Annotated in this window: 52 protein-coding genes and 1 other annotated feature (1 of these 53 only partly in view); of the genes, 16 read left to right on the forward strand and 36 right to left on the reverse strand. The window is 40.4% G+C overall.

The features are described from left to right. Together HNQ84_RS09170 and HNQ84_RS09175 are read right to left on the reverse strand one after the other, a co-directional pair. Positions 1-154, reverse strand: partial view of an SDR family oxidoreductase gene (locus tag HNQ84_RS09170; RefSeq protein WP_435621922.1) — the 5' end (the start) only. Its footprint begins 626 nt before the window's first position; only the first 154 of its 780 coding nucleotides appear in the window; its start codon is at positions 152-154; the stop codon falls past the left edge of the window. A 74-nt stretch (positions 155-228) separates the two neighbouring features. Next, entirely contained in the window at positions 229-357 is a 129-nt protein-coding gene (locus HNQ84_RS09175) for a hypothetical protein (RefSeq protein ID WP_255350591.1), read from the reverse strand. A 105-nt stretch (positions 358-462) separates the two neighbouring features. Between HNQ84_RS09175 and HNQ84_RS09180 the strand changes: the two genes are divergently transcribed. Next, a complete protein-coding gene (locus HNQ84_RS09180; protein ID WP_009361531.1) occupies positions 463-915 on the forward strand; it encodes a universal stress protein in 453 nt (150 codons plus the stop codon). Positions 916-927: 12 nt separating this feature from the next. Here the strand turns inward: HNQ84_RS09180 and argH are convergent, their stop codons facing one another. Beyond that, positions 928-2,304, reverse strand: a complete 1,377-nt coding sequence (gene argH, locus HNQ84_RS09185) for an argininosuccinate lyase (RefSeq protein WP_435621923.1) — start codon at positions 2,302-2,304, stop codon at positions 928-930. Next, positions 2,301-3,509: an argininosuccinate synthase gene (locus tag HNQ84_RS09190; RefSeq protein ID WP_055440094.1), complete on the reverse strand. Its 1,209-nt coding sequence runs from the start codon at positions 3,507-3,509 to the stop codon at positions 2,301-2,303. The genes argH and HNQ84_RS09190 overlap by 4 nt, the downstream gene beginning before the upstream one ends. A gap of 146 nt (positions 3,510-3,655) precedes the next feature. Between HNQ84_RS09190 and HNQ84_RS09195 the strand changes: the two genes are divergently transcribed. Next, a complete protein-coding gene (locus HNQ84_RS09195) occupies positions 3,656-3,970 on the forward strand; it encodes a hypothetical protein (protein WP_055440095.1) in 315 nt (104 codons plus the stop codon). A gap of 181 nt (positions 3,971-4,151) precedes the next feature. Here the strand turns inward: HNQ84_RS09195 and HNQ84_RS09200 are convergent, their stop codons facing one another. The 5 genes from HNQ84_RS09200 to HNQ84_RS09220 all read right to left on the reverse strand — a co-directional run bounded on the left by HNQ84_RS09200 (position 4,152) and on the right by HNQ84_RS09220 (position 8,226). After that, complete coding sequence (locus HNQ84_RS09200) at positions 4,152-5,345, reverse strand: acetate kinase (protein WP_183242024.1); 1,194 nt, start codon at positions 5,343-5,345, stop codon at positions 4,152-4,154. A gap of 157 nt (positions 5,346-5,502) precedes the next feature. Continuing rightward, entirely contained in the window at positions 5,503-6,477 is a 975-nt protein-coding gene (locus HNQ84_RS09205; protein ID WP_435621924.1) for a class I SAM-dependent methyltransferase, read from the reverse strand. Between the two features lie 86 nt (positions 6,478-6,563). Further along, positions 6,564-7,070 (reverse strand): thiol peroxidase, encoded by a 507-nt coding sequence (tpx, locus tag HNQ84_RS09210; protein WP_055440098.1) that lies wholly within the window; start codon positions 7,068-7,070, stop codon positions 6,564-6,566. Positions 7,071-7,147: 77 nt separating this feature from the next. Beyond that, complete coding sequence (gene ytfJ / locus HNQ84_RS09215) at positions 7,148-7,576, reverse strand: GerW family sporulation protein (protein WP_183242020.1); 429 nt, start codon at positions 7,574-7,576, stop codon at positions 7,148-7,150. Between the two features lie 11 nt (positions 7,577-7,587). Beyond that, positions 7,588-8,226 carry a DUF2953 domain-containing protein gene (locus HNQ84_RS09220; RefSeq protein ID WP_435621925.1) on the reverse strand — a complete coding sequence of 213 codons (639 nt, stop codon included), beginning with the start codon at positions 8,224-8,226 and terminating at the stop codon, positions 7,588-7,590. A 126-nt stretch (positions 8,227-8,352) separates the two neighbouring features. Here HNQ84_RS09220 and HNQ84_RS09225 point away from each other — a divergent pair, with 126 nt between their 5' ends. Then, entirely contained in the window at positions 8,353-9,156 is an 804-nt protein-coding gene (locus HNQ84_RS09225) for an NAD kinase (protein WP_435621926.1), read from the forward strand. 21 nt (positions 9,157-9,177) lie between these two features. On the opposite strand, the gene HNQ84_RS09230 is transcribed toward HNQ84_RS09225, so the two are convergent. From HNQ84_RS09230 to HNQ84_RS09280, 11 genes are all read right to left on the reverse strand, one after another. After that, positions 9,178-10,308 carry a phenylacetate--CoA ligase family protein gene (locus HNQ84_RS09230; protein ID WP_435621950.1) on the reverse strand — a complete coding sequence of 377 codons (1,131 nt, stop codon included), beginning with the start codon at positions 10,306-10,308 and terminating at the stop codon, positions 9,178-9,180. Further along, entirely contained in the window at positions 10,308-11,096 is a 789-nt protein-coding gene (locus HNQ84_RS09235; protein WP_183242014.1) for an ABC transporter ATP-binding protein, read from the reverse strand. The genes HNQ84_RS09230 and HNQ84_RS09235 overlap by 1 nt, the downstream gene beginning before the upstream one ends. Positions 11,097-11,157: 61 nt before the next feature. After that, positions 11,158-12,357, reverse strand: coding sequence for an ABC transporter substrate-binding protein (locus HNQ84_RS09240; protein ID WP_435621927.1), 1,200 nt, complete (start codon positions 12,355-12,357; stop codon positions 11,158-11,160). A 56-nt stretch (positions 12,358-12,413) separates the two neighbouring features. Further along, complete coding sequence (locus HNQ84_RS09245; RefSeq protein WP_183242010.1) at positions 12,414-13,484, reverse strand: branched-chain amino acid ABC transporter permease; 1,071 nt, start codon at positions 13,482-13,484, stop codon at positions 12,414-12,416. A 3-nt stretch (positions 13,485-13,487) separates the two neighbouring features. Next, complete coding sequence (locus tag HNQ84_RS09250) at positions 13,488-14,372, reverse strand: branched-chain amino acid ABC transporter permease (protein WP_183242008.1); 885 nt, start codon at positions 14,370-14,372, stop codon at positions 13,488-13,490. Further along, on the reverse strand, positions 14,373-16,283 hold the full coding sequence (locus HNQ84_RS09255) for an AMP-binding protein (protein ID WP_435621928.1): 1,911 nt from the start codon (positions 16,281-16,283) through the stop codon (positions 14,373-14,375). Positions 16,284-16,295: 12 nt separating this feature from the next. Continuing rightward, positions 16,296-17,066: an ATP-binding cassette domain-containing protein gene (locus tag HNQ84_RS09260; protein WP_183249216.1), complete on the reverse strand. Its 771-nt coding sequence runs from the start codon at positions 17,064-17,066 to the stop codon at positions 16,296-16,298. A 225-nt stretch (positions 17,067-17,291) separates the two neighbouring features. Further along, positions 17,292-18,866, reverse strand: coding sequence for an acyl-CoA synthetase MbcS (gene mbcS, locus HNQ84_RS09265; RefSeq protein ID WP_435621929.1), 1,575 nt, complete (start codon positions 18,864-18,866; stop codon positions 17,292-17,294). A 133-nt stretch (positions 18,867-18,999) separates the two neighbouring features. Further along, positions 19,000-19,191 (reverse strand): alpha/beta-type small acid-soluble spore protein, encoded by a 192-nt coding sequence (locus tag HNQ84_RS09270; RefSeq protein WP_183242000.1) that lies wholly within the window; start codon positions 19,189-19,191, stop codon positions 19,000-19,002. A gap of 59 nt (positions 19,192-19,250) precedes the next feature. Further along, positions 19,251-20,444, reverse strand: a complete 1,194-nt coding sequence (gene thiI, locus HNQ84_RS09275; RefSeq protein ID WP_183241998.1) for a tRNA uracil 4-sulfurtransferase ThiI — start codon at positions 20,442-20,444, stop codon at positions 19,251-19,253. Then, positions 20,441-21,592 (reverse strand): cysteine desulfurase family protein, encoded by a 1,152-nt coding sequence (locus HNQ84_RS09280; protein ID WP_435621930.1) that lies wholly within the window; start codon positions 21,590-21,592, stop codon positions 20,441-20,443. The genes thiI and HNQ84_RS09280 overlap by 4 nt, the downstream gene beginning before the upstream one ends. A 177-nt stretch (positions 21,593-21,769) precedes the next feature. Between HNQ84_RS09280 and brnQ the strand changes: the two genes are divergently transcribed. Continuing rightward, a complete protein-coding gene (gene brnQ, locus HNQ84_RS09285) occupies positions 21,770-23,098 on the forward strand; it encodes a branched-chain amino acid transport system II carrier protein (RefSeq protein WP_435621931.1) in 1,329 nt (442 codons plus the stop codon). Positions 23,099-23,119: 21 nt separating this feature from the next. On the opposite strand, the gene ezrA is transcribed toward brnQ, so the two are convergent. Then, positions 23,120-24,811, reverse strand: a complete 1,692-nt coding sequence (gene ezrA / locus HNQ84_RS09290) for a septation ring formation regulator EzrA (RefSeq protein ID WP_183241992.1) — start codon at positions 24,809-24,811, stop codon at positions 23,120-23,122. 163 nt (positions 24,812-24,974) lie between these two features. Here ezrA and hisJ point away from each other — a divergent pair, with 163 nt between their 5' ends. Together hisJ and HNQ84_RS09300 are read left to right on the forward strand one after the other, a co-directional pair. Continuing rightward, positions 24,975-25,763, forward strand: a complete 789-nt coding sequence (hisJ, locus tag HNQ84_RS09295) for a histidinol-phosphatase HisJ (protein WP_435621932.1) — start codon at positions 24,975-24,977, stop codon at positions 25,761-25,763. Between the two features lie 13 nt (positions 25,764-25,776). Further along, positions 25,777-26,262 (forward strand): GAF domain-containing protein, encoded by a 486-nt coding sequence (locus HNQ84_RS09300; RefSeq protein WP_435621933.1) that lies wholly within the window; start codon positions 25,777-25,779, stop codon positions 26,260-26,262. Between the two features lie 27 nt (positions 26,263-26,289). On the opposite strand, the gene HNQ84_RS09305 is transcribed toward HNQ84_RS09300, so the two are convergent. Then, the gene (locus HNQ84_RS09305; RefSeq protein WP_435621934.1) at positions 26,290-28,146 is read right to left on the reverse strand and encodes a sensor domain-containing diguanylate cyclase; all 1,857 of its coding nucleotides are present in this window, start codon (positions 28,144-28,146) and stop codon (positions 26,290-26,292) included. A gap of 372 nt (positions 28,147-28,518) precedes the next feature. Between HNQ84_RS09305 and rpsD the strand changes: the two genes are divergently transcribed. Continuing rightward, the gene (rpsD, locus tag HNQ84_RS09310; protein WP_055440111.1) at positions 28,519-29,121 is read left to right on the forward strand and encodes a 30S ribosomal protein S4; all 603 of its coding nucleotides are present in this window, start codon (positions 28,519-28,521) and stop codon (positions 29,119-29,121) included. A 37-nt stretch (positions 29,122-29,158) separates the two neighbouring features. On the opposite strand, the gene tyrS is transcribed toward rpsD, so the two are convergent. Continuing rightward, positions 29,159-30,418 (reverse strand): tyrosine--tRNA ligase, encoded by a 1,260-nt coding sequence (gene tyrS / locus HNQ84_RS09315; RefSeq protein ID WP_183249200.1) that lies wholly within the window; start codon positions 30,416-30,418, stop codon positions 29,159-29,161. Between the two features lie 51 nt (positions 30,419-30,469). Then, positions 30,470-30,694, reverse strand: a binding site (T-box leader). 139 nt (positions 30,695-30,833) lie between these two features. Here tyrS and HNQ84_RS09320 point away from each other — a divergent pair. Then, complete coding sequence (locus tag HNQ84_RS09320) at positions 30,834-33,620, forward strand: transglycosylase domain-containing protein (RefSeq protein WP_435621935.1); 2,787 nt, start codon at positions 30,834-30,836, stop codon at positions 33,618-33,620. Between the two features lie 25 nt (positions 33,621-33,645). Here the strand turns inward: HNQ84_RS09320 and acsA are convergent, their stop codons facing one another. Next, a complete protein-coding gene (gene acsA / locus HNQ84_RS09325; RefSeq protein ID WP_435621951.1) occupies positions 33,646-35,364 on the reverse strand; it encodes an acetate--CoA ligase in 1,719 nt (572 codons plus the stop codon). A gap of 167 nt (positions 35,365-35,531) precedes the next feature. Here acsA and HNQ84_RS09330 point away from each other — a divergent pair, with 167 nt between their 5' ends. Genes HNQ84_RS09330 through HNQ84_RS09340 form a run of 3 tightly spaced genes read left to right on the forward strand, consistent with a single transcriptional unit; the run spans position 35,532 to position 37,997 of the window. Continuing rightward, positions 35,532-36,164, forward strand: coding sequence for a GNAT family N-acetyltransferase (locus tag HNQ84_RS09330; protein WP_435621936.1), 633 nt, complete (start codon positions 35,532-35,534; stop codon positions 36,162-36,164). A gap of 19 nt (positions 36,165-36,183) precedes the next feature. After that, complete coding sequence (locus HNQ84_RS09335; RefSeq protein ID WP_183241977.1) at positions 36,184-36,828, forward strand: acetoin utilization AcuB family protein; 645 nt, start codon at positions 36,184-36,186, stop codon at positions 36,826-36,828. Further along, positions 36,825-37,997 carry an acetoin utilization protein AcuC gene (locus HNQ84_RS09340; RefSeq protein ID WP_435621937.1) on the forward strand — a complete coding sequence of 391 codons (1,173 nt, stop codon included), beginning with the start codon at positions 36,825-36,827 and terminating at the stop codon, positions 37,995-37,997. Before HNQ84_RS09335 ends, HNQ84_RS09340 begins: the two co-directional genes overlap by 4 nt. Positions 37,998-38,086: 89 nt before the next feature. On the opposite strand, the gene ccpA is transcribed toward HNQ84_RS09340, so the two are convergent. Together ccpA and HNQ84_RS09350 are read right to left on the reverse strand one after the other, a co-directional pair. Further along, positions 38,087-39,088, reverse strand: a complete 1,002-nt coding sequence (gene ccpA, locus HNQ84_RS09345; RefSeq protein ID WP_183241973.1) for a catabolite control protein A — start codon at positions 39,086-39,088, stop codon at positions 38,087-38,089. Positions 39,089-39,243: 155 nt separating this feature from the next. Next, complete coding sequence (locus HNQ84_RS09350; RefSeq protein ID WP_435621938.1) at positions 39,244-40,326, reverse strand: bifunctional 3-deoxy-7-phosphoheptulonate synthase/chorismate mutase; 1,083 nt, start codon at positions 40,324-40,326, stop codon at positions 39,244-39,246. 150 nt (positions 40,327-40,476) lie between these two features. Here HNQ84_RS09350 and HNQ84_RS09355 point away from each other — a divergent pair, with 150 nt between their 5' ends. Next, positions 40,477-42,633, forward strand: a complete 2,157-nt coding sequence (locus tag HNQ84_RS09355) for a cell division protein FtsA (RefSeq protein WP_435621939.1) — start codon at positions 40,477-40,479, stop codon at positions 42,631-42,633. 23 nt (positions 42,634-42,656) lie between these two features. On the opposite strand, the gene HNQ84_RS09360 is transcribed toward HNQ84_RS09355, so the two are convergent. Further along, the gene (locus tag HNQ84_RS09360) at positions 42,657-43,772 is read right to left on the reverse strand and encodes an aminopeptidase (RefSeq protein WP_435621940.1); all 1,116 of its coding nucleotides are present in this window, start codon (positions 43,770-43,772) and stop codon (positions 42,657-42,659) included. A 130-nt stretch (positions 43,773-43,902) separates the two neighbouring features. On the opposite strand from HNQ84_RS09360, the gene HNQ84_RS09365 reads away from it, so the two are divergent. From HNQ84_RS09365 to ytxJ, 3 genes are read left to right on the forward strand one after another with little or no spacing between them, the layout of a single operon-like run. Beyond that, positions 43,903-44,295, forward strand: coding sequence for a DUF948 domain-containing protein (locus HNQ84_RS09365; protein WP_183241967.1), 393 nt, complete (start codon positions 43,903-43,905; stop codon positions 44,293-44,295). A gap of 12 nt (positions 44,296-44,307) precedes the next feature. Next, positions 44,308-44,637, forward strand: coding sequence for a YtxH domain-containing protein (locus HNQ84_RS09370; RefSeq protein WP_435621941.1), 330 nt, complete (start codon positions 44,308-44,310; stop codon positions 44,635-44,637). Next, positions 44,624-44,953, forward strand: a complete 330-nt coding sequence (ytxJ, locus tag HNQ84_RS09375; protein ID WP_183241963.1) for a bacillithiol system redox-active protein YtxJ — start codon at positions 44,624-44,626, stop codon at positions 44,951-44,953. The genes HNQ84_RS09370 and ytxJ overlap by 14 nt, the downstream gene beginning before the upstream one ends. Before the next feature lie 9 nt (positions 44,954-44,962). Here the strand turns inward: ytxJ and murC are convergent, their stop codons facing one another. The 8 genes from murC to HNQ84_RS09415 form a co-directional block, all read right to left on the reverse strand. Further along, entirely contained in the window at positions 44,963-46,264 is a 1,302-nt protein-coding gene (gene murC / locus HNQ84_RS09380) for a UDP-N-acetylmuramate--L-alanine ligase (RefSeq protein ID WP_435621942.1), read from the reverse strand. 160 nt (positions 46,265-46,424) lie between these two features. After that, positions 46,425-47,534, reverse strand: a complete 1,110-nt coding sequence (locus tag HNQ84_RS09385) for a nicotinate phosphoribosyltransferase (RefSeq protein WP_004888994.1) — start codon at positions 47,532-47,534, stop codon at positions 46,425-46,427. A 71-nt stretch (positions 47,535-47,605) separates the two neighbouring features. Then, positions 47,606-49,738, reverse strand: coding sequence for a DNA translocase FtsK (locus tag HNQ84_RS09390; RefSeq protein WP_435621943.1), 2,133 nt, complete (start codon positions 49,736-49,738; stop codon positions 47,606-47,608). A gap of 72 nt (positions 49,739-49,810) precedes the next feature. Continuing rightward, positions 49,811-50,416: a YtpR family tRNA-binding protein gene (gene ytpR, locus HNQ84_RS09395; protein ID WP_032100412.1), complete on the reverse strand. Its 606-nt coding sequence runs from the start codon at positions 50,414-50,416 to the stop codon at positions 49,811-49,813. Next, a complete protein-coding gene (locus HNQ84_RS09400) occupies positions 50,416-51,219 on the reverse strand; it encodes a DUF1444 domain-containing protein (protein WP_435621944.1) in 804 nt (267 codons plus the stop codon). The genes ytpR and HNQ84_RS09400 overlap by 1 nt, the downstream gene beginning before the upstream one ends. Next, a complete protein-coding gene (locus HNQ84_RS09405; RefSeq protein WP_435621945.1) occupies positions 51,212-51,538 on the reverse strand; it encodes a thioredoxin family protein in 327 nt (108 codons plus the stop codon). Before HNQ84_RS09405 ends, HNQ84_RS09400 begins: the two co-directional genes overlap by 8 nt. Positions 51,539-51,546: 8 nt before the next feature. After that, positions 51,547-52,062 carry a DUF84 family protein gene (locus HNQ84_RS09410; RefSeq protein WP_435621946.1) on the reverse strand — a complete coding sequence of 172 codons (516 nt, stop codon included), beginning with the start codon at positions 52,060-52,062 and terminating at the stop codon, positions 51,547-51,549. A gap of 12 nt (positions 52,063-52,074) precedes the next feature. Further along, positions 52,075-53,142 carry a M42 family metallopeptidase gene (locus HNQ84_RS09415; RefSeq protein ID WP_435621947.1) on the reverse strand — a complete coding sequence of 356 codons (1,068 nt, stop codon included), beginning with the start codon at positions 53,140-53,142 and terminating at the stop codon, positions 52,075-52,077. A gap of 106 nt (positions 53,143-53,248) precedes the next feature. Here HNQ84_RS09415 and HNQ84_RS09420 point away from each other — a divergent pair, with 106 nt between their 5' ends. Next, positions 53,249-53,545 (forward strand): PepSY domain-containing protein, encoded by a 297-nt coding sequence (locus HNQ84_RS09420; protein ID WP_435621948.1) that lies wholly within the window; start codon positions 53,249-53,251, stop codon positions 53,543-53,545. A 25-nt stretch (positions 53,546-53,570) separates the two neighbouring features. Here HNQ84_RS09420 and HNQ84_RS09425 read toward each other — a convergent pair whose 3' ends face one another. After that, a complete protein-coding gene (locus HNQ84_RS09425; protein WP_435621949.1) occupies positions 53,571-54,410 on the reverse strand; it encodes a YtnP family quorum-quenching lactonase in 840 nt (279 codons plus the stop codon). Positions 54,411-54,506 lie beyond the last annotated feature (96 nt).

A 54,506-nucleotide genomic window follows, 5' to 3' on the forward strand; every position in this document is an offset into this window, starting at 1 on the left:
ACATTTCTTTCAACGCTTCAACAGCTTGTATGTCACTTCGATAATGGACAGTAACGGCATATCCTTTGTTTAAAAATCGTTCCGTCACTTTTTTTCCTAGTCCTTTCGATCCTGCAGTTATAATGGCATGTCTCACACTCATCCCTCCATCCATGCTTTGCTATGTTTATCGTACTACAAATAGGCGGAGGAAAACACTTGTTATGCTCGCTAGAAACAAAAGAGGCGTTATCGCCTCTTTTGCTCATCTTCCTGTTCAATGACCCCGCTAATGTATGCGTCTGTAATTTGTTCGGTCACTTCTGAAACGCCGTTTTCATCATAATACAGTTGTTCTTTTTGTTCCTTCTCACGCATTGTTTTACCCCTTTCGTCATAAATTTTTCGACAATACGTAGTGTTTGTTTTACAAAAAATGATATACTTGAGTTGGAAGGAAAATTTTTTATTGGGGGAATGTTTATGTACAAGTATAAAAAAATTTTAGTGGCAGTTGACGGCTCAAAGGAAGCAGAATGGGCGTTTAAAAAAGCAATTGAAATTGCTAAACGAAACGATGCTTCACTCGTTCTTTCGCACATTATTGACGTTCGTTCATTCGCGACCATTGAAGCATACGATCGAACGGTGGCAGAGCGAGCAGAAAAATTTGCTAAAGAATTGTTGCAATCGTATGAAAAACAAGCAGTCGATGCAGGCGTCAAAGAGGTTGTCACAGATATCGAGTACGGTTCCCCAAAAGTGAAAATTTCAAAAGAAGTCGCTCCAAAATATGAGGTCGATCTAATCGTTTGTGGCGCAACAGGAATGAGCGCAGTGGAACGTTTTTTCATTGGAAGCGTTTCTGAACATATTACGCGATATGCAAAATGCGATGTACTTGTCGTACGTACACCAGAACAAACAGAGGCATAAAAGCGTTCGCTTTTATGCCTCTATTATTTGTTTCGCTTTTTCGATTGCTTGCTTCACTTCTTTAAATCCCGTTCCACCTGCACTCATGCGACGGTTGACAGCTGTATACGGATCAAGTGCTTCATAAATATCTTCCTCAAATAATGGCGAAGCTTGTTGATATATATCAAGTGGTAAATCTGCTAAAAAAATACCTCGTTCAATGCATGTAAGCACGAGTTTCCCGACGATTTCATGCGCCTCACGAAACGGCACACCTTTTTTCGCTAAATAATCCGCCAGTTCTGTTGCATTTGAAAAATCTTGTCTCGTTGCTTTTTCCATTACATCAGTACGAACTGTCATCGTTTCAATCATGCCGATGAAAATTTTTAAGCTACCAATGACCGTTTGAACCGTGTCGAACATGCCTTCTTTATCTTCTTGCATATCTTTGTTGTAAGCGAGCGGCAACCCTTTCATAACGGTCAGTAGGGCCATTAAATGCCCATACACTCGTCCTGTTTTTCCACGAATGAGCTCCGCCATATCCGGATTTTTCTTTTGCGGCATAATGCTACTTCCTGTCGCAAACGTATCATCTATTTCAATAAACTGAAACTCTTGGCTCGACCAAAGAATAAGCTCTTCACAAAAGCGAGATAAATGCATCATCAAAAGGGAACTGTGGCTTAAAAATTCGATAATAAAATCACGATCGCTCACCGCATCTAAGCTGTTTTCATATATGCTATCAAAACCGAGAAGTTTGGCTGTCAAATGACGATCGATCGGAAACGTCGTCCCTGCAAGCGCTCCCGCACCAAGCGGCGATTTGTTAATCCGCTTTAACGATTCTTTAAATCGCTCTCGATCACGTTCAAACATCCATACATACGCCATCAAATGATGAGCAAATGAAATCGGTTGTGCTCGTTGCAAGTGCGTATAACCAGGAATAAGCGTTTCAATATGCTGTTCTGCTTTTTCCACAAGCACATGTTGCAATTGACGAATTAGCTCGATGATCTCGATGACCCGTTTTCGCAAATATAAATGCATATCCGTCGCAACTTGATCGTTTCGACTTCTTCCTGTATGAAGTTTCCCTCCAACAGAACCAATTTCATCAATCAACATTTTTTCAATGTTTAAATGAATATCTTCATAGGCAACAGAAAAGGAAAGTTCGCCATTTCTCGCTTTTTCTAATAACTCCATTAACCCTTTTTTAATCGTTTCGACATCTTCTTTTGGTAAAATGCCACATTCACCGAGCATCGTCACATGCGCGATACTTCCTTCAATGTCTTCTTCGACGAGTTGTTGGTCAAAATGGATCGATGCGCCAAAATCATCGACCCATTGTGCTGCTGTTTTTGTAAACCGTCCTCCCCATAACTTTTTCACACGTTCACCTTCTTTTGGCTGTTGACGATACTGTACACTTTTGTCGGCAAGCCAAATAGAGAAATAAACCCAACAGCTGCTTGATGATCGAATTCATCTTCTGATGTATACGTCGCTAATTTTTCATCGTATAGCGAAAACGGTGATTTCCGACCTTCTACAATGGCATGACCTTTAAATAATTTCACTCGAACAACACCGGTGACATTTTTTTGTGTTTCTTTCAAAAATGCGACAAGCGCATCTTTTAATGGGGAAAACCAAAGACCGTTATAAATGACTTCCGCAATTTTTTGCTCAATGATCGGCTTGAAATGAGCGACTTCTTTGACAAGTGTTAAGTCCTCTAATTCTTTATGCGCTTTAATAAGTGTCATCGCTCCTGGGCATTCGTATACTTCACGTGATTTAATCCCAACGAGTCGGTTTTCAACATGATCGATGCGACCAACACCGTGTTTGCCAGCTAGTGCATTCAGTTCAAGAATAAGCTCTGCGAGCGAATACGCTTTTCCATTAATTGTTTTCGGTACCCCTTGCTCAAAGCCGATTTCAATGATATCTGGCTCATTTGGTGTATGTTCAAGTGCAACTGTTAACTCGTATGCTTCTTCTGGCGGTGCTGCCCATGGATCTTCTAAAATGCCGCACTCGTTACTTCTTCCCCATAAGTTTTGATCAATGGAAAATGGGCTATCTAAATCGATTGGAATCGGAATGTTATGTTGTTTCGCATATTCAATTTCTTCTTCACGCGACCATTTCCATTCACGAACAGGTGCAATCACTTTTAAATTTGGATTTAATGCTTGAATGGACACTTCAAAGCGCACTTGGTCATTCCCTTTTCCTGTGCAACCGTGCGCCACAGCAACTGCTCCTTCTAATTCAGCAATTTCAACGAGTTTTTTTGAAATTAACGGACGGGACAACGCAGAGATGAGCGGATATTTTCCTTCATACAGCGCATGTGCTTGCAGAGCAACAAGCGCATATTCATTCGCAAACTCTTCTTTCGCATCAATCATATATGATTGTACAGCGCCTACTTTTAACGCTTTTTCTTTCACAAACTCTAAATCTTTCCCTTCACCGACGTCTAAACAACAAGCAACAACATCATATCCTTGTTCCTGCAGCCATTTAATAGCTACCGATGTATCTAAACCTCCTGAATAAGCGAGCACTACTTTTGGATTTGCCATGATCGTTCCTCCTTAAAGAATAAAAATACTCGTTTTTTAATATTTATTCATTTTACATATTAATAATGTAACAACTATTTTTCTTTTTTTCAATAACTATTTTGATTAAAATAAAAATTAATAAATGAAAAGGATGGGAGAATAAAATGAGTACACATTTTATATATGATGAACGGCTAGGCATTCGACTGCCACATTTACAGAAGGCGTGGGAGATGTATACAAAAGAAGAACAAGCGGCGATTTTATTAGAGTGGGAGACGATTCGTGGAAAAATCCCTGATCGAATTATCGAGCTAGAACAGCAAATTAATGAAAAACAAAGGCAGCTTGGGGAAGAAAATGATTTTGCTCGTTCATGCACGCTCAACTTTGAAATCGCGGCCCTCGCTTCAATCATTAACGATTTATGGATTTGGTATCGGATGAACCAAACGGTTACAAATCGCATACATCAATAGGAAAAACGCAAAGCGCCCGCCTATCGGCGAAGAGCGCACAAGCCCCACCGGGGAGGCTGTCGCCGCCACAGTGTGAGGCGGAGCGACTCGAGCAGATGGCGCTTGGAGCTAGACAGCTCCCCAAATCTGAAATTTTATACTTTCTTATCTTTTAAAAAAGGTGCCCATAAGGACACCTTTTTTACACCAAGTTTGCTAATCGCATGACGTCGCGAGCGATCATCACTTCTTCATTCGTCGGAATGACTAATACTTTTACCGGAGAGTGTGGATAGCTAATGAACGCTTCTTTGCCGCGCACTTTATTTAATGCTGGATCCCAGTAAACACCCATGAATTCAAGACCACGTAATACTTTTGCGCGCACAACATCGCTGTTTTCTCCAATGCCCGCTGTGAAAATAATCGCATCTACACCACACATGCGCGCTGCGTATGAACCGATATATTTATGAATGCGCCCTGCAAACACTTCAAGCGCTAATTCCGCACGTTGATCGCCCTTAGCCGCCGCTTCTTCAATATCGCGTAAATCGCTTGAAAAACCAGTTAAGCCGAGCATACCACTTTTCTTATTTAAAATATCAATGACTTCCTCGGCTGTTTTTCCTGTTTTTTGCATAATGTATGGGATTAACGCTGGGTCAATGTTTCCAGAACGCGTTCCCATCGCTACACCAGCAAGCGGCGTAAAGCCCATCGACGTATCGATCGATTTTCCACCTTCTACTGCTGCAATGCTCGCTCCATTTCCTAAGTGACAAGAAATTAAACGAAGTTGCTCAATCGGGCGACCTAACAGTTCAGCTGCTCGTTGTGTCACATATTTATGCGATGTGCCGTGGAATCCGTATTTACGAATGCCAAACTTTTCATAATACTCATACGGCAAGCTATACAAAAACGACTGCTCTGGCATCGTCTGATGGAATGCTGTATCAAACACCGCAACAGCTGGTACGTTCGGCAACACTTCACGGAACGCTTTAATGCCAACAACGTTCGCTGGGTTGTGTAATGGCGCTAAATCAGATAAATCTTCAATTTCTTTTAACGTTTCATCTGTAATTAAAACCGAGTCGCTAAATTTCTCGCCACCATGCACAACGCGATGACCGATTCCTTCGATTTCATCAAACGATTGAATAATACCAAGCTCAATTAATTTATCAAGTAACATTTTTACAGCAACCGCATGATCTGGAATCGGTGTTACTTCTTTTATTTTTTCACCATTTACTGTAATATTAAAAATCGCATCTTCAAAACCAATTCGCTCAACAACACCTTTTGTTAATACTTCTTCACTCGGCATGTTAAATAATTGAAACTTTAACGAAGAACTTCCCGCATTAATCGCTATGACTTTTGGCATTTGACTAAACAGCTCCTTTAACATCGTTCACAATTATTGTATGCAAATATGCGAATTTCATCGGTACGTCTCTCATTTTACGGGTCGTTCGTCGCTCTTTTCAAGTACACAAACTTGACGAAAACGTTTTCTTCACATATTTGTTATATTCAGAAGGTTATGAACGATTTTCTTTTAGCCATTGTTCGAGCTTCAACACCATTGTTTGCATCGCCTGCTTATTTGAAAAGCTAGGAAGTTGAGCAAGCAACGCTTGTTTTGGAGCTTTTGCATATGTACCTTTCTTTTGCAAGATAAAAATACTTTTCGCTGCTGCTTCATTTTTAAACATCGAAAGCGGAAGCTGCAACAAGCCTTGAATAAACGTCTCTTCTTTGATGAGCGCGTGCAGATCTTTTGATTCATCTGATGTAAACAGCGTATTTGGAATTAAGAAAAATAAATACCCGCCTTCTTTCGTATAACGAATGCTTTGCTCAATAAACAAATAATGAGTATATGAATGACCGCTTTTTGCATGTAAGCGAAATGACTTGGCATTTTCGTCATCTGGATAATATCCGATCGGCAAATCGCACACGACTACGTCAACTGGCTCAATAAACAATGGCTTTAAACTATCTTGATGAAATAGTTGCATTTCATGTTGTTGTAAATTTGCATTCACATAAGCGATCTTCAATAATAAATCGTCTACATCCGCTCCGTAACTTTTTACTTTTTTATTCGTCAGTTGATTTAATACAGCTGTCATTAAATTTCCTGTTCCAATGGCTGGATCGAGAAGCGATAGCGAAAAATACGTTTTTGTAAATTCATCAACTAAATAACCGATAAATACTGATACCGCATCTGGTGTCATTTGATGGTGAGGCTGTACATATTCCTTCATTCCTTTTAACACCGCTAATTGCAACGCTTTACGAATATGTTCATTTTTCCAATCGTGCAAACTGATAGATTCATACGCTTTTTTCAGCCGTTTTTTTAACAACTCACTTACTTCTTCTTGAAGAATTTCTTCATGAAATATGTTTTCACCCGTTTCAGCGACAGCTTCTAAATAAGAGCATTTTAATTCTTCTTGCAACCACGTTGCTGTTTCATCAATGACTGTAAATAGCTTTTCCAATATCATTCACTCCTTTCTGTCCGACATTTTATTTTAGAGAATGTAAACGAAAAAGGCTATCCCTTTTTTGAGATAGCCTCTCACAATTATTGTTGAGCCGCTTGTTTCGCAGCTTCAATCGCTGCTTCATAGTTTGGATGGTTTGTCGCTTCCGATACATACTCGACATATGTCACACGATCATTGCGATCTACGACAAATACAGCGCGAGCAAGTAAACGTAACTCTTGAATAAGCACACCGTAGGCTTGACCAAACGATACGTCGCGATGATCAGATAATGTGACAACGTTTTCCAATCCGTTCGCTGCGCACCAGCGTTTTTGAGCAAATGGCAAATCAACGCTAATCGTTAATACCTTTACTCCTTCAATGCTTCCTGCTTCTTCATTAAAGCGACGTGTTTGGGCATCACAAACCCCTGTGTCGATCGATGGGACAACGCTAATTAAACGAACGAATCCTTTTGTATCATCTAATGTCACTGGCGATAAATCGTTTGCAAGTACGGTGAAATTCGGAGCGACATCACCGACTTTCACTTCTTGACCGATTAATGTGACAGGATTTCCTTTAAATGTAACACTCGCCATAGTAAGCCTCCTCTTTATATAAGATACAGGCTCATCATAACGTAATTAGATAAAAAATTCAATTATTTCGATTGAGACTAAATATCAAAATCAGATGCTGCATCATGTTGTTGCTTCGGTTTTTCTTTTTTCTCAAACATTTGCTGAATTTTTTCAATCGCTTGCGGGGCTAAGTCTAAAATTTTCTCATACAAATGCGTACTTTCATCAACATGCAACAGTTTCACACCCGAACTGTTTACAATTAAAAAAGCAATCGGGGTAATCGATACACCACCACCGCTTCCGCCACCAAACGGATGAGCCTCTTTTTGTTGTTCATTTCCGTTGTTTAACATAAACTCACTACCGCCTGCTGCAAAACCGAAACCGACTTTTGATACAGTTAAAATGACACTTCCATCTGGTGTCTCCACAGGATCACCAATAATCGTATTGACATCGATCATTTGCTTTAAGTTTTCCATCGCTGTCGTCATTAATCCTTCAATTGGATGTCCACTCATTTTCATTCCTCCTAACAACTTTCCACGTCGTTCGTGATCCGTGTTCCTTTTTTCCAATGTTTGACGACCTTCAGTCCTGCTAATATAGCATAACCGATTCGAAATCGGATCATACATGTAAACGACGTACGCGATACCGCTCCTTGAAAAAAAGGAATAACTGAAATAGAAGGAGCGATACAAACATTCATATACTTACTGACCATGGCTACGATATAATATTTAATCGACCAACCAATTCCTACAATCATCCCTGTTTTCGCGGCGTCACCCACCCCAATTTGAGTATGCCATTGAAGCTGTAAAACAGAAACTTTTTGTAAAAACTTTTTTATGATTGTATGTAAATGAACGATTCGATTTAGCCACTGCCTCACTTGGACTAGACGCTCACGAGCATCCGTAATAGTAAACGTCGTTTTTTCATCTTTCCCGGTATTCGTTTTTTGTTCTGTCACAATACCTGCTTCTCTCTTCGATATTTCAATAAGCGGAACAGTAAAACGATAACGAAGAAACCGAAGAAGGCGAATGTCTATCGTTAATTGATCATTATCTTGTGCATGTTGAAATTGAATCGTAATGTGCACATATAAAAAAGGAATAAGCGCTAAGAAGGCTATAAGGATGATGACAATAACGAAAATCATCGGTTGTTCACTTCCCTCCCGATGACATTTTCGACAAAAATGAGGAAAATTAAACGAATAAATTCGCTATGAATGGAAAATAAATGATAAAATAAGCATGAGGACATTTTAACGGAGGGAAAGTCGATGACTGAACGACGCAATCGTATGTACTTCTTTCATAAACATGATGACGAAACGAAAAAACAAGTACAACCACTTATTGAACTGGCTAAACAGTACGAATTTGAAGTTGTGGACGATGCTAAACATGCAAACATTATTGTAAGCGTTGGTGGAGACGGAACCTTTTTACAAGCCGTCAGAAAAACAGGTTTTCGTGACGACTGCTTATACGCTGGTATTTCAACCTTAGGTTCATTAAGTATGTATTGTGATTTTCATATTCACGATACAGAAAAAATGATTGAAGCGATGACAACGGAACAAATTGAAGTGCGTAAATATCCAACGATTTATGTTACAGTCAATGACTCGACATCGTTTTATTGTTTAAATGAGTGCTCAATTCGTTCAAGTGTTATTAAAACGTTTGTCATGGACGTGTTTATTGATAACTTGCATTTTGAAACATTCCGTGGTGATGGAATGATCATTGCTACACCTACAGGAAGTACCGCTTACAATAAATCAGTCAATGGCGCAGTCGTTGATCCCATGCTCCCTTGCTTTCAAGTAAGCGAATTAGCATCATTGAACAATAATCGTTATCGTACCCTCGGCTCATCATTTATTTTAAGCGGAAATCGCAAACTTACATTGAAAGTAGTACAAGACGGAAATGATTATCCGATTATCGGTATGGATAATGAAGCATTAAGCATTCAACATGTCGAAAAAATTGATATTGCATTAAGTGGAAAAGTTATTAAAACCGTCAAACTAAAAGATAACTCATTTTGGGAAAAAGTAAAACGAACATTTTTGTAAAAAGAGGCATAACGCCTCTTTTTACCATTTTCTTCGATCAACAAGACACCGTTCCTCTTCGTTTACACGATGTACGCAAACGAATGTTGGCGTTACACGAATCACGTTGTTAATTTTTTGTTTCGCTTCTTCATCAAGTTCTTTTTCGATGTAAATCGTTAATTGATCACGATCATTTTCCTTCGTCACAACCGCTTGAAATATTAGGCATCCTACTTCAGTCATCACTTGCTTTAACTGTTGTTCATGAACAAACATCCCTTTCACTTTTACACTCGTACCGACACGTCCAAGCACACCGACGATACGCTCACCTTTATAACCTTCTACCCAACGCGAAACATCCCCTGTGCCAAACCGAACAAGCGGATACGTACGATCAAATATTGTAACAACGATTTCACCTTCTTCATCAAGCGGCACTCCTGTAATTGGGTCGCACAGTTGAACGATCGCACGTGAACTAATTTTTAAGCCCGGGCCTTTCCGATCCTCAAATGCGATACAACCACAATCAGCCGTTCCATATCCTTCAAAAACACGAATACCTCTTTGTTCAAACTGTTCACGCATACTTTCTGTTAGTTTTTCTGCGGTAAAAAACGCCTTCTTCACCGCTACATGTAACCTTTTTTCGTCGGCATACTGCAACAATAAGTGTAGAAAACTTGGCGTACCAACATACCCTGTCACTTGCAAATCATTCATAAGTTGCACTTGCAATTCACGATTGCCCGGACCGGCTGGAATGACAGTTGCTCCGATCTGACGGAGGGCACTATCAAACATAAAACCTGCCGGAGATAAATGATAAGAAAATGTATTTTGAACGATGTCATCTTTCGTAAACCCTGCTGCTTGAAGCGCCTCTGAAAATCCCCATTCATCTTGCTCATCTCCTTGTGGATCATAAATCGGACCAGGGGACATAAATATGCGCGCAAGTTCATTTGTTTTTTTTGTGATCATCTTTCCAAATGGCAACTCATGTTTTTGTAGAAGAGGTAATTGTTCTTTTTTCAATACAGGGATACGGCTAAGCTGTTCAATCGTTTTCAGTTCATGCGGATTGATGTTTTCAGCGTCTAACCGCTCACGTAATGCTGGCGACAGTTTGTATGCGTCTATCAAGAACGATTTCCATCCTTCCATTACAACCACCGCTTTCTCCGTTTATACGACTTTACTTCGCGATAATTTTTACGCCCCTTTTCGCTCATACCAAGGTAAAATTCTTTTACATCTTCATTTTCAAGTAGTCTCTCAATCGGACCGTCCATCACAATGCGACCATTTTCCATAATGTATCCATAATGGGCAATCGATAAGGCGATATTCGCATTTTGTTCAACGACGAGAATGGTCGTTCCTTCCTCTTCGTTAATCTTTTTAATGATTGAAAAAATTTCTTTTACAAGTAGCGGGGCAATCCCTAGCGATGGTTCATCAAGCAATAAAATTTTCGGCTTTGCCATCATCCCGCGACCGATCGCTAACATTTGTTGTTCTCCGCCCGATAAGTACCCCGCTTGCCGATGACGCAACATATGAAGTTTCGGAAAGTAATGATACACTTTTTGTAAATCTGCTTTTATGTTGTGACGATCTTTTCGTGTATGGGCACCGACGATTAAATTTTCTTCTACCGTCAAATGCTCGAATACTCGTCTCCCTTCCATACATTGAAAAATACCTTTCTTCACAATTTCCTCTGCATCTTTTCCTTCAATTCGTTCTCCATATAGCTCAATATATCCGTCCGTCACTTCCCCATCTTCACTTCTTAACAATCCTGAAATCGCCTTTAATGTTGTCGTTTTTCCTGCCCCATTGCTGCCAAGCAAAGCGACAATTTTTCCTTCCGGAATGACCATCGACATCCCTTTAAGCACGAGAATGACGCGATTATACATAACTTCCACATTATTTAAAGTAAGCATCGTTTTCCCCCTTTCTGAAAGCGAAAGGGTGCTTCCTGTTGAAAACACCCTTTCATTCACTTTAATATCCGAAGTAGTCTGTAAACACTTTAAACTGTCCGTTTTCTACTTTTGCTAAACGAATTTGATTTGTTCCAGCATGGTTGTCAGCTGTAAACGTAACAGGCGCAGCTAATCCGCCTAAATCAAGATCTTTTAATTTTTCTAATCCTTGACGAATGCCTTCTCCCGTCGTTGGATCGTCTGCTTGCTTAATTCCTTCTACTAGAATTTTCGCTGTCACCCATCCTTGAATAAACTTTTGGTTTTTATCCTCTAATTTCTCACCTTTGCTTGTTAAATACTCTTTTACTTCAGCCATGCCTGGTAAATCTTCATATGGAAATGCATGCGTGACAACACCAATAAACCCTTCTGCCGCATCTCCAGCAATCGGAAGTAATCCTTCACCCGTTGTCCAGTTTAAACCAATAAATTGCGTTTCAATGCCTAGTTTTTTTGCATCTTTTAAAATGGTTGCTGTCGCGCCCCAAGTTTGTTGAATAATTGCATAATCAGGTGCTTTTTTCTTCATATTTAGAAGCTGTGACGTCGCGTCAAGCGCTTTTAAATCAACAATTTGTTCGTCTACAATCTCCACCCCAATTTCTTTCGCAAAATCTTTTGCATCTTGAATTGGCGATTTTCCAAATGCTGTGTCATTGTAAATAAGAGCGACTTTCGGCGTGCCCCCTGTATGATTTTCTTTAATCCAACGAAGCACCGACCGAGCTTGATCAGAATACGATGCAGCTGTTAAAAAGTTATATGGACTTTCTTTTATATTTTTTAAATTTTCTGAATAAGAAGCTGAGAAAAATGGTATTTTATCTGTTGCAACTTGTTGACGCAACGCTTCCGTATCCGCTGTTCCCCATCCTAAAATAGCGGATACTTTATCACTCGATTTGTACTTTTGATACAACTTTTGCGCTTCTGGAATTTTGTATGCGTAATCTTGACCAACAAGCTCAATTTTATAACCGTTTACACCACCTTTTGAGTTGATGTATTCAATATACGCTTTTTCCCCTTCTGCATACGGCGTACCCACATCCCCGGTTGCCCCAGTAATATCAAACAATGCACCAATTTTAATTGTTCCTTGCTCTTTTCCTGTCTCTTTTGCTGGTTCTGTTGCTGTTTTGTCACCTCCTGAACACCCGAACAACATGCTTGCTCCAAGAAGCAACGTAGCAAGTAGCACTCCTTTTTTCTTCATTCTTTCATCCCCCTTATGTTTTTTTATTGTATATAAAGCGGATATTCCGCTTCATATTACTTCGTATAAGAAAATGGCCAGAGACGGAAATAATTTTTTATATTTAACCAAATTTTATTTAATCCATCTGGCTCATACACGAGAAATAAAATGATCACAACTCCGAAGACAACCTCTTTCATACCGACAAGTACGCCTTCTAATCCAGGAAACGTACCGCTTAATAAATCAACAACACTTCGTAAAACAACGGGCATAAGCGTAATAAACACAGCTCCATACAACGATCCAAACACACTTCCTAAACCACCGACTAAAATCATCGCCAAATATTCAATTGAAACGGAGATACTGTACAATTCGGGACTTACAATCATCGTGTAATGTCCAAGAAGCGCTCCAGCAATGCCAACAAAAAACGAGCTAACGAAAAAGGCGAGCACTTTATATTTAAACAAATCGATGCCCATCACTTCCGCTGCAATATCGCGGTCTCGTACTGCAATGAATGCGCGTCCGACACGGGTACGAAATAAATTAAGTGAAAAAACAATAGTGATGAGTAAAACAACAAACATTAAGTAGTAATAGCTCGTTTCACTCATAAACGTAAACGAACCGATTTGCGGACGGCTTAATACGAGCCCTGCTGTACCACCTGTTAACGAATCCCAACGTGAAATGACAAACAAAATAATCACTTGCGCTGCTAACGTAGCAATAGCTAAATATAACCCTTTTAAGCGCAATGATGGGATCCCAAACAAAGCACCGACAAGCGCTGTGATGAGTCCAGCAAGCGGGAAGGCAATCCAAAAGCTAAAACCTAACTTTGTCGTCAAAATGGCTGACGTATATCCGCCCACTCCTAAAAATGCGCCAACCCCTATTGAAATTTGACCAGTAAATCCTGTCAAAATATTCAGTCCAATTGCTCCAATAGCAGCAATACCACATAATGTAGCCAAACCGACTACATAGTCTGTCGCAACCATAGGAAAAAGCGCAAATAATGCTACAACAGCAAAAATACGCCAACGCACGCGAGCAATTTTCCAAATCGCCATATCTTGCTTATAATCAACATGAAATTCTCCACATTGCATTACAAACGGATTTCGCACCATTTCTCACACCCTTTCAATTTCTTTCTTTCCAAAGAGTCCATAAGGTTTAACCATTAAAATAATAACGAGGATGACAAACGGGATCACTTCTTTCAAACCACCGCCGACAAGCGGGTCTAAATATCCTCCTGTCATACTTTCGATGATACCGATTAAAATGCCGCCAATAATCGCTCCAGGGATGCTGTCAAGCCCACCTAAAATGGCAACTGGCAACACTTTCAATCCGATGAGCGAAAGGGAGGAGTTGACTCCGTTAATATTTCCTAATAGCACCCCACCAACCGCTGATACGATCGCTGCAATCGCCCATGCAATCGCAAAAATCGTTTTGACGCTAATCCCCATAGATAAAGCGGCTTGTTGATCGTCTGCCGTCGCCCGCATCGCAATACCGAAACGTGAATATTTGAAAAATAATGTGAAAATGACGAGCCAAATTATCACAATCACAAACGACCATGCGTATACAGGAGCGATGATCACCTCTCCAAACTGCAGTGGTTTCTCTGAAAAGACCGGTGGATATACGCGCGTTTCATGTCCCCAAATGATATGAACAATCCCTGCAAGTACACTCGATAATCCGATCGTTGCCATAATCATAGAAATGACCGGTTTTCCAATGAAAGGACGCAACACGACTTTCTCTACGCTCCAACCAAGCAACGCACTAAACGCTAAAGCAAGCAATAGTGCAGCAATAAACGGAACATTATAGCTAGCAACAAGCGTTAAACAAACGTAAGTCCCGATAAGCAAAAATTCACCCTGGGCAAAATTAATGGCATCACTCGATTTGTAAATGAGCACAAAACCGAGCGCAACGAGCGCATATACGCTCCCAACGACGATACCCGTCACAAGCATTTGTAAGAAAAAAGCCATTTATGCTGCTCCCTCCCCTTCATCAATCGAGACAATTTTTAACGTCGTTTTAATGACTTGCTCTTTGCCATCACGATATTTAATTGTTCCTTCCACGGCAATATGATCCGTTTCTGAATACATGCCTTCAATGAGCGATGCATATTTTTTGGCAATAAATTGACGACGTACCTTTTTCGTTCTTGTTAATTCTTCATCGTCTGCGTCAAGCTCTTTATAGAGCAATACGAACTTTTTCACACGCGCTTTTTCCGGCAACGTTTGATTGATTTCATTCACTTGCTCTTGAATGAGTTGAATGACCTCTTGCTTCGCAGACAAGTCGGAATATGTCGTGTAAACGAGTTGATTTTTTTCCGCCCAACGCCCAACGTTTGCCATATCAATATTAATAATCGCAACAACGTAAGGACGATCGCGCCCAATGGCAACAGCTTCTTGAATATATGGGCTAAATTTCAGTTTATTTTCAATAAATTGCGGTGAAAACATCTCGCCTGTTTGCAAACGAATGACATCTTTTAAACGATCAATAACATACAAATGACCTGATTCATCTAAATAACCAGCATCGCCCGTATGCAACCATCCATCCTCAATCGTTTCTTTTGTTGCTTTTTCATTTTTATAATATCCACAACATACACTTGGGCTTTTTAGCAAGATTTCACCTTGTTCGGAAATTTTCACCTCTGTTTCTGGGATTGGCATGCCAACACTATCCACCTTAATGTCTCCATCGCGATGAACAATCGCAATGCCTGATACCTCTGTTTGACCATAAATGCTTTTCACATTCACACCAATGCTATGGAAAAAGCGAAATACATCTGGACCTAACGGGGCACCTCCTGTATATGCGCGCTTTAAACGCAACAAACCAAAATGGTCTCGAATGGCACTAAACACGAAATAATCAGCGACTTTATACAAACACTTCGTCCAAAATGAAACATCGCTTTTCGTAAAATGAGCTTCTGCTACTTTTTCGCCAATCGGCTTACACCATTCATACATTTTTCGTTTGAACCAACTTGCATCTTGAATGCGCACTTGAAACTTTGAGACAATGTCTTCATAAATGCGCGGTGGCGAAAACATGACGTGTGGTCCAATCTCTCGTAAATTTTCAAATACTGTTGAAGGTTCTTCTGGGAAGTTTACAACCATGTTGCAGTGGAATGCCATTGAAATGGTCATCATTTGTTCGCCTATCCAAGCGAGTGGCAAAAATGAAAGGTATTCGTCTTGTTCGTCAAGTGGATCGATTTTTGCGAGGTTCTTTGCCATTTCAAATAAATTGCGATAAGAAAGTTCTGTTCCTTTTGGATTGCCTGTCGTTCCGGATGTATATGATAAAATGGCAATATCATCATAACATCCTTTTTGTACTTCATCATCAAAATATGTCGGATGCATTTTTTCAAATTGCCGACCGAGCGTTTGCACATCTCGGAAGTATAACAGTTTATCATTCTTGTAGTTCCGCATACCACGTGAATCGTAGTAAATGATATGTTGTACCTTTGATAGTTGCTGTTCAATTTCTAGCACCTTATCAACTTGTTCTTGATCTTCAACAACAACAAACGTTGCATCACAATTGTCAATAATATATGCTAGTTCATTTGGCAACGATTCTTGATAAATGCCGACTGAAATTCCCCCTAAACTTTGGGCCGCTAGCTGACTAAATACCCACTCCGGTCGATTATCACCAATAATAGCTAACTTATCTCCTCGCTGAAAACCGAGCGAAGCAAGTCCTAATGCGAGCGCTTTCACTTGTTCGTAATAATCTCCGTACGTATATTCGTTCCAAATACCGTAATCTTTTTCGCGCAATGCGACTTGATTTGTTTTTTGTCGCGCACGAGCGGTTAACAGCTGCGGAAACGTCATTTGTTCCATAAAACTCCCCCTTTACACCGCATGTTCTTCTCCTAAATACGCTTCGATGACGCGCGGATTTGTTTGTACTTCTTTTGGCGTTCCGTACGCGATCAATTTACCAAAATCTAATACAGCAATGTGATTAGATAAATCCATGACAACGCCCATGTCGTGTTCAATTAAAATGATCGTTGTCTTTTTTTCTTCATGAATATCAATAATATAGCGTGCCATATCTTCTTTCTCTTCATTATTCATGCCAGCCATTGGTTCATCAAGCAACAATAAGTCTGGCTCCATCGCTAATGCCCGACCGACCTCTACCCTCTTTTGTAAACCGTAAGATAACGTTCCAACCGGCACATTGCGTACATGCTCGAGCTCTAAAAAATCGATTACTTCCTCGACTTTATAACGATGCTCTACTTCTTCTTTTTGCGCTTTCCCCCAGTAAAATCCACCTGCAAGCACTCCTGTTTTCATGCGCACATGTCTACCGAGCATAAGATTGTCCAAAACGGATAAATGAGGAAACAATTCGATGTTTTGAAACGCGCGCGCAATGCCTAAAGCAGCACGTTTATGTGGTTTAATATGCGTAATGCGTTCCCCTTTGAAGAAAATATCTCCTTCTGTTGGTTTGTACAAACCGCTAATACAGTTTAACATACTCGTTTTTCCTGCTCCGTTTGGACCGATGAGCGAAAAAATTTCTCCTTCTTTCACTTCAAAAGAAACAGCATCAAGTGCTAACACACCACCGAAACGAATAGATACATTTTGTACGTTTAATATGCCCACTTTCTTCCCCCCTTTTTTCTCTATTTCTCTCTTTCGATAACACTTTATGGACGTTTTTATATCTTTATGACTTTACACAACGAAAAAACAAAAATGTAAGCGTTATCAAAAGAGTTCATAAAAAAACATTTCTTAATTTTAAGAAAATTCTAAAAAGAATGGTACACAATTTTTTTTGGTCCGTCAAGCTTTTTTTCCGCTCCGAATGAATCGGAGCGGAACATGTTATTTTTGCATAGCTTTCATTTCACGCTCTCGCAATTCAACACGACGAATTTTTCCCGAAGTCGTTTTTGGTAAATCGTCAACAAACTCAATTTTGCGCGGATATTTATACGGCGCTGTGAGTTGCTTTACATGCTCTTGAAGTTGCGGAATTAAATTCGGATCATTTTTATCTACTCCTTCACGCAATACAATAAACGCTTTCACAACATGTCCCCGAATTTCATCTGGACTAGCGACAACCGCACACTCTTTCACGAATGGATGTTTTACTAGCGCATCTTCTACCTCAAACGGGCCAATCGTATAGCCTGAACTAATAATAATATCATCACCGCGGCCTTCAAACCAAAAATACCCCTCTTCATCTTTTTTCGCTTTATCACCAGTAATATAATATTCCCCTCTGAACTGCATCGCTGTTCGTTCTGGGTCTTTATAATAACACTTAAATAAAGCTGGCGTTTCGACATGTACAGCAATATCTCCGACTTCACCAATTGCACAAGGCTCACCAAATTCATTAATAATCTCAACGCGATTGCTCGGTGTCGGTTTCCCCATGGATCCTGGCTTAATTTTCATTCCTTTCATGACTCCCACAAGCAACGTGTTTTCCGTTTGTCCATATCCATCGCGAACTTGAACGCCAAAATATCGCTCAAATGTATCAATGACTTCGCGGTTTAATGGTTCACCTGCTGATACAGCGCTATGCAAATGCGGCAACTTATATTGGGAAATTGTTGGAACTTTGGCCATAAGACGATATTCTGTCGGTGTACAACAAAGCACATTAATATTGTATTTTTCTAATAGCTGTAAATACTTCTCTGGTTCAAACCGACCATAATATACAAACCCTGTCGCCCCAGAGCCAAGTGTTGATAGAAACGGACTCCACACCCATTTTTGCCACCCCGGGCTTGCTGTTGCCCAAACAAGGTCGCCTTCTTCAATACAAAGCCAATTTTTCGCTGCTGTTCGTAAATGCGCATATGCCCAAGCGTGCGTATGGACAACCCCTTTCGGATTGCCGGTCGTTCCCGATGTATAAGATAAAAATGCCATATCCTCTCGGGACGTCTCTACAGCAACAAATGTGTCGCTTTGCTTCGCCATTTCTTCGTGTAAATCGAGCCAGCGCTCAGTCGAACCGCCGATCGAAAATGTTACGATATTTTCCATTCCCTCAATAGGAATAAATTGTTCAATATACGGAAAATATGCAACAACCCCTTTCACTTCCCCGTGAGAAATTCGGTATTGCAAATCTTTTGTGCGCAACATTTCAGAACTAGGAATAATAACAAGTCCCGCTTTCAACGCTCCAATATATACCGCATACGCTTCCAACAGACGCGGGAGCATCACAAGTACTTTATCTCCTTTTTGTAACCCACGGCTAACGAAAACGTTTGCAATTTTATTCGCCTGTTTCATTAGCTCAGCATATGTAAGCTCTTTTGTTTCCCCCGCTTCATTCTCCCATTTCAACGCCGTTCGGTTTGGATCGTCCGCATATTTTTCAAATTCACTTGTCAAATTGTACTTTTCTGGTGCAATTAAATTCATTTCCCTCTCCCCCTTACCGTATGATACAAAAAAATTATACAAAAAAATCGAATGTTTTTGTATAACTTTTCTAAAAATTTTTAAAAAATAAAAAACTCGGTAGAACGAACTACCGAGTTTTGTCGTCTAACATTTATTTTTGACTACCCAATTGTTGCTCTGCCATTTTCACAAGACGTTTCGTCATCTCGCCTCCAACAGAGCCGTTTGCTCGCGCAGTTGTATCTGGGCCTAACTGCACGCCAAACTCTTGAGCGATTTCATATTTCATTTGATCAAGCGCTTGTTGTACACCAGGGACGAGCAATCGATTTCGATTTGCCATTTGTTTTCACCCCCTCGCACTTATAGAGTGTGCAAAACAAATGGACTTCATACACATCGTTAAAAGAGCTCGTCCAATGGCTCATTTGGTTTTAACGTGATCGTTTCAACGCGCGCCACGGTTTCTGCAATCATTTCGTCTAAAGGTAAAAACTTTTCATATTGGATAATTTTTTCTTTTTTCGGCTTCGTTTTTGGTGCTTTTGGCGTAAAAATTGTACAACAATCTTCATATGGACGAATGGAAATATGATGTGTACCAATTCGTTCAGCAATCGCGATAATCTCCGTTTTATCCATCGAGATGAGCGGGCGAAGAACAGGCGTCGTTGTTACATCGTTGACAGCGACCATACTTTCAAGTGTTTGACTAGCAACTTGTCCTAAACTTTCTCCAGTTACAATCGCCAGTCCGTTTTCTTTTTTGCGAATTTCATCTGTAATGCGCAACATCGCGCGACGCGTTGAAATAAGCGAATAATTTTCAGGTACTTGCTTATAAATGGCTTGTTGTAACTCGGTAAACGGCACGATATGAAGACGGATCGTCCCGCCAAATTCCGTCAAACGTTGGGCTAAATCAATTACTTTTTGTTTGGCTCGCTCACTTGTAAACGGCGGGCTAAAGAAGTGAACGGCTTCAATTTGCAATCCGCGTTTCATCGCCAAATATCCTGCTACTGGACTATCAATTCCCCCGGAAAGCATAAGCATCGCTTTTCCGCTTGTTCCAACAGGTAAACCACCCGCTCCTGGTACGTCGTATGCAGTAATGTACGTCCCTTCTTTTCGTACTTCAACACGAACGTCAATGTCTGGATGATGGACATTGACCGTTAAGCCCGTTGTGTTTTTCAGCACATAACTACCGAGCTCATAGTTTAATTCATTTGTTGTGACCGGAAATTGTTTATCCGCCCTTCTAGCCGATATTTTAAATGTTTTCCCTTCATATGGGAATTGTTTTATAAAAAATAGTGTCGCTTCTTTTATTTTTTGTAAGTCGCTCTCTGTTTTTAACGCTAAACTTAACGATTGAATGCCGAACACTTCTTGCAATTTTTCGATGACAGGTTGCGGTGGTGTATGATGTAAGCGAATGTACATTCGATCACGCAATGCTTCAATTTGAAGGTTCGGAAAATGTTTTAATTTTTTTGCTATATTTCGTTTTAAGCATCTCACAAATTGCAAACGGTTTTTTCCTTTTGTCGACATTTCACCGTAACGAATTACAATATGATCGTACGTCATTTCGTTCCCCTCACTACTATTTTTAATCGTTCATATGCTTGCTCAATGGCTTCAACAATAATTGGAACATGCTCGATTTGTTGTTCATACGATAAGCTTATACGAATCGAACGCTCTGCCCGTGTTTTTTCAATTCCCATTGCTAACAATGTTTTACTTGGCGCTTTTTTACGAGATGAACAAGCTGATGTCGTTGATACATACATATGTTGTTTTTCCAGTTCATGAACAAACGTCTCTGATTTTATTCCTTCCAAAGAAAAATGAATAATGTGTGGAGCAGATTGCTCTAACGGCGTGTGGACAGAAATGCCTTCAATCGTTTGTAAACGTCCAATGATCGCCCGCTTTATTTCCTCGAGTCGAGCATATGACTCGCGATACTTTTCAATAGATAATCGTAACGCTTTCGCCATTGCAACAATGGCAGCAACATTTTCAGTTCCCGAACGCAATTGCATTTCTTGTGCTCCCCCTGACAAAAGGGGTGAAAGACGCACGCCTTCGCGAACGTATAAAACTCCTGCTCCTTTCAGCCCATGAAATTTATGAGCTGACATCGTGTATAAATCCACATTTGCACGTTTTAAATGAAGCGGCAGTTTCGCCGCACCTTGTACCCCATCAACATGAAACAATACTTTTGGATATTTTTTTAACATCGCACCAATCTGTTCAATTGGTTGAATAGAACCTACTTCGTTATTTACGTGCATAACCGAAACAAGAATCGTATCATCACGCAACGCTTGTTCAATATGTGCTACCGATACGATACCACGTTCGTCAACAGGCACATATGTAACTTGAAAACCGAATTGTTCAAGCTGTTTGCATGCTTCAATGACAGACGGATGTTCAATCGCTGTTGTAATGATGTGGCGACCGCGTTGTTGATGTTGCCAAGCCACACCTTTAATGGCTAAATTGTTTCCTTCTGTCCCTCCAGATGTAAAAATCACTTCTGACGGTTTCACCTCGAGCAAACGGGCAATTTGTTCTCTTGCTTGCGTAAGCAATCGCTCTGCTTGCATGCCTAGTCCATGTAGTGAAGATGGATTTCCGAAATAATCAGTCGCTACTTTTATGAAAGATTGTAGTACTTCTGGAAACGGTTTTGTTGTGGCGCTATTATCTAAATACATCATCGCCCTTGCCTCCATTACGTTCGTATACAAACAGCCTTCTTATATTATCACATCTTTATTCAAAAAAGGAATAATCAAAGAATATTTTAAAGATTGAAACTTTTGATAAAAACGACAAAATTTTTATTTTCTATGGTAGTATATAGGCTGGTACGGAGACAACAAAGGAGGATCAACATGTCGAAAAAAGATTTAATCGCTGTTGGTTTTATGTTATTTGCTTTATTTTTTGGTGCTGGCAATATGATTTTCCCTCCTGCTCTCGGACAAGCGGCAGGGGAAAACGTATGGGTTGCGATTGCAGGATTTTTAATGACCGGTGTTGGATTACCTGTATTAGCGGTCAGCGCCATCGCAAGAACGGGGAGCGATTTGCAACAATTAGCTAGCCGAGTTCATCCTGTATTTGGTGTCATTTTCACAGCTGTCATGTATTTAGCCATCGGGCCATTTTTTGGCATTCCGCGGACAGGTACAGTATCGTTTGAAATTGGAGTGACACCCTTTTTACCTGAAGCAGCCGATCAGTCTACGATGTTAGCGGTATATACTGTTGTTTATTTTGGCATATCGCTTTGGTTAGCATTAAACCCATCGAAACTAGTTGATCGAATCGGAAAATTGTTAACACCATTTTTACTTATCGGTCTTACGTTATTTTTTATTAAAAGTATATGGACCCCTATGGGCACAATCCAAAAACCAACGGATACCTATGCACACGCTCCACTATTTAAAGGATTTATTGACGGATATTTAACGATGGATGCCATTGCGGCACTTGTTTTTGGTATTATCGTCATTCAAGCGATTCAACAAAAAGGAATTACACATACAAAACAACTAACTAAACTTTGTATTCAGGCTGGTTTTATTGCTGCTTCTGGACTGACGCTCGTTTATTTATCGCTCGCTTTCATTGGCGCATCGAGTGTACAGGCGATCGGCTACCGCAATAACGGCGGAGAAATTATTAGTCAAGCCGCCACTTATTTATTCGGACAAGCCGGTACAGTCATTTTATCGATCATTATTATGCTAGCATGTTTAACAACGTCTGTCGGTTTATTATCATCATGCGCAAGTTATTTTTCGAAAATTTCGCCAAAACTTTCTTATCGAACACTTGTCATCGTGATGAGTGGCTTCAGTGCGGTAATTGCAAATGTCGGTTTAACAAAGCTCATTTCATTATCGATTCCTGTTCTTATTATCATTTATCCGCTGGCCATTACCCTTGTCGTTTTATCCTTTTTACATGACTATTTTGGCGGCAAACAAACCGTTTATATCGGAGCGATGGTTGGCACATCCCTTGTTAGCATCGTGGATGGATTAAAAACAGCAGGATTTGACGTATCAGCGGCTTTACATGTATATGAAAAAACATTACCGCTCTTTGAACAAGGAATCGGATGGCTCACACCAGCGCTTATCGGTGGGGTGATTGGTTTATTATTTAACAAAACAAATCATGTTGCACGTACCGAAAAAAAAGCAAGTTAAAAACGAGTGAAGGAAATGCCTTCACTCGTTTTCTTTTAGCCACTCACGAATGCGTTCAAATGCTCCTTCTTCCACTTGCTCTACCGCAGCAATAGCTTTTTGTAAAGCTAGTTCGTATTCGTATCGTCGAAATAGCTGTTCCGCTTCTTCTAGTCCCGCATTTACTGCATGGAAACGTCGGCGATAGCGGTTGCCGTATTGAATGACTCTTTCTGCTAATTGGGCTTGTTCAATCATTTCTTTCGTTTGATCACATACATTTTCTACAAAAACAATCGCCTCATCCAACGCTTGATGAACAGCTTCCATATTTAACGGCTTTCCATCTAACGTAAGCGATACGCGCGTCAAACTTTCTCGCGCCTCACTGACTTGTAGCATATAAGATTCTGGCAAGCCAGGAAGCTTGCTTTTTTTCACCAGTCGCATCGCTTCTGACAATTGTTTTTTCATTTCTGTTAACTTCTCACGTGCCGCCAACTCATCTTTACGCAATGCGTATAAATGTTCGCGGAATTGAACATGTTTTTCCTTCACCGCAGCAATTTGTGCTAAAATTTCCTCTAACTCTTCACGAATAAGCGAATAAGCTAAACGCTCTTCCATCATTTTCGTTTGAATTAACATAAATCGTTTCGTTAACTGTTGCACTTGCTTTTCAATTTGACGATATTTATCCAGGTCGTTTTGCGATAAATGGTAGCTTTGTTGTACAAACAATGTTTCATCACGCGTTTCTTTTGTTTCTTCTTCTAACTCATAGAGCGTTTGCTCAATTTTTTCTGTTTCCTCATGAACAAAACGTTCTGCATGCACTTCTTTTTCTAATAAATCGTACAGCGTATCCACATCTTCTTGAGCTTCACGAAGCAGTTTTTCTGCTTCTGCCACAGCAAGTGCTTCTAACAACGTAAGCACTTCGGATACTTTTCCGCGGATGGCTTCCACTTCTTTTTCTACCGGAAGATGGTCAAGTACATATCCCTTTTCCACCAACTCGCGATATCCCTCAATAATATTGTCTAATTGTGCTGGAATTTCAACTTGCGCATCGCTTAACAAAAGCGGAATGTGTTCAATAAAACGATTTAATTCACTTAGTTCGTTTTGAATGAGTAATACGATTTCACGAGCCGCTAAATAATTCCCTTCTGTTGTTAACTGTTCAAATGTTTGAAATTGTTGATGAAGGGCATTTAGTCGCGCTTCAAGTGCAGCTTCTGTGCGACCAAATGTATGGCGCTGGGTAAGCATCGCTTTTTTGACTTGACGATATTTCTCTTTGAATTGCTCAATTTCCTCGCGATTTTTTTCTTCACTTCCGACTAATTCTTGTAACTCCAACAAAATGCGTTGAATATTTCCTTCAATATCTTTTAGCTGTTGCTCCGTCTGATGTAAAGCCTCTTTCGCTTTCATAAACCGATATTTGACAACCGCTTCTTCAATATCAAACAACTTTTCTTCTATGTTCGGCAGTTGCACGGCAACAATATCGTCCCATTCATTTCGCCATTTTTCAAACAGCTGCTCTGTTTCCCCCATCATATTTAACGATTTAATTTTTGACAGCTCCTCGGGTACAGGGCGATTCATTAAAGAAATTTTCCATTGTTCTAATTGATCGATTTGTTTATATAAACGTTTTCGGTACACATATGTATATGTTAGTCCTCCGATGACGAGGAGCGCACTAATCGCTACAAATTCCATAATGGGCCTCCTTGTTGTCAAGCGTTCTTTTTTTGTGGAGAAGGCATTTTCTTTTCAATGATTTTATGATACCATGTTAGCAACATTTTTTGAGCAAAAATTTTAATTTTTTTCCTAAAAAACGTGATTTTTGTCGAACTTTGCGCCTAAAGAGGTGAACAACGTGCGTGACGGACATATTCATACACCGTTTTGTCCTCATGGAAGCGATGATGCGTTGCATACATACATCGAAACAGCCATTTCGCTTGGCTATACAGATATTTCATTTACCGAACACGCACCGCTTCCGAAAGGATTTATAGACCCAACCCCTTACCAAGATAGCGCGATGAAAGAAGAACAGCTAGCATCATACGTATCAATTTTACAATCATTAAAAAAACAGTACGAAAGACATATTCGTATCCGCATCGGATTAGAAGTTGATTTTATCGTCGGATATGAACAAAAAACGAAGGAATTTTTAAATAAAATTGGTCCACAATTAGACGACAGCATTTTATCTGTTCATTTTTTACTCATTGACGATCGATACATGTGTATCGATTATAGCGAAGAAATGTTTGGCAACATCATTGCAGCTTTTCAATCTATTGAACGAGTATATGATGCATATTACAAAACCGTTTTAGCTTCTGTCGTTGCTGATTTAGGGTCATACAAACCAAAACGCATCGGTCACCTCACGCTTATTCACAAGTTTCAACGCGCCTATCCGTGTGAGTACGATGAAGCAAAAATCATTACGCACATTCTTGATGAAATGAAAAATCGGCAATTGGAACTCGATTATAACGGGGCTGGGGTAGTAAAACCACTCTGTTTAGAGCCATATCCACCTCATTGGGTCGTAAAAGAAGCCGTCAAACGCGGTATTCCTCTCGTGTATGGCTCAGATGCCCACTCGGTTGCTGGCCTTCACCAAGGAGTCGAACATATGTTGATATAGAGGAGTGAAAAACATGTTTCATGCACAAACATACAAAGGGACAAGAGAAAAAAATTACACACTTGTCATCGAACAATTAAAAGCGTTAATTTCGGATGAAAAAAATGTTGTAGCGAACTTAGCGAATGCTTCCGCTTTATTGAATTACTTTTTACACGATATTAATTGGGTCGGTTTTTATATAGCTGAAGGGGATGAACTCGTGCTCGGACCATTCCAAGGATTGCCAGCATGTGTGCGCATTCCATTCGGCAAAGGGGTATGCGGAACAGCCGCTGCTGAAAGACGAACGATACGCGTTGCGGATGTTCATACGTTCCCGGGTCACATCGCATGTGATGCAGCATCTCAATCTGAAATTGTCATTCCAATGATGAAAGATAGCCGTATCATTGGTGTACTTGATATTGACAGTCCAATAAAAAATCGTTTCGATGAAATAGATGAACAACATTTACAACGGTTTGTTCAAACGCTCGTTCACTATCTCGACATATAAGAAAGAGGCCGATAAACTGGCCTCTTTTTAGTATTCTTGCACAACAACGCGGTTTTTTCCTGTCCGTTTCGCGGTATATAACGCTTCATCGGCACGATTGAATAGCTCCTTCACGGAATCTGCGCGATTTTTCTTCCAATACGATACGCCACAAGAAATGGTCACAGGAGGATTTGTCAACTCACGAACTTTTTGTACTAAACGGTTTGCAATAGATAAACCTGCATTAATAGACACTTTTGGTAAATAAATGGCGAGTTCTTCTCCTCCCCATCGAGCCCCAATATCATTTTGGCGAATGTTTGCTTTAATAATATTCGCTACTTGAATAATAATTTCATCACCAACTTGATGTCCGTACGTATCATTTATTTTTTTGAAATTATCAATGTCTATTAAAATAAATGTACCTAGACCGTCCTCTTCCATCGAACGTTGAATACGTTCATCTAAATAATGACGTGCATATAAATTCGTTAATCGATCTGTAATGACCATTCGTTCGAGTTCTTCGCGCAACGCTGCGTTTGTAAATGCCAATGTCGAATGATGAATAAGCGACTGCAACAATTTAAACATATCAAATGAAAAATGATATGCTTCTTGATGTAAAACAATCGCTACACCTTTCATCATCCCGCGCATCATCGGTACAGCCATCAGCGAACGAAAACGTTTCGTATAGTTGCTATGAATTTTTACATCACCTAAAAATAACGTATCACGCGGATGTTGAATGCGATGAAAAACGAAATCAACATATGGCTTTGCTTCACGTGATTGAAAAAAATCCGTACTACCAGGAAGTACTTTTCGCTCTTTTTCTTGTAAAATAATAAAACCGACTTCCTGCGCATCAAACGATGTTTTAATTTTTTCAATCATAAATTGTAGCGCATCTTGGAAACGTAAATTTGTATTTAAGTGGTGAATCGTTTCATTAATGAGTTGTAAATCAGCAATTAATCGTTTCGATTGTTCATATAATTTTGCATTCTCTAATGCGCTACCAGCCGTATTTGCCAGTAACGAAATAAATCGCATTTCCCGCTCTGGAAGTTCCATGATCGTCGGCGCAATCATTTCAATGACACCGTAAATCCCTTGCGCCCCTTTAATCGGAGCATAAATGACAGACTTTTTATGAACGAGCGAATCGTGAAGTTGGATTTGTCCCGTCACATACGCTTGCATGGCCCCCATATGCTCATCTTCATTTTCAAACGTCAGTAGTTTAATCGGCAAGTCACGATCTGTCGTGCTATCATACGATAAAAATAAATGACACGTAAACGTCGGATACACTTCTTTTAATGTTTTCACAATTTCTTCAAGCACATCTCCAATATTCATCGATGCATGAATTTTTGTTGCCGCCCGATGTAACTGTTCATATCTTTTTTCTTCGCTTAACACTTCGGACACTTTACGAATGCGAGCAAACACTTTTAAAAAATCACGTTTCATTTGTTTGATAAACGCTTTCGGCAACATATCTCGTTCATGCAGCTGAAAACGAACGAGTCCGCATGAATCTTCTGAAAAATGTATACCAAATTGAACCGTTTTGATTTCGTTACCACTATCCAAAATCACAACATCATCAAATTGTTTTTTCAACTGATCATCAAATGGAATGATGTGTTTTTCTCGTTGCTGTTCAATCGTCCGGTCTGTCGTCATTTCAAGTTCAAAGACATGCTTAAACGGGTTCAACGTGTAAAACGTAACATCTAATAAACGAAATTCGTGTTTCAGTAGGGCAATTAGTGCTTGAATCATGCGAGGTAAATCCGTAAAATCTTCTTCACTTAAAAACCAATCAAAAAACCTTTGCTTAAATATTGCATATTGATTGCGTTCTTGAACGTTCATTTTTTTCACTCACCCGCACGTACTTCCTCTCTTTATATGTATGAACCATATAAATAAAAAAATGAGAGTTTCTGTAATATTTCTGAAACTGAGGACCTATTGATTATATCATACCATAATCCTTATGATAAAGACTATACAAAAATTATTGACTCAGACGCAAAAAAAAACTATAATAGCCTTTGTGTAAAATATTGCAGCCTTTGTGCTCACATTTGTATGTCCATTTTGTTCCCCATAGAGAGCATCATTCTCTCATCGGAGGTTGTATCGTGTAACTCTCAGCTGCTAGGGCGAGGATACATGAAAACAAAATGGCGATGAATGGTGAGGCACGACTGTTTTTATTTTACCAAAAATAAAAACAAAGGAGGAGCATTTATGGCTCGTTATACAGGTCCAACATGGAAAATTTCTCGCCGCCTCGGTATTTCGTTAAGCGGCACAGGTAAAGAATTACAAAAACGTCCTTACCCACCAGGTCAACATGGTCCAGGACAACGCAAAAAACTATCTGAATACGGCATGCAGCTTCAAGAGAAGCAAAAACTTCGCCATATGTACGGTGTAAACGAACGTCAATTCCGTAAAACGTTTGAAGAAGCAGGTAAAATGCATGGTAAACATGGTGAAAACTTTATGATCTTACTCGAGTCTCGCTTAGACAACCTTGTTTACCGTTTAGGTTTCGCGCGCACTCGTCGTCAAGCTCGTCAATTAGTCAACCATGGTCACATTTTAGTTGATGGCAGTCGCGTTGACATTCCATCTTACCGTGTGAAACCAGGTCAAACGATTTCTGTTCGCGAAAAGTCTCGCAACCTTCAAATTATTAAAGAAGCGCTTGAAGTGAACAACTTCGTGCCTGACTATTTAACGCTTGATGCAGACAAATTAGAAGGTACTTACACTCGTTTCCCTGAACGTTCTGAATTGCCTGCTGAGATTAACGAAGCATTAATCGTTGAGTTCTACTCTCGTTAATGAAAAAATCCTCTCTGCTTATAGCAGAGAGGATTTTTTATGCATAACGAATTAAGTAATACTTCTTCTTACCACGACGAATAATTGTAAATCGGCCTTCCATGCGATCTTCTTCTGTCATCATCTTACTTACATCTTGTACACGTTCACCATTTACGTAAATAGCCCCATTTGTGACGTCCTCACGCGCTTGGCGCTTCGATGGGCAAATACCGCTTGCAACGAGCAAATCAATAAGTGCTACTTCCTTTTCATGACATACATACGATGGTACATCTTTAAAACCTTGTTCAATTTCATTTGCTGTGAGTTTGGATACGTCCCCGCTAAAGAGTGCTTCAGAAATGTTAATCGCCTGCTTCAATGCTTCCTCTCCATGAACAAGGCGTGTCATTTCCGCAGCTAACGCCTTTTGGGCTGCACGCTTTTCTGGGGCTTCAGCCGTTTGTTTTTCCAATTCGAGAATTTCTTCATGCGATAAAAACGTGAAATATTTTAAATATTTTACAACATCACGATCATCTGTATTAATCCAAAATTGATAGAACTCATATGGCGACGTTTTATCAGCATCAAGCCATACAGCCCCACCTTCTGTTTTCCCGAATTTCGTTCCATCTGCTTTTGTTACGAGCGGAACAGTTAATCCGAACACTTTGGCATCTTCTTCTGTTTTCCGAATGAGCTCTAATCCGGCTGTAATGTTCCCCCACTGATCACTACCGCCTACTTGCAACTTACAGCCGTACATTTCATACAGCTTTAAAAAGTCATACGCCTGTAAAATCATATAACTAAATTCTGTAAATGAAATACCGGTTTCTAATCGCGACTGTACAGATTCTTTCGCAAGCATGTAGTTAATCCCAAAGTTTTTCCCAACATCACGCAAAAACGTAATAACATCAAGCGAACCAATCCATTCGTAGTTATTTGCGATAATAGCTGGATTATTGTCATTGTCAAAATCTAAAAAGCGACTTAACTGTTGTTTAATTCGCTCACTGTAATATGCAACAGTTTCTTTTTCATTCAATTTTCGCTCTGCTTTTTTCCCGCTCGGATCTCCAATGAGTCCTGTTGCTCCTCCGACGAGCGCAATCGGTTGATGACCTGCTTGTTGGAAACGACGCAACATTAAAATCGGGAGAAGATGACCAATATGCAAACTATCTGCCGTTGGATCAAAACCGCAATATACTTTTACACTTTCTTCTACCAACAGTGCTTTTAACCCATCTTCGTCCGTCACTTGATTAATTAAACCACGAAATTGTAAGTCTTGAAGCAAATTCATTCCAACCATCCTTTCCTTTTTGGATTCAAACAAAAAAACTCGCCCTTCACACGAAGGGACGAGTTTCATCGCGGTACCACCCTACTTAGAGAACGGACATGTTCTCTCACTTCATTGACATAACGGTCTACACCGTCTTTTGCTACTTTCGCACAAGCGGTTCGCAAAAGATGCTCACGGAGGTAATTCATGCTCACCTATGCGCTAGTTCGCACCAACCACTAGCTCTCTGTTCGCAGGGAGATCAGCACTACTCGTTCCGCTCATCGCTCGACTATTTACATATTAGCATACTCTCTTTTATCATAAATCATAAATCATTGTCAAGATCTTCAAACAAATTTAGACATTATCCGATACGAACAGACAAATTATGATATAATAATGAAAATAACAATACGGATGGGAGGTCACTATGTCAGAAAAACAAGTCCGATTCTCATGGCAAAAACTATGGCGTCATTTTACGATTACATACGAGGTCATTTGGAATGTATGTTTAATTATATTGATTACCAGTTTATGTGCGTTTAGTTTTGCCTTCGGTGTCGGTGCAGGATATTTCGCCTCACTTGTAAAAGATGTCAAACCGATTCCGTACAAAGAGATGAAAAAAGATATTTATAACTATGAAGAAACAACACATATTTACTTCGCTAATCGTGAGTATCTCGGCTATTTTCGTTCAGATTTAGAACGTGACGAAGTCAAACTTTCACAAGTTTCCCCTTATTTCATTCAAGCTGTTATCGCGACAGAAGACGAACATTTTTATGAACATAAAGGGGTTGTACCAAAAGCTATTATACGTGCCATCTTTCAAGAAGCAACAAATTCCTCCACGCGTAGCGGAGGAAGTACGTTAACACAGCAACTTGTAAAAAATCAAATTTTAACTAGCGAAGTGTCATTTGAGCGAAAAGCAAAAGAAGTGTTGCTTGCTTTGCGCCTTGAGAAATTTTTTTCAAAAGATGAGATTTTAGAGGCATATATTAACGTTGTACCGTTTGGCCGAAACGCATCCGGACGAAATATTGCCGGCGTTCAGGCTGCCTCCAAAGGCGTTTTCGGCATCGATGCGAAGGAACTAACGTTGCCACAAGCGGCTTTTTTGGCAGGATTACCACAAAGTCCATTTCGCTACACACCGTTTACGAGCGAAGGGGAGTTGAAAAACGATTTATCCCCAGCACTAAACCGGATGAAAACTGTGTTATCACGCATGAAAAAAGCGGGATACATTTCGGAAAAACAATATAAAGAAGCGCTAGCATATGACATTACAAAAGATTTTGTGTCTTCCTTGCCTTCTCCTGTTGAGAAGTATCCGTGGCTCACGTTTGAAATCGAACGACGTGCGAAAGATATTTTTATTGATCTATTAGCAAAAAAAGACGGATATGAACGACAAGATGTGCGCTCAAACGATCAACTATATAAAGAATATGCTGAGAAAGCAGAAAAGCAACTACGCCAAAATGGTTATACAATTTATACAACCATTGATAAAAACATATATGAGCGAATGCAAGCAATTGTTGAAAAATATCCGTACTTTGGGAGCGATACGGTTGTGCAGAAAAAAGATGAAAAAACGGGGCAAATCATTTCTGTCCGACAACCAGTCGAAGTGGGAGCCATTTTAATTGAAAACAAAACAGGCCGGATCATTAGCTTTGTCGGTGGCCGAGATTATAAACGGGAACAACTCAATCATGCAACACAAGCGTATCGTTCAAACGGTTCAACGATGAAGCCGCTTCTTGTTTATGCACCAGCAATGGAAATGGGTATCGTTCAACCTGGATCTGTTATTCCGGATGTCGATTTGGAAATTTCAACGCCACAAGGTCCATACCGTCCAAAAAATGCGGATGGAAAAACGCACGGTTTAACATCGGTTCGGCATGCGCTAAAAAAATCGTATAACATTCCTGCTATTCGGACATATGCTCGCATCATCGATCAACGCCCCATTTCATACTTGGAAAAAATGGGTTTTACAAGCTTAACAACAGGCGATGGAAACAACTTGTCTCTTGCGCTTGGTGGTTTAACAAAAGGGGTAACGATTGAAGAAAACGTCAACGCATATGCTACGTTTGCGAATGGTGGGAAGTTCATTGACGCGTATTTAATCGAAAAAATTGTCGATAAAAACGGAAAAATCGTGTATAAACACGAATCAAAGCCCGTGGAAGTATTTTCACCACAGACTGCTTATTTAACAATTGATATGATGCGTGACGTCATTCGTTCTGGCACAGCAGCTTTCTTAAATGGCAAACTAAAATTTTCAGCGGATTGGGCTGGAAAAACAGGAACGAGTCAAAATACAAAAGATGCGTGGTTTGTCGCAACAAATCCAAATGTCACGTTCGGCACTTGGATGGGGTACGATACGCCAAAGCCGCTTGAAAAAAGCTATAAAGGATTGTCATATTCCCAAAGAAACTTATTGCTATGGGCACAGCTAATGAATGGGGCATATGATATTCACCCAGAACTTATTGCACCAAAAGAGCGGTTCCATATGCCTGGTGGAATTGTTAAGCGTTCGTATTGTGCCATTTCTGGATTGCTCCCATCAGAAACGTGTAAACGATTCGGACTGATAGAAAGTGATTTGTTTAATACCGCGTTTGTACCGAAACAAGAAGATCCGTACTTAATCAACGGCACTTTTGTTGAGCTAAACGAAGAACGATACGTCGCCTTACCAACAACACCAAAAGAATTTACAAAAGAGGGCGTCATGGTCGACACTTCATTACTTGAACAATGGGGAATTCAACATATAAAGGATATGAGCAAATTGTTCCCTCAAAACGATCAATGGAAGCATGTGTTTGTCGCAAAAGCACTGCAAGAAAACGGCAAAAAACCTGACCCAATCGCTGTATATCAAAAAGGGAATACGCTCGCTTGGAGTGAACATCATGAACAAGATGTCATTGGATATCGTGTATATTATACAGCATCGGAGACAGCTCCGTTTCAGGTCATGACAACGATGCGTAAAGGAGAACAAAAAAGCATACCGCTAAAACAAGGCATATATTACGTTACTGCTGTCGATATTGCTGGATTGGAATCGAATCCGTCAAATATCGTTCGTATGCTGCCTGCTTCATCACCTGGGCAGTCAACAAATGAAGAACCGACAGAAACACAAACAGAAGAACAGCCGTCAACTAATTAAAAAAATCGGGCATAGCCCGATTTTTTTAATCTTCCATTGTTGATAAGTCGCCTGTCGGTAAATTTAGCTCCCAAGCCTTCAAGACGCGACGCATAATTTTTCCGCTTCTCGTTTTTGGCAATTTATCGCGAAACTCGATTTCACGTGGTGCGGCATGCGCAGCTAAACCTTTTTTTACAAAGTTGCGAATATCCTCTTTTAGCTCTTCAGACGGCTCGTACCCTTCACGTAAAGCAACAAACGCTTTAATAATTTCACCGCGCACCGGATCTGGCTTTCCGATGACACCAGCTTCTGCTACAGCTGGATGTTCAACGAGCTTACTTTCTACTTCAAACGGGCCAACGCGTTCCCCTGCTGTCATAATGACATCATCAATCCGACCTTGAAACCAGAAGTATCCGTCTTCGTCCATATATGCCGAATCACCAGAAACATACCAATCACCAGGTAAAAAGTATGATTCGTATTTTTGTGGATTGTTCCAAATCGCGCGCATCATCGACGGCCAACCTTTTTTAATCGCCAAATTCCCCATGCGATATGGCGGTAACTCATTTCCTTGATCGTCAACGATCGCTGCTTTAACCCCTGGGATCGGTTTCCCCATTGATCCAGGTTTAATTTCCATACACGGATAGTTGCAAATGAGTTGCGCTCCTGTTTCTGTCATCCACCATGTATCATGAATGCGACGATTAAATACTTTCATTCCCCAGCGCACAACTTCTGGATTGAGCGGTTCACCGACGCTTAAAATATGGCGAAGTGAACGTAAATCAAATTTTTTCACAAGCTCGTCCCCAGCACCCATTAACATGCGGAATGCTGTCGGTGCACTATACCATACCGTTACACCATAATCTTCAATCGTCTTATACCACGCCTCAGGATTAAAGCGACCGCCGACAATGACGTTAGATGCTCCGCAAAGCCATGGACCGAAAATACCGTATGATGTTCCAGTCACCCAACCTGGATCGGCTGTGCACCAATATACATCATCTTCTTTTAAGTCTAATACCCATTTGGCCGTTTGATAATGTTGGATCATGGCGTTATGCACATGTAATACACCTTTTGGTTTTCCTGTCGATCCAGATGTATAGTGTAAAATGAGTCCATCTTCACGTCCGACCCATTCGATATCAAAATGTTTGCTTGCTGCGTTCATTCGTTTTTTCAAATCAAAGAACGGACCTTCTTCTTTAATGTCATCGCCAACTAAAAATACGTATTTTAATGCCGGCAATTCATTTACAGGTACGCGAGGTAAAAGTTCAGGCGTCGTAATAATGACTTTTGCCTCACTATCTTCTAAGCGGTCGCGAACCGCTCCTTCCATAAACGCTTCAAAAAGCGGACCGACAATTGCCCCAAGTTTAATTGCTCCAAGCACAGAGAAGTATAGCTCAGGCGAGCGAGGCATAAAAATGAAGACGCGGTCACCTTTCTCTACATCGGCTACTTCTTTTAATACGTTGGCTACTTTGTTTGAAAACTCTTTCATTTCTTTAAATGTGTACTTTTCTTCTCTCGTTGCATCGCGATAATACAAGGCTACTTTGTTTTTTCGAAACGTTTCCACATGGCGATCAATCGCTTCATAAGCCATGTTTACTTTGCCCGTTTCATACCACGAAAAATGTTTTTCTGTTTCGGACCAGTCAAACGTTTGATACGTTTCTTCATAGTTTTTCAAGTTGAAATCCCCTTGAATGACTGGTAGCGTTTCCACTTTAATCATCCCAAACTCCCCCTTGTTTGAAGTTTCTACATTCGTATTATATTATACTATAAACAAATTCTCAATTTTTAAAAAATTTTCATTTATGTTTATTGTGAAAACGATTTAATTTTTATTTTTTTATGTATAATTGAAGTGAGATTATTTCAGTAGGCGGTGGGGCAATGGAGCATAAAAAAACATATAACGCAAAACAGTTAAAAACACCGAAAGGAACGTTAATTATCGAGGGACCAATTTCTTCGGAAAAATTGGCTAGCTATGAATTTCATCATGACTTAACAGCGTTTCGGCAACCGCACCAACAACATCAGGCGCTCATCGAAATTGCCGGGCTTCCAGAAGGACGAATTATTATTGCCCGCCACGGTCATACGATCGTTGGCTACGTCACTTTTTTATATCCAGACCCGCTTGAAAGATGGTCGCAAGGGAAGATGGAAAATTTAATCGAGCTTGGTGCAATTGAGGTTATTCCGGATTTCAGAGGATGCGGTGTCGGAAAAAATTTATTGAAAGTGGCTATGATGGACGATGCGATGGAAGATTACATCGTTATTACAACGGAGTACTATTGGCATTGGGATTTAAAACGAACCGGATTAAACGTATGGGAATATCGAAAAGTAATGGAGAAAATGATGAACGCAGGTGGGCTTGTTTGGTACGCGACCGATGATCCGGAAATTTGTTCGCATCCGGCGAACTGCTTAATGGCTCGTATCGGAAAACGCGTCGATCAACAATCGATCCAGAAATTCGATCAGCTCCGTTTTATGAACCGCTTTATGTATTAAAAACAAAGGGGATGGGGAAATGATTGTCGAACAAATGATGAAAACGGATGTTATCGCATTAAAGCCGTCAAATACAATCGCTGATGCACTAAACATTGTTAAACAAAAAAATATTCGTCATTTACCAATTGTTGATGATGAATATCGTGTCGTTGGTATCGTTACGGATCGCGATTTGCGTGATGCACGTCCATCCATTTTTCATGCGAACGAACATCTTGAGGATTTACAAAAGCCGTTAAGCACCATTATGAAAACAAACGTCATTACAGGGCATCCGCTTGACTTTGTTGAAGAAGTAGCAGCTTTATTTTACGAACATCGCATTAGTTGTATGCCCATCGTTAAAGAAAATAAACTTGTCGGCATCATTACAGAAAGTGATCTGTTATATACACTTGTACAATTAACAGGAGCCCATCAACCAGGTTCACAAATCGAAATTAAAGTGCCGAACCGCACGGGTATGTTAAGCGAAGTCGCCTCTGTTTTTCAAAAAAGAAACATTAATATTTCGAGTGTTCTTGTCTACCCTGATCGAGATGATATGTATAAAGTGCTCGTGTTTCGCATTCAAACGATGAACCCGATGGCGATTATTGATGATTTAAAAGAGCAAGGATACGACGTATTATGGCCGAACTTGCCGGGGGTTTCATCATGAGCAAAAACAGTATATTCGTTTATTCCGATGCGTTTCAAACGTATAAATTCCATGATCGCCATCCGTTTAACCAACTACGTGTCAAGCTGACGTATGACCTGTTGCAAACGCTTGGCGCGCTGCATGACGGACAAATTGTAGCACCACGCCTCGCAACAGACGAAGAATTAGCGCTTGTACATGATTCAGATTACATTGAAGCGGTAAAAAAAGCAGGAAAGGGTCAACTACCAGAAGATGTTGCGCTCAATTATGGATTAGGGACAGAAGATACACCGATTTTCCCAAACATGCATGAAGCGAGCGCTCTTCTTGTTGGTGGAACGCTAACAGCTGTTGATTATGTACTCTCTGGCAAAGCTGAACACGCGCTCAGTTTGGGCGGAGGGCTCCATCATGGATTCCGGGGGAAAGCATCCGGTTTTTGCATTTACAACGATAGCTCTGTGGCCATTAAATATATGCAAGAAAAATATGGTGTTCGTGTCTTATACGTTGACACAGATGCCCATCATGGCGATGGAGTACAATGGACATTTTATGATGACCCGAATGTATGTACATTTTCAATTCATGAAACAGGTCGCTACTTATTCCCAGGAACCGGAAACGTCAATGAACGAGGACAAGGGAAAGGATACGGTTACTCGTTCAACATTCCTGTTGATGCGTTTACAGAAGATGAGTCGTGGCTCGCTGCATATACGGAAGCTCTGATTGAAATCGCTGATTTTTTTCGTCCTGATGTCATCTTAACGCAAAACGGTGTCGATGCTCACTATTACGATCCGTTAACTCATTTATCTGCGTCCATGCGCATTTATCGCGAAATTCCAAAACTGGCACATCAAATTGCACACCAATACTGTAACGGTCGTTGGATCGCAGTTGGTGGAGGGGGATACGACATTTGGCGCGTCGTTCCGCGTGCATGGGCGTTATTGTGGCTTGAAATGACAGAACAATCGGATATTTCTGGAGCTTTACCAAAGGAATGGATTGTCCGTTGGCAACCTCATGCTCCTGTTTCTTTGCCACTCGAATGGGATGACCCAGAAGACTTATATCCACCCATTCCAAGAAAGGCAGAGATTACAGAAAAAAATGCTCAAACTGTCATGAAAGCACTTCAACCAATTCGAAGTAATAAACAACGGTTAAACTTATAACAAAACAACAAGGGTGTTCCGAAAGTAGCGGACACCCTTTTCTATGTTCGTGCGCACGTAAAATATGCGTTCCCCTTTTAGAAAGAAATCTAGTTTTTTGTCGAATCGCGGTATTCAATGCGATGCGGCAACACAACGATGTGATTGTCTACATGCTCTTTATTCATATATTTCGTCAATAAGCGCATCGCCACAGCCCCAATATCGTACATCGGCTGGACTACCGTCGTCAATTTTGGACGAACCATTGTTGCCAAACGCGTATTATCAAAACCGACAATTTCTAAGTCATCCGGAATACGCACACCACGATCTTGCGCGCCGTGAATGACGCCGAGCGCCATTTCGTCGGTTCCAACGAAAATCGCTGTTGGTCGCTGTGGAAGTTCAGCTAGCTTTTCATATGCTTCGATACCCGAATCGTACGTATAGTCTCCTTCCACAACAAGCGCCTCATCATAAGCAATATTCGCTTCTTCTAAAGCGCGACGATAGCCAGCTAATTTTTTCAATCCGTTAATTGGATCGTTTAGCGGTCCTGTTACATAAGCAATGCGTTTATGTCCTTTTTCGATCAACATATGCACCGCATCATACGATGCTTGCTCGTAGTCAATGTTGACAGATGGAATAATATTATTTTGTTCAATTGTTGCAGCTAATACGATCGGTACATCTGATTTTTTAAACTGCTCGACATGTTCTTCTGTTACATCGCCGCCCATAAATAAAATGCCATCAACTTGTTTGGCAAGCATCGTGTTTAGTAAATGTAACTCTTTTTCTTTATTTTGATCAGAGTTACTTAAAATGATGTTATACTTGTACATCGTTGCAATATCCTCGATGCCACGCGCCATTTCCGCGAAGAAAATGCTTGATATATCTGGAATAATGACACCGACCGTAGTTGTTTTTTTGCTTGCCAATCCACGTGCTACCGCATTCGGACGATAACCGAGCCGCTCAATCACTTCTAACACTTTTTTGCGCGTCGAAGGCTTGACGTTTGGGTTTCCATTCACGACACGTGAAACAGTTGCCATTGACACATTTGCTTCCCTTGCCACATCATAAATTGTTACATTCATCACATACACTCCTTTTTTGCACTCTATATATCGAAAACTGTCGTACATCGCAATTTTATGTAAAATTATCATACGATAAATGATTACCTAAGTGCAACGTTTTCACAAATAAATTCATAAGAAAAAGCCGGTGAACAATCACCAGCTTTTTCTTTTTACGCTTTGACAAATTGCTTTTGGAACGATTTTAATTCTTCCATAAACTCATTGAATTGATCAATATCCATTTGCTGTGCGGAATCAGATAACGCAACAGCAGGATCTGGATGTACTTCGGCCATGACTCCGTCTGCTCCAATGGCAAGCGCAGCTTTCGCACAAGGTAAAAGTAAATCACGTCGTCCTGTTGAATGTGTTACATCGACAAAAACAGGTAAATGCGTTTCCTTTTTCAAAATCGGTACGGCTGAAATATCAAGCGTGTTGCGCGTCGCCTTTTCATATGTGCGAATGCCTCGCTCACATAAAATGATTTGTCCGTTGCCTTGCGACATAATGTACTCGGCAGCATGAATAAATTCTTCGATCGTTGCAGCTAATCCGCGTTTTAATAATACCGGTTTATTCACTTGCCCCGCCGCTTTTAACAACTCAAAGTTTTGCATATTGCGCGCTCCGATTTGAATGACGTCAATATAATCGAGCGCTGTTTCAATATCTGCTGGCGTGACAATTTCACTAATGACTGCTAAATCAAACTCATCTGCCACACGTTTTAAAATTTTCAATCCTTCTACGCCAAGTCCTTGAAAGTCATATGGTGAAGTGCGTGGTTTGTAAGCACCACCGCGCAACAATTTTAAACCGTGTCGCTTAATTGCTTGCGCCACTTCTGCTACTTGTTCATAGCTTTCAACCGCACATGGTCCCATCACAAAATATTGATTGCCGTCACCAATTTTTTCTCCTTTGACATCGACAATCGTATTTTCTGGCTTTTTCTTTCTTGATACAAGCAATGCTTTTTTATGATCATCTTCCTGCAAATCGAGCCCTGCTTTAAAAATTTCTTTAAAAATATGTTTTAACGTCGCCGTATCAAATGGTCCGTCGTTATGTTCTAAAATCAAATCTAACATTTTTCTTTCACGAACAGGGTCATAGAAATACGTACCTTGGGCATCTTTAATTTTCCCAATTTCTTGAACAACCCGCCCGCGTTCATTAATTAATTTTAACAACTGTAAATTCAACTCATCAACCTTCGCTCTCAGCTCATCTAATCGTTCGTTACCCATACATCTCATCCTTTCTTTATATAAGCTCAAAAATGTGGTACATTTCTATATAATTAGAGATTATTATAAACGAAGTGGATAAAGTTGTCACCCCTTTATTTATAAAACGCGTTTAAGCAATAAAGAATTTTTTAATTTTCGAAAAAGAAGGTGGGAAGCTTGATTTTTGCACTAGACATTGGTACGCGTTCGGTAGTTGGCATTATTTTAAAGGAAACAGACGGACAATATCAAGTTGAAGACATTGTCATAAAAGAACATGAAGAACGGGCGATGCTTGATGGACAAATTCACGACGTACTTGCTGTTTCTAACGTCATTCTCGACATAAAAAAAACGTTAGAGGAGAGACACGGACCCCTAACGCGCGTATGCGTTGCAGCCGCAGGACGTTCATTAAAAACAGAAAAAGGAAGAGCGAATATATCCATTAAAGGGAAGCCTCTGCTCACACATGAAGATGTGACATACTTAGAGCTTGCTGCAGTTCAACAAGCTCAAATGACGTTGGCTGAACAATCATCTAACGAAAAAAGTCATCACTACTATTGTGTTGGCTATTCGGTAACGCGCTATGAAATTGATGGCGAGGAAATTGGTAACTTAATTGATCAACAAGGAGATGACGCAAGCGTTGAAGTAATCGCCACATTTTTACCGAGGCTTGTCGTTGAATCACTTCTTGCGGCATTACAACGCGCTCATTTAGAAATGGAGGCGCTAACACTTGAGCCGATCGCCGCACTACATGTTCTTATTCCTCCGACGATGCGACGATTAAATGTTGCGCTTGTAGATATTGGTGCAGGAACATCTGACATTGCGATTACAAATCTAGGTACAGTCATTGCCTACGGAATGGTACCGATAGCAGGAGATGAAATTACAGAAGCCATTTCAGACGCATATTTACTTGATTTCCCTCTTGCTGAGCAAGCAAAACGTGACTTACATTCAAAGGAAACGGTAACGATTACAGACATTCTCGGTTTTGAAACCGAAGTGCCTCGTGAACAAATGATTGCAACAATTTCAGACGCGATTGATCGACTCGCTGATGCGATTAGCAAAGAAATTTTACGATTAAATAATCATCAATCCCCAAAAGCGGTCATGCTTGTAGGAGGAGGGAGTTTGACACCCGAACTGCCAAAACGACTTGCTCAAAAACTTCATCTTCCTGAAAATCGTGTCGCTATTCGCGGTATTGATGCCATTCAAAAATTGCATATCGATCAAGAAGAAATGAAGCATCGCCCAGAACTCGTCACTCCAATTGGCATTGCTATTGCAGCAAAGCAAACACCGATTCAGTACGTAACCGTTCATGTAAATGGACAAACCATTCGCTTATTTGATATGAAACAACTGACGATCGGTGATGCCTTACTAGCTGCTGGAATTCAATTACATAAGCTATATGGGAAACCGGGCTTAGCTTGCGTCGTCACATTGAATGGACAGACGATTACAATTCCTGGAACACATGGAGAACCACCGACAATTTTAAAAAATGGTGAATTGTCGACATTTGATACACCAATAAAAAATAATGACGAGATTGTTGTTCAAAAAGGAAAAGATGGGAAACAAGCGACCATCCAACTTCGTGATTTGCTCGAATCATTGCCAATAAAACGTGTGACAATCAACGAGCAACCATACACTATTGAGCCGATTGTATTACGGAATGGGGAACACGTTTCTCTCGATACGGTTTTATGTGATCGGGATGACATTGTCGTTCGTATGCCAGAAACGATTGAACAGCTTTTGCACGCAACAAAAAACGACGATCTGCTCAAACAACTCGAACCGTTTACGATCACGTTAAATGGCAAAACCGTAACATTTCCTGAATGGTGCGGAACGATGTATCGAAACGGGATTGAGTGCCAACGTTATACAACATTTGAAGACGGCGATCATATTATTGTTCATAAAAAAAAGCAGCGAACAATCGCTCAAATCGCTGAAGCAAAACAAATAAAACTTTATTATTCTATTCCGATTATATTTAATGGTGAAACATTCACATTAACAAAGTCAATCGGTACGTTTTATCGCAATGGTGAACAACTTGAAGAAGATGATCTCGTTCACCATGAAGATGAACTTGAATTTAATGAACAAAAAATGGAACCGTTCATTTTCCAAGATATATTCCAATACGTCCAAGTTGATATTCCTCATGGTGCATCGACAACGTTTACGTTGCTCAAAAACGGTGAACCGACAACATTTTATGAACCGCTTGCACCAGGAGATCGACTAGAAATTATTTGGCATGAGAAAAAGCAACTATGAACGAGCCATAGTTGCTTTTTCTTTTATTTTAAGTTTTCTGGGTTTAACGGTTCTAATTCTGGGAGGACAAAACGGCCATCTTTGCGAATCAGCACACCATCAAAATAAATTTCACCACCACCGTATTCTGGGCGCTGAATCATAACCATATCCCAATGAATGTTTGAATGGTTGCCGTTGTACGCCTCGTCATAACATTGTCCCGGTGTGAAATGGAAACTTCCATCAATTTTTTCATCAAACAAAATATCTTGCATCGGATGTTGAATGTATGGATTGACCCCGATTGCGAACTCACCAATATAGCGCGCACCTTCATCTGTATTAAAAATTTGATTAATGCGCTCTGTATCGTTTGCTGTTGCTTCAATAATTTTTCCATCTTTAAACGTTAATTTTACGTTTTCAAACGTAAATCCTTGATAAGGAGAAGGTGTATTAAATGTGATAGTACCATTAACCGAATCACGAACAGGAGCCGTATACACTTCTCCATCTGGAATATTCATTTGTCCTGAACATTTTACTGCAGGAATATCTTTAATCGAGAACGTTAAATCTGTCCCCGGTCCTGTAATGCGTACTTGATCAGTTTTATTCATTAATTCAACGAGGGCGTCCATCGCTTTATCCATTTTTCCGTAGTCTAAGTTACATACGTTAAAATAAAAATCTTCAAACGCCTCTGTACTCATTTTTGCAAGCTGTGCCATCGATGGATTCGGATAGCGAAGGACGACCCATTTCGTTTTCGGTACGCGAATGTCACGATGCACCTTTTGCATAATCGTTTTCCCATGAATTTTCATTTTGTCGGCTGGTACATCAGCAAACTCGTTAATATTATCTCCAGCTCGCAAGCCGATGTAAGCGTCCATTTGTTTCATGACATTCGCTTCAAATTCAGCCATCATGTCAAACTGCTCTTCTTGTGCACCAAGTAAAAGTGCACGATCAACTTGATGGTCTTTTAATGAAACAAATGGGTAAGCACCTACAGCATACGCTTCGCGTACCAATGCGATCACAAGCTCTCGCTGTAAACCAAAGTTTTCGATTAATACTTTTTCTCCTTTTTGTAAGCGAAGTGAGTAATGAATTAAATTTTTCGCTAACTTTTCAATACGCGGATCTTTCATTTATATTCCTCCATTCCATCGTATGTACATGTATATTGTAACCGATCTACAAAAAATTTGGAGTTTTTTGCAGGATTTTTTCTCTTTTTGTCGAAAGAAATGTAGGATAGACAGAAAGGGGTTTTTCACAATGAATATTGTTTTGTATGGCAGTATTGCACTCATCGCGATCGCCTTTCTTATTTTAGTCGTTTATGTCGTCCAAACATTAAAAACGCTTCAAACAACGTTGCAACATGTTGCGAAAACCGTTGAAGAAGTTGAAAAACAAATGCATGAAATCGGAAAAGAAACGGCACAATTACTACATAAGACGAACGCGCTCGCAGATGACGTGCATAAAAAAGCGGAAAGCTTACAAAGTGTATTTGATGCAGTCAAACAAGTCGGTGTTACCGTTCAAACATTTAACAACTCCATTTCTAAAACACTAACAACAAACGAAAAAAAAATTACGCAAGCCATTCAATGGGGCCAAACACTTATTGAAATATGGACAAAATGGAAAGAGAAACGAAAATAAGGAGGTTTTTATATGGCTAAAAATGGTTCTTTTCTACTCGGTGCAATCGTTGGTGGAATCGCTGGTGCAGCTGCGACATTATTTTTATCTAGCGAACGTGGAAAACAACTATTACAAGAGTTTACTGAAACGAACATAAAGCGATGGCAACAACATGAAAAGGAAAACGTGGCACATGACATAGAGCAACGAAAGGATCAAGAGGAGCAAAAGCCGTTTTCCTCTATCCCTATTCCGCTTCCTTCATCAGATGTCGAGCAATTGTTAAAAGAAACGGAGCAAGCAGTTAACGATGTCGAAAAACGTTTGAATAAAGGAATTGATGCACATGGGAAAAATTGAGACAATTGAACAATTCGAACAAATTTGTTCGTCCTATCGTCCATTTTTATTAATGAAACATAGTCTGACATGTCCAATTAGCCATCGGGCATGGGTGGAGTTCGAACGTTTTACAAAAGATTTTCCGCACATTCATGCATATTACTTATATGTGCAACACTCTCGCCCGTTATCACAACATATCGCAGAAATGTTTCAAGTAAAACATGAATCCCCTCAAGTATTATGGGTAACTGACAAAGGGGTGGCGTGGCATGCTTCGCATTGGAACGTCACATATGACCAAATGAAAAAAGCAACTATGAGCGAATCATAGTTGCTTTTCTTATACGTGAACGGATTGTTCGTATCTCTGCTGAAATTTTTGAATATCGCCTGCTCCCATAAAGATAAGCACAGCTTGTTCATGCTGTTTTAAAACATCCACTTGCTCCTCATGTAAAAGCTTTGCCCCATCGATTTTGGCGCGTAAATCTTCAATCGATAGCTTCCCTTGATGCTCTCGGGCAGATCCGAAAATATCGCACAAATATACCGCATCAGCTAGTGATAAACTTTGTGCAAATTCATGTAAAAACGTTTGTGTGCGTGTATATGTGTGCGGCTGAAAAATCGCAACTATTTGACGGTCTGGATATTTTTGTCTTGCCGCTTCAATCGTTGCGCGTATTTCTGTAGGATGGTGCGCATAATCATCAATAAGCACTTGTGAACCAAACCTTTTTTCATGAAAGCGACGTTTTACTCCAGGGAATGTTTTTAATCGCTCTTGAATGATGTTTACGTCAATTCCCTCATAATGGCAAAGTGCAATAACAGCGAGCGCGTTCAGTACGTTATGATCACCATATCTTGGAATATGGAAAGATGCAAAAAAGGTGTGGCGAACAAATACGTCAAACGATGTCCCTTCCGGTGTTTTCACAATATTTCGTGCTTGGAAATCGTTATCTTCACCGAATCCATAAAAAACGACAGGAACTTTAGCTTGAATTTTTTGTAAATGCTCATCATCCCCACAGGCGATGATTCCTTTTTTCACTTGCCACGCCATCTGTTGAAACGCTGAAAACACATCTTCAATATTGGCAAAATAATCCGGATGATCAAAATCAATATTCGTCATAATCGCATAATCAGGTGAATACGCTAGAAAATGACGACGATATTCGCACGCTTCAAATACAAAATACTTACTTCCTTCTCGTCCCTTTCCAGATCCATCGCCGATCAAATATGATGTCGGTTCTGCTCCTTGCATCACGTGAGCAAGCAACCCAGTTGTTGATGTTTTTCCATGAGCACCTGTCACAGCGATGCTCGTAAATTTTTGCAAAAACTCACCTAAAAACTGATGGTAGCGAATGACAGGTACACCAAGATCACGAGCTGCTACAATTTCTTCATGTGTATCAGGAAAGGCGTTTCCAGCAATTACAACCATATTTTTTTGAATATTTTGGGCGCTGAATGGAAAAATAGGTATTCCACGTTCTTCCAATGCTTCTTGTGTGAAAAATCGCTTATCATAGTCTGACCCTTGCACGACACATTTCATATCATGTAATACTTGTGCCAGTGCACTCATTCCAGTTCCTTTAATGCCGACAAAATGGTAAATAGTCATAAAAAAACCTCCACCAACTATCGTTGATCTATATCTCAGTATATGACACAAATTCCGTTTTGCTCTTTTGATCTTATGTAACAAACTTCATTATACCATTGTTTGTCCACGATGATAAGAAAAACTGATAGAAGAACGTTCTTCTATCAGTTTTTCCGTGTTACTGAGGTGTATACTCTACTTTTTCAAGACGTGGGTTCGGACGATAACGTCGACCTGCTTTCGCTTGATGCTTTCCATTTAACAATACATTATCTCCCGTAAAACCAATATGCACTTTTAACAAGCTACTTCCCACACCATACATATCAACGGGCACACCTTGTTTTTCAAACTCGATAATACGCTGCTCATTAAATCCGCCACTTACAACGATTTTTACATGTTCAAATCCTTCACGATCAAGCGCTTCACGTAAAGCGAAAATAAGTGGCGGGTTAACGCCACGTGGATCAAATGTGCCAAGCACTTCTGGATGGCGAATAAAATATTGATCAATCATCGTCCGGGACGTATCAACACGAACGGCTTTTAATTTATCACCAAACTCACGCGCAACTTTCAGCGCGTCTGTAATACAGTCATTGTTGTAGTCAACAAGCACAATTAAATCATCGTCTGGATATTTTGCATGATACGCTTTCGCTGCCGCAACTACATCGCCATCAAACAATTGAATGAGCGCATGCGGCATCGTTCCCATGCCTTGTTTTCCCCACCATTCGTTCATCGCATGTGTCGCTTGAGCAGTTGAGCCACCAATAAAGGCGGCGTATCCATCACCAGCTTGCATCATAAAATGGTCATCACGATCCCCCATGAAAATGACCGGTTTTTGCACACCAGATAATGCCGCTGCTTTAACGACGTTATACACGTTTGTTGCTACAGATGTTCGGCGAGCTAAAATCCCATCAATAATGCCTTCTAAATACCCGAAATTTTGATACGGGCCTGTAATAGTCAGCACCGTCTCAAACGGACTAATTTTATCGCCGTCTTTCAATGAATAAATTTCCAATTTTTCTGGTTCATCAGCAAATGTATGCAATAAGGCAATGACTTCATCCGTTCCACATAAGACAGCATGTTCTTTTTGAAAAAATTGCATCGTAACGATATTATCCGGACGAAATTCCTTAACGATTTCACGTGTTTTTAAAAAATATACAGCTGAAAACCAGCCATCTCGCACACGCTCATCAAATTTAAACGTTTTATTTGTTAGTCGTTTAATTTTCCCTTGTAATTTCAACTCGATTTCCTTCATTTTGCTTTCCCCTTCAGCCATCGTTTTCACGTATTTAGCATAGCATGTTTTCTATTTCACGACTACTCCATCTAAATTGTATCTTGTAGTTGCTCGAGATGTTGTTCATCAATTAACACATCGCGCGGCTTGCTTCCTTTCGGTGCCGATACGATGCCACGTTGCTCCATCATCTCAATTAAGCGTGCCGCTCGGTTGTAGCCGATACGAAAACGACGTTGTAAACTTGATGTTGAAGCACCGCCTTGTTGAACAACAAACTCACACGCCTCATAAAACAGCTCATCATCTTCATCAGCCTGTACATGTTGTTGCAATAGCTCATCATGTTGAAATAAATAAGACGGTTCCATTTGTTGTCGTACATGGGCGACGACACGCTCTATTTCTTCGTCCGATACAAAGTTGCCTTGCAAACGAATTGGTTTTGCTGTTCCATTTTCCAAAAATAACATATCGCCTCGTCCGAGTAATTTCTCCGCACCGTTTATATCAATGATTGTACGCGAATCAATTTGCGACGATACGGAAAAGGCAATACGCGTTGGAATATTTGCCTTAATTAAACCTGTGATGACGTCAACAGATGGTCGTTGTGTAGCAACAAGCAAATGAATACCACATGCTCGCGCTTTTTGAGCGATACGGCAAATCGCTTCTTCCACATCAGCTGGGGCAACCATCATTAAATCTGCAAGCTCATCAATGACAATGACGATATACGGTAAATGTTGTTCCGGTTTTTGCGCTTTTCGGATTAATTCGTTATAACGTACAATATCACGCACACCGGTATGTGCAAATAACTCATATCGCCGCTCCATTTCAGACACAGCCCATTTTAATGCTGCCGTTGCCGCTTTTGCATCCGTAATAACCGGGCTAACTAAATGTGGAATATGATTGTATGGTGCAAGTTCGACCATTTTCGGATCGATCAACAATAACTTTACTTCGTGTGGTGCTGCTTTATATAACAAGCTCACTAACATCGCATTCATACATACGCTTTTTCCTGACCCAGTTGCCCCCGCAATCAACCCGTGCGGCATCTTTTTTAAATCAGTTACGATCGGTTTTCCCGAAATATCTAATCCTAAAGCGACGGTTAACGGAGAGTCTGATTGCTGAAACACCTCGCTTTGCAACACTTCACGAATAAAAACAGGGCGGCTTGATCGGTTAGGTACTTCAATTCCGATCGTGTTTTTCCCAGGAATAGGCGCTTCTATACGAATATCCACGGCCGCTAAATTTAATTTAATATCATCCGCTAAATTCGTAATTTTATTCACTTTTACCCCAAGTTCTGGTTGCACTTCAAAACGAGTAACCGTTGGACCTTGAGTCACATGAACGACTGTTGCTCCAACATTAAAGTTTTTGAACGTCTCGTTTAATCGCTCTGTTTGTTCTTTTAACCACGTTTCATCAGCTTCATGACGTATACTTGGTGCGTGCAACAACGATAGCGACGGGAATACATATGATTGTTTTTGCTGTCGCTCTTTCCATTTTTCTCGATCTTGTTTTAACATCATGACGTTATATGGTACACCGCTTCGTTGTCGCGTTCTTTCCTCATGAACTTGTTCGATTTTTGCTTCTCCCCGTTCCTGTTCTTTCGTTTCTTCCTCCTGATTTTGCTCCATGTGTTCTTCAGCAGTTTCCGTTTCATAAACAACTTCTTTCTCTTCAAGAAGTGGCTCACTTACCGCCATGTGCGCATGTTCAGTTGTTTCGTCAACAAGCTGTCTCTCTACTGACTCCTCTACTTGTGTATGTACACGTTCGTTTGTTTCGACCGTTTCAACGATCGGAAGTTCAAATTCAACAACCACATCATGTTCTTTTTTTCGCTCGACACGCTCCATTCGTTTATAACCAAACACAGGCGATGGCACATCTGTCGGGCGAAACGTGCGTGATTCACTCTCTGTTCGCTCTATGCGATACGTTTTTTTCTTAAATGAATCGGTTTGTACCGATGACCGTTTTTTGTCATATGTTCTCTCTTTTATTCTTTCCTTTGGTTCATCCGGAATTAATGGAAAGCGAAATTTTCCTCTCGGATATTCATAAACGACTTTTGCTTCAATTTCTTTATATTCGTTCGTCGGTACGGATTGTTGCTGTTTTCGCATCTTTTTTGGCTCATGCTGTTCCCCGAATAAATAACGAAATAATGCCTTTAACCAACCCATTCCATCCTCACTCTTTCTTTTGTACATTCGGTTTTATTTTACCACAAAAAAAGCTGACTGCCGTCACGGAAGTCAGCTGAAAAATGGCTGGCCTACTTCGTACTCATCATGTAAAACAAGAATACCTTTTTCTTGTGGGGCGTTTGGCAAATCTAACTCGCGCGCAGAACAAATCATCCCATAAGATTTCACTCCACGAAGCTCTGCTTCTTGAATGACTAGACCGCTCGGCATGACCGCTCCGACTTTAGCAACAACGACTTTTTGCCCCGCTTCTACGTTGGGAGCCCCGCATACAATTTGCAATGTTTCCGTACCCACATCTACTTGACAAACACTTAACTTATCAGCATTCGGATGCTTCTCTTTTTCTTTTACGTAACCGACAACAAACTTTGGTGAAAAGTCAGCCGTTACTTGTTCATTCACACCATTTTTTTGCAAGATGTCGTTAATTGTCGCAATGACTTGCTCGGTTAGTTCAACAACTCCATTTCCTTCAAATGTGCCATATGTAGACGCATGAAAAATATTGTAGCCAACGGTTTCACCTGTCTGTTCATTAAAAATGCGCACAACGTCTCCTTTTTTCTCAAAAGCGCGCGCTTGTGGGTCAACAGCCTTTAATGTAATAAGTAACGTATCACCAATGCCCTCACGGTTGTAAAATACGTTCATTACTTCTCATCCTTTCGACGATTTTTTCCGAGAATAAAAATTGGTTGCAACTGCCCATCTTCGTATAAAAACGAAAGAGCCGTAATCGGCACTCTGCCGTTTGCAAAAAAGCTCATCGTCAGCTGTGCAAGTACATCATAGCCGATTTCGTTCTCAATGTCAGCAATAATGAGCACATCTTGATGGGGAACAGCAAGTAACATCGTTCCTTTTATTTTTTCAGCAAACTTTTTTAAGAAAGCATCATTTAGTATGCGACTTGCATCATATCCGTCATTTGTGTTTATAAAATAAAACGTGTTGCCAGCGACACGGTCTTCTTTCACCGTTGTTGGCAATGAACGAACATTAAAACGTGCGATCTCTTTCAATTGTTGCACATCCCAGTGCTCCAATTCAACTAAACGTTCATCAATGAGGCGATACGTTGTTCCTAAATCAAGTGCATAATAAATGCGCGTTTCTGCTGTATGTTCGTCATAAATAAACATCGTCCCTTCATTCGTTTTTGTCGGAAATGAGGTAGAGCGAATGACCGGATATATATGTTTTTCTTTTCCTTGTAGCGGTGAATCATCATGTAATGCCGTTAACGTTTGCTCGACATAATAAACGACTTCATCAATGGCACGCTCTTTTTCAAGCTCCCATTTTGCAATAACGTGGGGCAAGGAGATGGTCACTCCTTTTTTCGTTTCGCGATGCTCAATACGAAGTGTATCTTTTTTTCGATCCCATTGGAAATCCCATGGATAATGAGATAACCGCTGTTGAATATGCTCGCTTATTTGCTTACTATTCATCACGCTCACCTAAGCTTTGAATGAACGAGACAATTTCTTCTTTCGTTTTCCGATCTTTGCTCACAAACCGTCCACGTTCTTGCCCATTTTCATATGCGATAAAACTCGGGATGCCAAATATGTTATGCTCTGTAAACAAGTCAAGCAATTGATCGCGATCTACCGCATAAAACGTATAATCCGGAAATTGTGCTTCAATCTCCGGTAAAACTGGTTTGATGAATTGACAATCACGGCACCAATCAGCCGTAAACATCATAATAACTTTCCCATGCTGAATCGCGTCGTTATATTGTTCGATCCGTTCAATTATTTTCATTCATTTATTCATCCTTTCTTTTGGTGCTCATATTGTCCTTTTAACATATGAACGATATGTGTATACATCGTTGTTCGATCGACTGCTCCATTCGTCAAAATGCCGATCGCCCCTTCATTTAAACGAACATCACGGCGATTGACGTATCCATCCATCACTTCAGCTAACTCTTTTCCCATTTTTAATTGTTCACCTATCTCGTTAGGAAGCGGAATGCGCGCCCCTCCGGCAACAACAACGACTTCATCACGATCAACGAGCGCTCCCCAATTGCATAACCAAATCACCCCATCTTGTGCAACAAATACACCGCCTTCTAATCCAATTCCGATGTCAGCTTGTTGATAAAAAACAGCTAATTTCGCTCGCTCAATGGCCCCTTGCAACGTTTCCTCATCAGAAAACGGTTGTTTGGATACACTTGGTTGCACATCGCTCGCTATGATCGTATAGTGAGCCTCATGAAATACAGCTTTTACCGCTTTTACTTTCGTGTTGTTTTTCGTTCCAACAGCGATTTTCATCCATACATCTCCTTAAGCGTTATGGCGAATAGCATCCACAGTCGTACGATCACACTGTTTCACAAGAGCGACTAATAGCTGTTTTGCCGCTTCGTAATCGTCAATATGAATGATCGATGCATGCGTATGAATATACCGTGCACAAATGCCAATGACAGCTGAAGGGACACCACTATTGGCGATATGTACTCTGCCCGCATCTGTTCCGCCACCTGGCGAAATGAAATATTGGTATGGAATATGATTTGTTTCTGCTGTATCTAAAATAAATTCGCGCATGCCGCGATGAGTAATCATCGTGGCGTCATAAATGCGCACAAGCGCCCCTTTGCCAAGATGACCGAACTCTTTTTCATCACCTGTCATATCGTTCGCTGGACTTGCATCGAGCGCGAAGAAAATATCCGGCTTGATCATCGTTGCTGCTGTTTGTGCACCACGCAATCCGACTTCTTCTTGGACTGTCGCTCCGGAATATAATACATTTGGCAACGTTTCATCTTTTAACTCTTTTAATAACTCGATGGCTAAACCACAACCATAACGATTGTCCCATGCTTTTGCCATAATTTTTTTCTCATTTGCTAACGGTGTAAATGGACAGAGCGGCACAATTTGTTGCCCAGGACGAATGCCCATACGCTCCGCATCGTTTCGATCATCCGCTCCAACATCAATCAACATATTTTTCATATCCATCGGCTTTTTCCGCTGTTCTTCATCGAGCAGATGCGGTGGAATCGAACCAATCACACCGACAATTGGACCTTGATCCGTTATAATTTGCACACGTTGAGCTAACAATACTTGACTCCACCAACCACCAAGTGGTTGAAAACGAATCATTCCCTGCTCAGTAATAGCAGTGACCATAAAACCAACTTCGTCCATATGTCCAGCAACCATTACAACCGGTCCATTTTCCGTTCCTCGCTTCACCCCAAAAATGCTTCCGAGCCTGTCTTGCACAATTTCATCGGCATATTTTTGTAACTGCTCACGCATAAAAGCGCGCACCGCATGTTCATTTCCCGGTGCCCCCGGCAATTCCGTTAACGTTTGAAATAACTGCAAATCCATCGCTGTTTCCCCTTTCTTTTCTCGCTAATTGTCATTGTAGCGAATTTTACATGTAGTTTCCACCCATACAATTCGGTATACTAAAAGAAAAAGTGGAGGAATGCATATGCGCATGAAAACATTTTTTACCGGTATCGTTGTCGGTGCAACGGCTGCTTACATATTTAATGAGTGGCAACATAAACGTTTGATTTCATCTGAACAAGCGCTTCAAAAGGCAAAAGAAGCTTTTCAACAAACTGGTACAATTACAGGATCATGGATTCAAACGACCGTTGAAACGATCGAAAAAAACGGATTGCGTTACGACGTCTATCGAGGGGGAATTACTCGTCCAACAGGTGCATATGAATGTTTGATTGATGCAAAATCAGGAACGATTATTGATGCACGAAAATTGTAAAACCCAAGCGACTTTGCTTGGGTTTTTATTGACGTTTGAGCGCTTCGACGATTTGAAACTGATCATTCCAACGGACCGCACGATAGTATGCATCGTGATAAAATGTAAACCATGCATTGTTTTCCATTCCATAAGCAAGCCATTTTTGTTTAGCAAAAATAGATGTCATTGGGTAATCATCATACGCCATGACCCAAAGCGGATTTTGATGGGCATGCGTCGGCATCAAATCACCGAGGTGAACGGCTGTTTCCCCTTCGGATGTGACAATAATGATCGCGTGTCCATCGCTATGACCGCCTGTATGAATCATCGTTACCCCTGAAACAACTTCCAATTGTTCCGCGAACGTATCGACTTGGTCAACAATCGCTTCCCAGTTTTCTTTCCAATACGTGTTGCGCGAGCGAATGTTTGGTTCTCTCATCTCCGCCCACTCTACTGCTGACGTAATAATGCGCGCACGCGGAAACGTCGGAACGAGCGTGTCCCCTTCCCATTTCGTTAAACCGCTCGCATGATCGAAATGCAAATGCGTCATTAATACAAAATCAATGTCTTCGGGTGTCAAAGAAAGAAGCGCCAACTGCTCTTCTAATGAGGACTCTTCTGTTACACCAAAGTTTCGTTTTTGCTTTTCATTTAGTTTTCCTCGCCCGATGCCAGATTCAATTAATATATTTTTTCCATCCATTTGCAATAAAATGGGGTCGGTGCGGAGCGGAATTTGATTTTGTTCGTTGCATGGGTATTTTTTCACCCAAAGCGGCTTTGGAACGACACCGAACATCGCCCCACCGTCTAAATGTGTAATTCCTCCATTTAGCCACGTCATTGTTACTTGACCGATCGTTAATTTCTCCATTATTGTAAATTATCATTTTATCCCCGAATAAAACGCCTTCTTTTTTGCAAATTCCTTCGGGATATACTTCTCCCTCTTTCTGAAATAGTATGCTAA

This window comes from Anoxybacillus eryuanensis, from assembly GCF_051200995.1.
Taxonomy (GTDB): Bacteria; Bacillota; Bacilli; order Bacillales; family Anoxybacillaceae; genus Anoxybacillus; species Anoxybacillus tengchongensis.

Excerpts from the sequence above, each read along its gene's own strand:
- HNQ84_RS09175 (WP_255350591.1), bottom strand. The coding sequence starts at position 357 with ATGCGTGAGAAGGAACAAAAAGAACAACTGTATTATGATGAAAACGGC.
- HNQ84_RS09180 (WP_009361531.1), top strand. The coding sequence starts at position 463 with ATGTACAAGTATAAAAAAATTTTAGTGGCAGTTGACGGCTCAAAGGAA.
- HNQ84_RS09190 (WP_055440094.1), bottom strand. The coding sequence starts at position 3,509 with ATGGCAAATCCAAAAGTAGTGCTCGCTTATTCAGGAGGTTTAGATACA.
- HNQ84_RS09195 (WP_055440095.1), top strand. The coding sequence starts at position 3,656 with ATGAGTACACATTTTATATATGATGAACGGCTAGGCATTCGACTGCCA.
- HNQ84_RS09200 (WP_183242024.1), bottom strand. The coding sequence starts at position 5,345 with ATGCCAAAAGTCATAGCGATTAATGCGGGAAGTTCTTCGTTAAAGTTT.
- tpx (WP_055440098.1), bottom strand. The coding sequence starts at position 7,070 with ATGGCGAGTGTTACATTTAAAGGAAATCCTGTCACATTAATCGGTCAA.
- ytfJ (WP_183242020.1), bottom strand. The coding sequence starts at position 7,576 with ATGAGTGGACATCCAATTGAAGGATTAATGACGACAGCGATGGAAAAC.
- HNQ84_RS09220 (WP_435621925.1), bottom strand. The coding sequence starts at position 8,226 with ATGATTTTCGTTATTGTCATCATCCTTATAGCCTTCTTAGCGCTTATT.
- HNQ84_RS09225 (WP_435621926.1), top strand. The coding sequence starts at position 8,353 with ATGACTGAACGACGCAATCGTATGTACTTCTTTCATAAACATGATGAC.
- HNQ84_RS09230 (WP_435621950.1), bottom strand. The coding sequence starts at position 10,308 with ATGGAAGGATGGAAATCGTTCTTGATAGACGCATACAAACTGTCGCCA.
- HNQ84_RS09235 (WP_183242014.1), bottom strand. The coding sequence starts at position 11,096 with ATGCTTACTTTAAATAATGTGGAAGTTATGTATAATCGCGTCATTCTC.
- HNQ84_RS09240 (WP_435621927.1), bottom strand. The coding sequence starts at position 12,357 with ATGAAGAAAAAAGGAGTGCTACTTGCTACGTTGCTTCTTGGAGCAAGC.
- HNQ84_RS09245 (WP_183242010.1), bottom strand. The coding sequence starts at position 13,484 with ATGGTGCGAAATCCGTTTGTAATGCAATGTGGAGAATTTCATGTTGAT.
- HNQ84_RS09250 (WP_183242008.1), bottom strand. The coding sequence starts at position 14,372 with ATGGCTTTTTTCTTACAAATGCTTGTGACGGGTATCGTCGTTGGGAGC.
- HNQ84_RS09255 (WP_435621928.1), bottom strand. The coding sequence starts at position 16,283 with ATGGAACAAATGACGTTTCCGCAGCTGTTAACCGCTCGTGCGCGACAA.
- mbcS (WP_435621929.1), bottom strand. The coding sequence starts at position 18,866 with ATGAATTTAATTGCACCAGAAAAGTACAATTTGACAAGTGAATTTGAA.
- HNQ84_RS09270 (WP_183242000.1), bottom strand. The coding sequence starts at position 19,191 with ATGGCAAATCGAAATCGATTGCTCGTCCCTGGTGTACAACAAGCGCTT.
- thiI (WP_183241998.1), bottom strand. The coding sequence starts at position 20,444 with ATGACGTACGATCATATTGTAATTCGTTACGGTGAAATGTCGACAAAA.
- HNQ84_RS09280 (WP_435621930.1), bottom strand. The coding sequence starts at position 21,592 with ATGATGTATTTAGATAATAGCGCCACAACAAAACCGTTTCCAGAAGTA.
- brnQ (WP_435621931.1), top strand. The coding sequence starts at position 21,770 with ATGTCGAAAAAAGATTTAATCGCTGTTGGTTTTATGTTATTTGCTTTA.
- ezrA (WP_183241992.1), bottom strand. The coding sequence starts at position 24,811 with ATGGAATTTGTAGCGATTAGTGCGCTCCTCGTCATCGGAGGACTAACA.
- HNQ84_RS09300 (WP_435621933.1), top strand. The coding sequence starts at position 25,777 with ATGTTTCATGCACAAACATACAAAGGGACAAGAGAAAAAAATTACACA.
- rpsD (WP_055440111.1), top strand. The coding sequence starts at position 28,519 with ATGGCTCGTTATACAGGTCCAACATGGAAAATTTCTCGCCGCCTCGGT.
- tyrS (WP_183249200.1), bottom strand. The coding sequence starts at position 30,418 with ATGAATTTGCTTCAAGACTTACAATTTCGTGGTTTAATTAATCAAGTG.
- HNQ84_RS09320 (WP_435621935.1), top strand. The coding sequence starts at position 30,834 with ATGTCAGAAAAACAAGTCCGATTCTCATGGCAAAAACTATGGCGTCAT.
- HNQ84_RS09330 (WP_435621936.1), top strand. The coding sequence starts at position 35,532 with ATGGAGCATAAAAAAACATATAACGCAAAACAGTTAAAAACACCGAAA.
- HNQ84_RS09335 (WP_183241977.1), top strand. The coding sequence starts at position 36,184 with ATGATTGTCGAACAAATGATGAAAACGGATGTTATCGCATTAAAGCCG.
- HNQ84_RS09340 (WP_435621937.1), top strand. The coding sequence starts at position 36,825 with ATGAGCAAAAACAGTATATTCGTTTATTCCGATGCGTTTCAAACGTAT.
- ccpA (WP_183241973.1), bottom strand. The coding sequence starts at position 39,088 with ATGAATGTAACAATTTATGATGTGGCAAGGGAAGCAAATGTGTCAATG.
- HNQ84_RS09350 (WP_435621938.1), bottom strand. The coding sequence starts at position 40,326 with ATGGGTAACGAACGATTAGATGAGCTGAGAGCGAAGGTTGATGAGTTG.
- HNQ84_RS09360 (WP_435621940.1), bottom strand. The coding sequence starts at position 43,772 with ATGAAAGATCCGCGTATTGAAAAGTTAGCGAAAAATTTAATTCATTAC.
- HNQ84_RS09365 (WP_183241967.1), top strand. The coding sequence starts at position 43,903 with ATGAATATTGTTTTGTATGGCAGTATTGCACTCATCGCGATCGCCTTT.
- HNQ84_RS09370 (WP_435621941.1), top strand. The coding sequence starts at position 44,308 with ATGGCTAAAAATGGTTCTTTTCTACTCGGTGCAATCGTTGGTGGAATC.
- ytxJ (WP_183241963.1), top strand. The coding sequence starts at position 44,624 with ATGGGAAAAATTGAGACAATTGAACAATTCGAACAAATTTGTTCGTCC.
- murC (WP_435621942.1), bottom strand. The coding sequence starts at position 46,264 with ATGACTATTTACCATTTTGTCGGCATTAAAGGAACTGGAATGAGTGCA.
- HNQ84_RS09385 (WP_004888994.1), bottom strand. The coding sequence starts at position 47,534 with ATGAAGGAAATCGAGTTGAAATTACAAGGGAAAATTAAACGACTAACA.
- HNQ84_RS09390 (WP_435621943.1), bottom strand. The coding sequence starts at position 49,738 with ATGGGTTGGTTAAAGGCATTATTTCGTTATTTATTCGGGGAACAGCAT.
- ytpR (WP_032100412.1), bottom strand. The coding sequence starts at position 50,416 with ATGAACGTATTTTACAACCGTGAGGGCATTGGTGATACGTTACTTATT.
- HNQ84_RS09400 (WP_435621944.1), bottom strand. The coding sequence starts at position 51,219 with ATGAATAGTAAGCAAATAAGCGAGCATATTCAACAGCGGTTATCTCAT.
- HNQ84_RS09405 (WP_435621945.1), bottom strand. The coding sequence starts at position 51,538 with ATGAAAATAATTGAACGGATCGAACAATATAACGACGCGATTCAGCAT.
- HNQ84_RS09410 (WP_435621946.1), bottom strand. The coding sequence starts at position 52,062 with ATGAAAATCGCTGTTGGAACGAAAAACAACACGAAAGTAAAAGCGGTA.
- HNQ84_RS09415 (WP_435621947.1), bottom strand. The coding sequence starts at position 53,142 with ATGGATTTGCAGTTATTTCAAACGTTAACGGAATTGCCGGGGGCACCG.
- HNQ84_RS09420 (WP_435621948.1), top strand. The coding sequence starts at position 53,249 with ATGCGCATGAAAACATTTTTTACCGGTATCGTTGTCGGTGCAACGGCT.
- HNQ84_RS09425 (WP_435621949.1), bottom strand. The coding sequence starts at position 54,410 with ATGGAGAAATTAACGATCGGTCAAGTAACAATGACGTGGCTAAATGGA.